Origin of the sequence: Cyclobacterium plantarum (assembly GCF_011290685.1) — a bacterium.
Taxonomy (GTDB): domain Bacteria; phylum Bacteroidota; class Bacteroidia; order Cytophagales; family Cyclobacteriaceae; genus Cyclobacterium; species Cyclobacterium plantarum.
This window is the reverse complement of record NZ_JAANYN010000004.1, coordinates 461,371-519,041: the sequence shown is the minus strand read 5'-3', so window position 1 is coordinate 519,041 and position 57,671 is coordinate 461,371. Positions and strand designations below refer to the sequence as shown.

The window sequence follows — 57,671 nt, the reverse complement described above, 5'->3', positions numbered from 1 at the left end:
GAGCATCGTCCGGGGATTTATGCCGGATGAACATGGCTTTATTGAGCAGCCCCTGGCCAAAGATCTGGAAAAGGATCTTCAGCCGGCTTTGACGGAATACTGGACCATGGCAAAAACAGAGATACCCTATGCTTCATCTAACAGGTATAGCTCAAGCAGGTACTCTCTGGTAAAAGTGTACCCCCATACCGGAAGGATGCACCAGATCAGGAGACATTTTGCCCACATCAGGCATTATGTAATAGGTGATACAACCCATGGGGACAATAAACAAAACAAATTCATCAAGCAGCACTATAAAAGGAGCCAGATGATGCTTCATGCCTGGAAAATGGAATTTGTGCATCCTTCCAACCAAGTGCTGGTAAAGATCGCTGCCAATCCTCCTGAACATTTTATACAAACCGCCAAAGTTTTGGGCCTTAGCTCGGATTCATTTGTTTACTAGTTTCTTTGGAATAAATTTATGTGTGAAATAAAAAATTAATATAAATGAAGAACAGACATTTTCTAATTTACTGTACATTCCTTCTCGGCTTTGTATCCATCCCCTCAAAGGCCCAGAAAGAAGCCATTGACCAAACCATTCAGCAGGCCGAAGCCCTGTCTCATTTTAAGTTTTTGGCCGCTGATGAGTTAATGGGAAGGGATCCCGCCAGGCCTGAAATAGATATTGCAGCGCTTTACATTGCCAATCAATTTGAGAAATACGGTGCCCGGCCCGTAGAGGGCTTAAACCGGTATTACCAGCATGTTCCTTTCATGTACTCCAGCCCTCCGGAAATTGGAGAAATCCATTGGAATCAGGACACATTAAACCATGGAGATGAACTCCTGGTACTGGGAGGCCAGGACATTTCCGGTGAATTTGAACTGGTAGTGGCCGGCTATGGACTGGAAGAGGACTATGAAGGCAAGGACGTGGCCGGTAAATGGGTAGTAGTCCGGGTGGGTGCTCCTGACAGACTATCTCCGGCCGAACTTTTTGCCGCAGGCAGGGAAAAGACAGCACTAGCGCAAGAAAAAGGGGCACTGGGATTGATCGAAATGTACAATGTGCCCACCACTCCCTGGAGTCTTTTGGTAAATTACCTGAATAAACCTCAAATGGGTCTGGACACCAACCCGGATGGGGACAAGGCTTTTCCCTATTTGTGGATGAAGGACCTGAGCAGCGAAATAATCAATGCCATGAATGCAGGTGCCAATACCATGAAAATTCAGGTCAGCGGTAAAATCAACAAAAAGATCACCGGAAAGAATGTGGTGGCCTTTATCCCGGGAACAGATGAAAAACTAAACGAGGAGTATATCATGTTATCTGCTCATTATGACCATTTGGGGATAGGAACAGCCAATGCGGAGGGAGATTCCATTTATAATGGTGCCAGAGACAATGCAGTGGGAACGGCTGCTTTGATACAGGCAGCTGACTATTTTGGCGAGCATCCACCCAAAAGGTCGGTACTTTTGTGTGCCTGGACGGCAGAGGAAAAAGGGTTGCTGGGGTCGGGGTATTTTGCCGATAATCCGCCATTAGACCTGTCAACTATCATTTTTAACCTAAATATTGACAATGCCGGATACAACGATACCAGTCTGGTAACGGTCATTGGTTTGGGAAGAACTTCTGCGGATCATCATATATCGGAAGCTGCAGAAGCATTTGGTCTAAATGCCCTTTCCGATCCGGCACCTGAACAAGGGCTATACGATCGCTCAGACAATGTGAATTTTGCCAAAAAGGGCATCCCCGCTCCTACCTTCAGCCTGGGTTTTACCGCTTTCGATCAGGATGTGGCGGCCCATTACCATCAGGTTACCGATCAGGTCGATAATTTTGACCTGGACTATGCCCTCAAGTATTGGAAATCCTTTATTCTTGCAGCGGAAAAAATTGCCAATGATCCCAATCAGCCGCTTTGGGTAACGGGGGATAAATATGAATCTGTTTCAAAAACTTTATATGGGGATTGAGTAGTGATTTGACAAAAAAAAATGGCGTCCTTCTCCGGTTAATTTCTGATAGGAGATCAGGTGAATTTGTTAAGGGTGTAAAACTTGGACTTCCTGCGGCAAACTACTTTTGCGAAGAGCCAGTGTTCGGGGCAGGCAAGACATGTATAGCCTGCCTCTTGTTTTCTGGGTACGATGGTCCTGGTGTTTGGGATAGATTGTATGAGACACTCCATCATAGCATATTCTGCCGGGGGCATCAGCAGATTATCGCGATGATTTCATGTAATTCTTTATTTCACGGATATATTCGGGGATCGGCATTTTTTCAATTTCAACTTTTGCCATTTTTTCTGCCTTAGATTCGCCATATTTTGGATAGTAACCAGAAAATTTATCTTCAAACAGCAAGGTATTGAAATCAGTAAAATCATACCAAATTTTCAGGGGGCTTCCCACTTTGGTAAGGCCTACCGTCTCAATAAACCAAGCCCACAAGCACTCAACTATTTTTTCAGGTTCGTCGTTATGATTTTTTATATCAAGTCCATTGATGTCTGAAATAGCCTTCATATAATCGTAAGGCTTTGTTTCAAGAATCAGGAACTCTTTTTCTGATAAATCTACACTATAATTTCGAGACCCGTAGTCCAAACCAAGTTCAAAGGGCATATTTAGCCGATAGAATTCTTTCGACTTGCTAGATTGTAATCGGGATAAATCGTGTATACTGTATTTGGACTCCTTTATTAATTCTAATAATTTTTCAAGTCTTGGCTTTCCTGAGTCAGACTTTTCAAGTGTAATTCGTGGATTGAAATTAAAATTGACAACAGTAAAAATAAGTGGCCTAAACAACGGCAAATAATCCTTATCGAAAGGGCAATTTATAAAGATGTTTTTTTCGAAATCCTTTTCCCTCATTTACCGTTTTTATCAATAGGCGAAAAAGGCTCGTTTACATAAGAATTCCGATTTTGTACAGTACCATCTTTCTTATGGATATACAACTCGGTTTTTTCACCACGACTGATGGTTTTTCCATATTTTACCGCTTCTTCTTTGGTATCAAAGCTTCTCAATGCTCTAGCAGCTCCAGATTTTCTAACTGACCAACCATGATCTTTAGATGGAATAACGTGATTTGATTTTCTTGCCATGTTTTTAATTTTCAATCCAATTTAAATATACGAAAAGTTATAATCAGTAGTTCCGTGTTATTGAATATTTTCCAGTAGGACAATTCACCATAATTTTTGTCTCTGTGTCGACTGCGAACCGTTGTTTGTAGGGCTATAGTATGGCATTCCCATTTTACATGGCTTCCATTACAGAAACCCTTTCATAACCTACCGATGACGTATTTGTTAAATACCTGTAAATCAATGTGTTGAAAAACAAACAATATCATCCTGATTTGTGTAATTTCTAAATGTTAAGCCTACCTGTGAAGTAATTGAATCAGTTGCTTTTATAAAGAAGAAACCCTAAAAAATCTGTTAGATAAAGAAGAGATAAATTTTAATAAGAAAAGCGCGCTGGCCCGACAAAAACCGGCCTGTCCTGAATTTTCTCAGGAGGTGCGCAGGAGGCTTGTGGGGAGAAGGATTTTTTTGTTCCCGATGAAAAATCGGGACAAAAAGTACAATAGAAACAAGCTAAAATACCATAAACAGCCTATGACTCACCATTATCCATAAAAAATGAGAATTTTATATTCCCATATAATGCAAAAAACCTATCGTCATCACGATTTCTGCGTTTAAAAAAAGTTAATTCTGGGAATAACAGTTTTATGATTAAATTAAGCCGAATTTACAATAACAATACATGCACCCTATACTAACCCGGTACCCTATGAAAAACCACCTCCATTTTTCAACATACTACCTTATTATCCTTTGTTTCCTGGCTTATTTCGGGACTGCCTGTACGCAAAAAACCAAACCGGAAGGTGCCGGGGCTGACTGGGCAACGTATCTGGGTCACCCCAGCGGCAATCAGTACTCTGCGCTGGATCAAATAAATAGAAGTAATGTGGCACAATTAGAACTGGCATGGACGTATGGTACCGGTGAGGCTGCCAATTATCAGACGAATAACCTTATTGTGGACGGTTGGCTATACACAGCTACGCCACACAGCCGGGTTGTGGCGCTGGATGGGGCAACAGGTAAAGAACACTGGACATTTGATCCTTCGGATATTCACGAATCGCTTGCGGATGGGGATCAACGGGGGCTGATGTATTGGCATGATGGTGAAGTTGGGCGCATACTCACCATGAAAGGAAACCGGCTTTTTGCATTGAATGCCAAATCTGGTGCACTCATTCCTTCTTTTGGCGAAAATGGATCCATACACCTGGGTGAGGGGATGGACGTTTCGGGGAAACCGAATGTAACGCTCAATACCCCTGGGCAGATTTACAAGGACCTATTTATCATTGGAGCCAATGTAGGGGAAGATGTTCCTGGTGCAATACGTGCATTTGACATTCGTACCGGAAAGCGGAAGTGGATTTTTCACAGCTTGCCCCGACCGGGAGAATTTGGATCTGATACCTGGCCGGAAAACTATTTGGAAAGAACAGGAGGGGCATCTGACTGGTCAGGCCTTGCGATCGATATACCACGCGGCATAGTCTATGTATCCACCGAGACGGCCGGTCCTGATTTTTATGGAGGCGGCCGGTATGGAGAAAATTTATTTGCCAACTCACTCATTGCGCTCGATGCGAATACCGGAAAACGACTTTGGCACCAGCAACTCGTGCATCACGATCTTTGGGATATGGACATCCCCCAGGCACCGACCTTACTGACGGTAGAACACGAAGGTAATAAGGTGGATATTGTTGCTGTAGGTACAAAAATGGGGCTTTTGTTTGTGTTCGACAGGCTTACCGGAGAACCGCTTTGGCCGATTGAAGAACGATCACAAGCAGCCACTAAAATCGACGAAATTCAAACCTGGCCAACGCAACCTTTTCCAACAGCGCCGCCGCCATTGATGCGGCAGGAATATACAGCCGAGGACTTTTCGACCATTTCTCCCAGAGCGCAGCAAATGAGCAAAGAGGTATTCAATCAATCTGGAAATTACGGGGCCTACCCTCCCCCGAGTACGGAGCAAACGATCATGTTTCCGGGATACGATGGCGGCATGGAATGGGGTGGCGCTGCAGCAGACCCTGAGGGAATCCTGTATGCGAACGTAAATGAGATTCCCTGGTTTTACCAGTTGGTACCCACGAAAAAGGCAGATGGCAGCGCATTGCCTAACGGCGAAAAGCAATACCTGATCCATTGCGCCTCCTGTCATGGAACGGATCGCAAAGGCAATCCTGCCGGCGGCTTCCCTTCCCTCGAGGATGTGTCCAGCCGATTAGGCAGGGAAACGGTAATGCAGGTAATGAAAAAGGGAGGCGGACGTATGCCCGCTTTTGATCAGGTTTCGCAAGGGCGTCTGGACGCCATCGTATCATTCCTCTTTGATGAAGAACCGGTTGTTAGCTCAGAAATCGACCGGGATAAGCAAGGGCCGCCCTACGTCTTCCGCGGTTTCCAACGCTGGAACGATGAGGAAGGATATCCCGCCATCAAGCCGCCCTGGGGAACACTCAATGCGGTCGACCTGAATACCGGCACAATCAAATGGAAGGTGCCGCTGGGCGAACACGAAGAGCTGACCGAGCGCGGAGTCCCGGTAACCGGGACCGAAAATTACGGGGGCCCGGTCGTAACCGCCGGAGGGCTGCTGTTTATTGCCGCTACTGCTGATGCCAAAATCCGGGCTTTTGACAAAGACAATGGACAAGTACTCTGGGAATATCAGTTGCCTGCTGAAGGACATGCCACGCCCAGTGTATACGCGGTGAACGGCAAGCAGTACCTGGCCATCTCTGTAGGAGGCTCAAAACTAAAACCCCACCCTGAGGGGGCGGTGTTTGTATTTAGCCTTCCGGATTGATGCAGTTTTGATAATATGTCATTCTCTCGGGCGCAAGTTACAATCCGGTGAACCGCGACGTTTCGTTTTAGCGACTAGCCGGGATGAGGGGAAGCCACGATACCTGTTCCATTGGTACTTTGAAAACCTGAACCTGAGCTAATTAGCCCAGGTAAGGCTATTCGATTGTGGCATCGTTTTTATTTTTACCTGGATATTGGATTTATTTTTATTTGCCCACCCACAGATTTTAATACTTTCATTATGGTTTCAAATTGAGGCTTTGCACCACTTGATAATGCTTTGTATAAACTTGGTCTGCTCATTCCTGTTTCTTCCGCTATTTTTGACATGCCAATTGATTTTGCAATGTGGCCTAGTGCTTCAATAACGTCATCACTATCGCCCTCATCTAAAACTGTATTCAGGTACTCGGCAATCATTTCCTTGCTGTCCAGATAATCTGCTATATCGAATTTTGATGTTTCCATTTTTTACTTTTTAATACGTAACCAAATTTCTTTTGCTTTTTCGATGTCCTTTTGTTGAGTTGATTTTTCTCCACCGACAAGAAGGATAATTATTTTCCCATCTTTTTCCTTGAAGTATACTCTGTACCCCTTTGCATAGTTTATCCTCAATTCATTAATTCCGTCTCCTACTGGCTTCCAATCCCCAAAATGTTCATCATTTTCAAGTTTTTGGATTCTAAACAAAATCTTCGCTTTTGCCCTTAAATCCTTTAACTTTCTTAACCACTTGTCAAATTCAATAGTCTTTTCAATAAAATACATCTAATTTTTTGTATTCATTTGGATACAATATTACGTGATTTTTCTAAATTTAAAAAGTTGATTCGTATTTACCTGGACCTCTTAAAATGTGCCAAAACCTTCTCCGGCTTTGCGTTCAGACGGGTATCGAAGCATAAAGTGAATACCTTATTGGTGATCTAATAAGCATCATCTCCACCAACTCCTCCCCTTTTCTTTGAGCCTTCAAATTAACAATTTCGCATATGAGGCAAGCTTCATGATAACATTTATTTTGTAGGGCACCTTTGCCTGAATCACCTAAAAAAAACGTTCCAGAAGGAATAAGATGAGTTTATTGTCAAATATGGATTTGAGCAATTTAAGGATTAATGATATGACCAAGGATCCTGGCATAACCAAGTAGCCTATTAGGAAGATTGGGCTAAAGCCAAGGATGCTTGAATATCCTAATTGCCTACAGCTAAAGCAGTAGGCAATTGATTATAAAATTTCAGGACCCATATGATTGCCCTCAATAGCCCATTCCTTTTGAGGACATCCCAACATTTCGGTTTTAGTCAAAATTACCTAAACAACGGATTAATACTCAATACCTACCAGGTAATTCCTAAAATTTGGCTAAAAGGAATAATACTGAAATAATATAAGCAATCAAGCCTGTTATCAAGTTAGAAATGAAATTATTGAAGGAGCGATGCCTGGAATGCTCAATTTGGCACACTTGACTACCGTAAGGCAAATTTCTTTTCAGTTCCTCATTTACCGTTTCGATTTTAGGTTTATTTCTCTGAGGTTGTTTTGCGACGGATTTGTCAAATTCAATGCAGCATTCGTCAAAAAGATAGAAAATTTCGGTAATTTTATTGGCAGTCAAAGTGATGTGAGTATAGTTAGTTTTTTGATTTTCAAACCTTTTAACAGAAAACCATGGCATTTTCTGTTTTTGCAATGTTTATTTAATAAAAGCCTAAATTAAATATGAAAAAATCCAATCAATATATTCTCTCAACAATTGTACTTATTTTAACCTTTTCTTGTACGTCCAACTCAGGGAGAGTTACTTCTATTGAAGGAATAAAAGTAGCGGGTGAAGAATTGATGCTTTCTGAAATAGCCGTATCTATCGAAGAAATTCCTTTGGAAACGCGTGATGATTTACTGGTCCAATACGTTGGTGCTATTACTAAGTCTGATAGGCATATTTATATTAAGGATAGGGATCGGATTATTAAATTTCGAATGGATGGTACCTATGAAGGTGTAGTGGCAAGGCAAGGCGAGGGTCCAGGGGAATATCTGGGTGCAAGGGGGATCAGTTACGATATTAATGGTGAAAGTTTACTCGTTGCTGCCCATTTTAACCAGGCCATATTAAAGTACGGCGAAGAAGGCGAGCTGCTTGGTTCTAAACATTTTCCTTACCCCTTCTACGTGAATGCGACGGACAATGGTATTTGGGTGCTATCTCATGGAGGATATATACAATCCAAAAATAACGGCAATCTACTAACAATAATGGGTTATCAGCTTGATAAAAATCTGAAAGTGACAGATTCAGTTCTTGTAAAGAAGATTCAACTTCCTGGTAACCATATAATGGGCTCTTATACTTATCAACAATACATAAGTTCGATTGAAGATAGGCTCTTTGTATATTTTGCGCCTATTATGAATGAAGATTTTTACAGAGATACCCTTTACCATCTCAAAAATAATAAACTGGAACCTTACAGAAAATTTGATTTATCCATTTTTGATGAAAAAAAAATAATTAATATTTTGGAAATTACAAGCAATGGTAATTTCTATTTCATTACATATCTTGCTTCAAATAATCAAATATCCATGTTGGTCTATGATATGTCAAAGAATGTAGGGTACGACTTAAAAAACGGCATTACAGCAGAAGATGGAAAATCTTATGTTCTAAATTCTTTTGGAGATGGGGACTATTTTTATATCAAAAGGGAGACGGATGAATCTGGACTTGAATTAAATCCGACAATTGTCCTGATCAAATTGAAAAAATAAAAGGGCTTTCTTTCACCTCAAATCCTTCCCGAATATCCCAATCAGGCAGGCGCAACCCACCATCCAGTGAACTGGGGCGGAGCAGTATGAACCGCAATGTAGGACTAACCCAGCTTGCTCGAATTAATCAGGAAGACCCTTACGTCGAGTGGTGAGAGCACTTCAACTTGAGCAATTTGGCTCATCGGGTGGGCTCGATATACCAGAACTAAGATTGCAAACCTCAGGCCAATCGAAAAATCCTCAATAATTTAACTTATCTAAGATTCTTTGAATTTCTTTATCCGACTTATCCAAACCTGATTTAAGTGAAAGAATTTTAATATTCATTTCCCTGAGTGCCTGAATTTGACTTCCTGGATTTAAAGTGCCAGCATCTAAATACATGTTAACATTTTTTTCTAATTCAATCTTTGAATTTTGGAAATTTATAATCTGATTTATTAAATCTTCCCTAGCATTACTTAAAAATTCACTAGTATCCACTTTCGCTACTTCAGGAATTTCTTTTTGGTTATTATAGGAATCCAATTCTCTTTTTGATTTCCTTAGTTCTGCAACTTCTTTTTCGAGAGATTTAATTTTGCTTGCATTAAAATCAATCGAATCTTTATTTATACTTTGATTAACATTTTTATAATTTCGGGAACATGAATCCAATAAATATTTTATTTTAACATTATTTTGATTAATAATCGAGTCTTTTTGAGCTTGAAGCATGATAATTTCTTGTGTCATCTCCGTAGGTTTCCACCATATTTCTTTATCTAGAAACTTTAATAATGTTGCTGATTGCTCATTAATATTTGAATTCCCGGTAACTCCATGATTAATAGCATTTATTCCGGATGCAGCTACAAATATTAAAAACCCATTAAATATCGTTAGAGTCCCACTAACCACATCAATTTTTTTGATTTTATACGAGCCCAAAAATGCAATGAATATTGAAAGGAAAAGTCCCAACCACTTATAATTATTTACAAGATCCAGTTCAAATACATTGCCAATTACATTGGTGAAGATCCAGACTGCAGTTGCGGCCCCACCTAAACTAAAAAAGGATTTTTGGTCATAGAATTCTCCAGTAATTAGTACATTATTCATTTCAAATACGTTTTGAAGAATGTTGTTTAATAATATATATTCCTTCTAAACCTAGTGATTTCTCTACAATAATTCAAACCTGACAGAAAATAAAACTATTGTAAAAGTAAATAAGGAAAGGAATCGAGATCATCCTATCGATGAGCCGGACATTCGGGGAGATATTGCGTGTCCCGATTCGGGAAGATAAATACGCTTAGTGCACCCGATTATCGAGACAAAACGTAAAAGCGGTTCCACAGGTCTTTTGCCTGCGGCCATCCGCTCGATTGGTCACTAAGGCTGTAAATATAATTTTTGTTTCAACTTGCTGATCAGAAATAAGATAGCAACACTTAAAACGAATAAGGGTAAGGCAATTTCTAATAGTACGATGTTTCTATTTGCTGTTTTTTGTTGGTAGGTGCTGGTTTTTCTTCCTGGTCTTCCGTCTTTTTCAGTTGTTCCTACAAATAGCATTGCCCATGGCAGTCGGACTTGGGTATTTCTCTATTGATACACAGCACTTTTGCAATAAAGTCCTGGTTGATTTTAAAGTCAACCAGGATTCCAACCCTTGTCAGGTGGGGTAGCATTAATGCCGTTACCATCAATATGGAAAACGCTTTTTTCAAACAGGCTTACTTTTCCTGCAAAAGTAATGAATTTTGTCGGTTCTTACAGCCCAATTCTGATTAGGAAGATCGCTTCGTCCCGTCTGAGGAGAAAGGGTTAGGTGTCCATGCTTTGCTACTACCTCAAAACCAGCCAAACCCGTTCATTCAGGCGGGTGCAACCCACAATCCAGTGAATTGGGGCGGAGCGTTAAGAAATGACCCCTTTGGGTCATTTTAGTGACGAGCCGGGATGCAGGGAAGCTTCGGGAAGACCCGTACGCTTGGTGGTGCGAGAGACTCAACCTGAGCCATTTGGCTCAGGTCGGGCTCGATTAGGTGAGGTTTTTCCTTTTTAAAGCTTTAAGGCTCATCATTTTGCTCTCTCCAAATGGAGTTATTTTCCAATAAACTTCAGTGTCATTAATGCTCCTCTTTTTATCACTTTTCTCTATAAGTCCAAGAGCTATCATTTGAACTTTTATTGTTTGAAAATCGGTTCCATTTATTTCAACATTTGCAGGTCTATGGTCTTTTTTATCCTTAATCTGCTCTCGAATTACTTTCACAATTTCATCTCTCAATCTTGGTTCAGATGCTTCATCAACCATCAAAGGTGAAAGTATGCTAAAGATCTCATCCCAAGTGAATTCTATGCTTCCATCGTTTGCCTTAACCATTGACTCCCAAGCCTTTTCCGTATAATGATATTTTAATTCAAATATATCTTCCCCTTGTTCAAGCCCTTCGGAGCCTGGGGGTGCAAAATTCTTTTGCTTATAAAGTCGGTTTTTTAATTCATCTACTTGTTTTCTCAAGTCTAATATTTCTTTACTACTATCTTCGCTAGTTAGATTATTAGCTCTAATCCAACCAATAGCAGGGTGCTTCTTAATCAATTTTATTATACTCCTACTTGCTACTGAACCAAGGTCTTGTGGGTTTTGAAAACTCTTGCACATTTTTTGTTGCACTAAGTCTAAAAATGCAGTCAGCTTCTTTAATTTCTCAGGGTCTTTATCTGTTTTTCCAACAGGAATTTCTTCTGGATTTGCAGGAGTAAAAGATATGACTGGGATTCCTTTACTAACTGCATATTGATACTCCATTTGAGTATAGCTGATTCCGTCACTATTTAAAGAACCGTATCTACCGCCAACAATCAGGAGATAGTAGTCACAAGAATCAATAAGCTCTTTGATAAGTGTCCATTGATCTTCATTAGCAGCAGGAAAGAGTTCCATACCGACAGGTGCAGTCAAGTTCTAGAAGTGCTTGAATTACTTCTTTCCGTTCCTCTACTAAGTCAACATATGTAGAGCTTATAAAAAATTGATATTTCTTTTCCATTTCTTTGTCTAATGTGAGCTAACGGTCAAGTATAGAGCAGTTTCGGATTTCAAGGCGATTACCTGTCAGCGACCACTAAAGGTATTTAAATGCACATACCTTTAACTTACAACCTCACCCGCCATTGCTCTTATACAATGTTACCAACTGCCATTAATTTAAAGTCAGATTTTAAAAACATGATTAAATGCCAATTCGGCTAATTTTTCGGTTCTCTCATTTATCTCGTTTTCATTCCATTCATTGGCATCATTTAAAATATTATCTATATAAATTGAAGCATTTAACAAAATTGGTTTTTTTGCTTCAAAATTCTTGTTTTCCAATCCCCCATTAGTTTTATTGTCGATATATACCAAATTTCCTATCCGGCCTACAAAGGAATCATGATTTGGCGCTTTTGAATTTGGATTTTGGGCAAGAATATGTTCGATAGTCATCAATTCATAGTCAATTGGCACGCCATTACCATTAAAATATTTGTCAATTTGCTTCAAAGTATATTGAATAGTTTTTTTATGTTTTGTAAATTTATTAGTGTACTTTAAATTTTTAAAGTTGGCTAAAAACTCATCGTAAGTAGGAAGCTTTCCCTTCATTTTCAATTGTAACTCCCTAATCACGGCTAATTGGTCTTGGTCAGATTTGCATGCAGTAAGTTTTCGAGCAAATGTAGAGTACATTGAAGCAATCCCTCCTGAAGAACGTTGTGAAGTTATTGCCGTGAAAACGTAATGGAATTTTTCTATCGAATTAAGACCTTCTCTGGTATATTTGTATTTTAAATTTTGAGCATTATAGTCTCTCATTATTGAAAGTACCATTGGAGTTTGTTGTGTTACTCCAAAATTTGAAAGTGCCTCAATAGAATCTCTTAATTCAGCTTCGTTTTTTGACCATTTCCTTAATTCTGAATCAAATATTGAAATATAAGTCTCTGAATCCTTCACCAAACCATTTAGAAATTCTTTTGAATTTTTTGGTTTAATAGTGCCTTTTAATTTTTTAAATAAGGACTTTTTTGTTGTGTAATCATATTTGGACAACCAAACATGTAGCATGAAAGTATCAAGATCAACATCAGCTGAGCTACTGTCGATGTCCCAGCGAATAAATAGTGACAAACCTATCCCTAAGGAAAAGATGAGTAATTACGACTATCATTAAAAGAATAAGAGTAAATATTATCCTCCCTTTTCCATAGCTGATCTTTTCTTGTTTTGAGAAAGGTAAAATTTAGGGCTCGATAAAAATTCGGCAAAGACCAATCCTGAGAAAAATATCAAGACCGTTAAGGCTGTTGGTTCGAATCCATATTTCCAGGTTGCTACGCTCACACCTACTACAAAAAATGACAATGTTATCAACCCATCAGTCTTCTTTATTCGTTCGATTCTATACTTTATGTATTGTGAAAGTTCGTTCATGTTCTGCGTTGACCCCAATGCACCACAACATTCCATAAAGTGCACCCTGCACTTTATTCGCCCAGTAATCCTAAGTCAATTTAACTTTGTTTTTACATTTGGTTAGATTTATTTGCCAAAAAACATACGGATTGAGGACAAATTCCCCCCTGAAAAATCAGGGCAGGCTTTGCCCCCTTTGAGAAAGGGGGATTTCGGTAAAGGTCAATTTCGTTTATAGTCGGATTTCTAGGTACGTTAATCCCGCCAGGATGCCGCAGAAACCTTCAAAATCAGGCAATGATATCCTTTACAACATTTCCCGCCACATCGGTGAGACGGAATCTTCTGCCCAGGTGTTTGTAGATTAATTTTTCATGGTCCAGTCCCAACTGATGCAAAAGGGTGGCCTGAAAGTCATGCACGTGCACCGGATTTTTGGTGATATTGTAGCCAAATTCATCTGTTTCTCCATAGACGATTCCCGGCTTGATACCGCCGCCTGCCATCCAGATGCTAAAGCACCTGGGGTGGTGGTCTCGCCCGTAGTTGTCTTTGGTCAATTCACCCTGGCTGAAGTTGGTTCGCCCAAATTCTCCACCCCATACCACAAGTGTTTCGTCAAGCAAACCCCTTTGTTTGAGATCTGTAACTAAAGCTGCCGAAGCCTGATCTACATCCATGGCCTGACCCGTTATTTCTTTGGGCAAATTGACATGCTGGTCCCAGCCCTGGTGGTACAATTGCACAAACCGAACACCTTCTTCAGAAAGTTTTCTTGCCAGCAGGCAGTTCGCCGCAAAGGTTCCTGGCTTTTTACAATCTTCCCCGTAAAGGTCTATAATACTTTGAGGTTCTTTGGAAATATCCAACACATCAGGCACCGTGGTTTGCATGCGGTAAGCCATTTCATATTGTTGAATTTTGGTATTGATCTCCGGATCATGAATTTCCTCATAAGACCACTGGTTCAATTGGGCCAGCTTATCCAGCATCTGTCGCCTGTCAAACCGGTTTAAACCTTTGGGATCATTGAGGTATAAAACCGGATCTTCTCCACTACTGAACTGAACGCCCTGATGAATGGAATCCAAAAAGCCGTTGGACCAGAGCTTGGAATACACCCCCTGGCTATTGCCTTCCCCCCTGGATATCAGTACAGTAAAGGAAGGAAGGTTTTGATTTTCACTTCCCAGGCCATAGCTCAACCAGGATCCCATGCTGGGTCTGTTGCCTTGTTGGGCTCCGGTTTGAAAGAAAGTTAATGCCGGATCATGGTTGATTGCCTCTGTATGCATGGATTTGATGATGCAGATATCATCGACGATTTTGGCTGTTTTTGGAAAAAGATCACTTACCCAGGCCCTTGATTCGCCATACTGTTTGAAATCCACGAAAGACCCTACCAAAGGTAGGGAAGCCTGATTTGCCGTAAAACCTGTCAGCCTTTGTCCATCTCTGATAGAAGCGGGTAAATCCTGCCCCTGCATTTCCCTAAGCTTGGGCTTGTAGTCAAAAGACTCCAATTGCGAGGGGGCACCGTTTTGGAAAAGATAGATGACGCGCTTTGCTTTAGGTGCGAAATCCGGTAAACCGGGTACACCTGATTCCAGGTCTTCAATTGATCGTGACCGATTAAAAAGATCCGGCATTAGCAGGGAACCTAAAGCCACGCTCCCGATTCCAAGGCTCAATTTGGATAAAAACCTTCTCCTGTTTCTGTTCAATCCGTATTCTAATAGTTCTTTTTCCATAAATCTAAGATCTGGTGATGGCTTCTTCCATGTTATACATGGTGGAGATTACCTGCATTAAGGCTGCTACGGCTACTTTATCCGCATTTTCGTCCACCGGATATTCGCCTATTGAAGCCAATGCTTCTGCGTCCTCCATTGCGATGCTTTCCAGCTTGTCCCTAAGATAGTTTAGCAGCAGTTCTACTTCTTTTGGTTTCGGTTTCCTGCATAGAATCAAGCGAAAAGCCTTGGTAATTTTTTCTGTTTGGGTGGAGTTTTCACTGAGCAAACGGGCTGCCAGTACCCTTGAGGCCTCAAGGACTGTTGGGTCATTGAGCATGACCAAAGCCTGCAAAGGGGTATTTGTAAAGGATCGCTCTGTCTCACACTGGTCCCTGTTGCTGGCGTCAAAGATGAGCATGGAGGGTGGTGGCACTGTCCTTTTCACAAATGTATACAAGCCTCTCCGGTACAGGTTATCTCCATGGTCCTGGGTATATTCAGCCAGGGTGGAGCCCCCTGCTGTCGCGGCCTCCCACAAACCGTCAGGCTGGTAAGGTTTCACACTCCGCCCTCCTATCTCCGGAACCAGAAGTCCGCTACTCGCAAGGACCATGTTACGAATAAATTCTGCCTTCAAATGGTGGCGAGAGGCTCTGGTGTAATACCTGTTTTCAGGATCTTTCTGCCTTTCCTTTTCATCTATCGCCACCGACTGCCTGTAGGTGGCAGACATCACCATTTGTTTGATAAGCCGTTTGATGTCCCATCCATTTTCCATAAAATCAATGGCCAGCCAATCCAACAATTCCGGATGACTGGGCAATTCTCCCTGCATACCAAAATCACTGGTCGTATTGACTATTCCTCTTCCAAAAAATTCCTTCCAGATCTTGTTCACAAAAACCCGCGCAGTCAGTGGGTTGCGCTCATCAAACAACCATTTGGCTAATCCAAGCCTGTTTTTTGGATATTTTGGATCAAAATTTAGAATTGATTCAGGAGTTGCTGGAAATACTTCTCTTCCGTATGCATTAAAAACGCCTCTTTCCAACACGTAATTGTTTCTAAGGGTATCCAGCTCACCCATTACCGAAACAATCAGTTTGCTGGTATCCTGTTTGTTGACAAAAGAAAGAATCCCTTCGGCATCCTCATCGGTAATCTCAATATATGGTTTCTTTGCATAGGACTCCGGAGTGCCTACCAATGGATCTATTGGAGCAGTAGAAGTCCTCAACTCATCGATATTATTAAAAAATGAAAACATCTCATAATAATCCTTTTGGGAGATGGGATCGAACTTGTGGTCGTGACAAGCCGCACATTCAAAGGTAATGCCTATGAGTGCTTTGCCAACGGTATTGGTCCTGTCTGTCACATAGGTGATCCTGTATTCTTCTTCATCTACAGCCCCTTCTTCGGTAATTTTATGGTTCCTATTAAACCCCGTGGCTAAAATCTGCTCTTTGGTGGGGTTCTCCAGAAGATCACCAGCCAGTTGCCAGGTAATAAAATCCTCAAAAGACAAATTTTCATTAAAGGCATGGATTACCCAATCCCGCCAGGGCCACTGGGTTCGGAAGTTATCCAATTGATAGCCATACGAGTCGGCATACCTGGATACATCCATCCAATAAACAGCCATTCGTTCTCCGTAGGAAGGCTGGGACAGCAGGTAATCAACCATCTCTTCATATGCCTCAGGATTATCATTTTCACTAAACCGATCCATCAAATCCAGATTTGGTGGCAATCCGGTCAGGTCAAAACTTAATCTCTTCAGCATATTTTCTTTTGAAGCCGGCTGGTTGGGATGCAATCCGATATCTTCCTGTTGCTTTAATATAAAATGATCTATCTCATTAACAGGCCAATTTTTGTCTTCTACCTCAGGGGCTGCAATGTATTGAGGGGCTTGAAAAGCCCAGTGTTTTTCATATACCGCCCCATCTTTTATCCAGGTTTTGATGAGCTCTATTTCCCTGTTTGTCAATTTGAGGTTGGACTCCGGAGGAGGCATCACCTGACTTTCATCGCTCGAGTTTACACGCAAAAAGACTTCTGATTGATGCGGTTTGCCAGGCACCAGGGCAAAAGCCCCTGGATTTTCTGAAAGGGCTTTGAATGCTTCACTTTCTATGTCTAACCTTAATCCGGCTTCCCTTGCATCGGAATCCGGTCCATGACAGGCAAAACAGTTGTCAGAAAGAATGGGCCTGATATGGAAATTATAGCTGACCTTATCGGGAAACTTTTCTGAAATCCCTATTTCACCTTCATTTGAAGTACAGCCTGCAAAGTACAGGGAGAACATCATGAAGAATACAGTACGAATAGTGCTGAATAATTTAATCATTCTCATTGGTATTACTACTCTTCTCTCTATCATATGGGCATGTAAAATCACGTAATTACAGATTGAGAGCATTATTGTTAATATAATAAGAACAGCAGGCACTTCAAAATTAACTTTTTTTAAAGGTTTATTTGTCAGGCAAGCAGCTTTCAAATTGCCTGCTGTTCCTTATAAATTTTGGGCTTATCCGGTTATTGAATACTACTTATCGGGTATCAATAGCCAGGATTCTGTTCCAAATTCCCAATTCTTATTTCTCTAAGTGGTATAGGAAACAAAAGCCGTTCGGTTGTAACATTATAACTCATTGCAGGTAAATATGATTCTCCGGCATAAAATTCCTTAAGGTATACCCCATTGGCATTCATAACATCAATAGCCCTATCCGTGCGCAACAGATCAAACCATCTTTTATTTTCAAATGCCAGTTCCACTCTGGTTTCACGTTCGATAATTTCCCGGAGCAGCTGCTGGTTGGTTTCGGTAACCGGATCTAAACCTGCTCTTTCTCTTACCTGATTGAGAAAGGGCAATGCATCTGCTGATTTTCCTTGCTCATTGAGTGCCTCGGCCATAGATAACAAAGCCTCTGAAAAGCGGTAAATAGGAAAGTTGTCATCCGTATTCCGTTCCAATGCATGGGGATTCTGGTATTTCTTTATGAATGGATAGGTCCTTTTCCCCGGAGTTGGTACATAGTCTACAGGAGATTTTAACTCATCGATAAACATGTTACCGATCTGACCAGTACCTTCTACAATACCGATGGAAGCAGGCAATCTTTCGTCTCCAGCCTCATAGGCCGCTATCATTTCAAACGTAGGCGTATTCCAGCCCCCTCCCTGAAGGTTTTGAGAGCTGATGCCGGTAATTAGACTTACATCTGCAGAAAGCGGTATAAACGGATAGAGGAAATCACTATTTTGTCCCTGGTTTCCTTGTTGATATTGTATTTCGAAAATGGATTCGATACTGTTTTTGTTGCTTAATTCGAACACTTCCCCATAATTGTCCAGCAAAGAATATCCCATTTGGATCACCTTTGAAAGTTCTGATTCTGCTTTCGGATAGTCTTTAATGGTCAGGTAAACATCTGCAAGCACCATTCTGGCTGCACCTTCATTTGCTCTTCCATTTTGGGGGAAGGAAACCGGATCCAGACGATTAGCAGCATTTTCTAAATCCTGAATTATTGCCTGATAAACTTCGTTTACAGAAGCTCTTGGAAGGTAGGCATCACCTGCGCCTTTTACAGCTGTTAAATACAGTGGCACTCCCCCAAAATACCTCACCAGATCAAAATACAACAAGGCTCTCAAAAAGCTGGCTTCTCCATATATTTGATCGATTTTTTCCTGACTCAAAGGAGCTTCTTCAACCTGATCTAAAATCTCGTTGGTCCGCGCAATTCCAATATAATCGGAATTGTATTTGTTAGCCACCAGACCACTGTTTACATCATCCATGAAAAAATCCGTATATTCTCTTTCTATATAGGCAGGCCCACGGTTGGTAATATTGAATTCCAGGTGGGTGTTATCCGATCTCATTTCTCCCATTGTCCAGGAGGCGATAGAGCCTTTGGCACCCCTCAATGAAGCATAGGCTCCCACCAGGGCCTGATTAAAATGATCTTCTGTTTTATAGAAATTTCCTGAGGTAATAGAACTCTCAGGCACCAGGTTCAGAAAATCTTCTGAACAGGAGCTCATTATCAGTATGGCAAGTATTGTTGCTATCTTTTTCATAATCTCGTTGGGTTTGTTTAAAAGTTCAAATTTACTCCTAAGGCATACGTTCTTGGAATAGGGTAAGGACTAATGTCCACACCTTCCTGAAGCCCATTAAGACCCTGCCAACTTGATTCAGGGTTTGCTCCTTTGTAAGGAGTAATGACAAATGCATTTTGGAGACTTAAGAATATTCTTGCCGAGCTGACACTTTTACTGAACTCGGGGAGGGAGTAGCCAAGGGTAATATTTTTAAAGGTCAAATGGGAAGCATCCAGGGCGAGCCGGTCCTGCACATTACGGGGAAATTCTGTCGTACCTGACAAGGAACGGCCAATGATGCCATCACCAGGCTCTTCCAAAGATCTCCACCGGTCTTTCATGTACCGTTCTACATTAAATATTCCCTCGAGGGTTTCTGACCATTCCGCCAAAGAGTAATACATTTTACCTCCATAAGAACCGGCAATGACCACGTTCATGTCGAAGTTTTTGAAATAAAAGTTGTTATTGAACCCATAAAAGAATTTAGGATTAGGATTGCCAATATAGGTTTTGTCATCCACATCGATTACACCATCTTCATTGATATCCTTGTACCTGATCGTTCCTACTGCGGATGTTACGTGTTTAGGTTGCGAATCAAATTCCTCCTGCGTCATATAGATACCATCAAAGATATAGCCGTAAAACTGACCGATAGGCTTCCCTACTTCTGTTTTCCAAATGGTAGAAGAATAATTACCTAATCCGCCAAGTGGCGTATTATTGGTTCCCAACTGAATCACTTTGTTTCTGTTAAACGAAATGTTAAAATCTGCATTCCACCTGAACTCACTGCTCTCCAGTACTCTGGCATTAACGCCAAACTCGTAACCCCAGAAATGGAATTCACCAATATTATCCTGAATATTTGGGTAACCAGTACCGTAGGGAATATCGACCTGGTAGAGCATATTGGTCGTTCGCTTATCGTAATAATCGAAAACCAAAGAAATTTTATCATCAAAAAGACCTACATCAACCCCTAAGTCAATACCAACTGTAGTCTCCCAGGTAAGAAATGGATTACCTATGGATACCGGACTCCTTCCTTGTGCTAAGGCCCCTCCAAAGACATAATTGGTAGAAGATATATTTCCAAACTGGCTATAGTTACCTATGTTAAAATTACCCGCATGGCCATATTCACCCCTGACTTTCAGGTAACTAATACTTGAAAAGTCAGCCATAAAAGATTCGTCAGAAATAATCCATCCTGCAGAAACGGAAGGGAAGGTTCCCCATCTGTTTTCTGAACCAAATCTGGAGGAACCGTCTCTCCTTACCGACAGGGAAAGCAGGTATTTTCCCATGTAGTTATAATTTAACCTGCTAAACATAGAAAGTAAAGACCACTCAGACATGTTGCTGTTACCATACCTGATCGCAGCAGCATCTATCCAGGGTACTTCATCGTCCGGATAGCTGGTCCCTGTCAATACATTGTTTTCCTGATGATATTTTTGGGCAGAATAACCTACCAGTGCATCAATGAAGTGACTACCTATATTTTTGGTGTAGTTTAGGGTATTTTCTGTTAACCAGGAGCTATAATCATAAGTACTGTATGAGCCAGTGGCGAGTTTCGGTGGAGGAGAGAAAATGCCGCCCGCAGTAGATGGATTAAATACCCTTCTTTTAGCATTTCCCAAATCCACGGAAACAGAACTTTTGAAGAAGAAATCATTGTGAATGTCTGCTTCAAAATAGGCATTGGACAGTAAGCGGTTGGTAGCCGACCGGTCATAGGTTTCCAACATGGTTTTTTTCCAGTTTGGAAAGGTAAACAGGCCGGGCCCGGTAAAGCTTACCCTTTGGTTGCCATTCTCATCTACATCATCTGGTGAAAATATCGGAGGTGTAATGATGGCGGAATAAAGAATGCTGTAAAATCCGTCCGTAGCCTGGTTTCGGCTTAACTGGTGGGTGGGCGCTAAGTTTAGTCCAACTCTAATGTTATCGTTTATTTTGTATTCGTTGTTTGTCCGCAGGGAAAAACGCTGAAATCCGGTATTAAGTACTACACCTTTTTCATCAAAAAAGCCAAGCGTGGTGGCGGAACTGAAATTATCCTTATTGGCCAGAAAAGAAACGTTGTAACTGTTTTGTTTACCGGATTGTAATAACTCATCGTACCAATCTGTATCCGGTCCATCGTAGGCCTCGGGATTTTGGTACAATTCAGGTATTCCACCTGTAAAGCCTTCATAGCGGATTTTATCCTCATAAATGGCTTTCCTGTCTTCCAGAAACTCCCGGGCATTCATTAAATCTGCCCTCCCCCTTTGCGGAACCTGTGTCATTCCCTGGATAACACTTAACTGGACGGATGTCTGGCCGGGCTTTGCTCTTTTTGTAGTAATTAAAACTACACCATTGGCGGCCCTGGAACCATAGAGTGCAGAGGCAGAGGCTCCTTTTAAAACTGAAAAACTTTCTATTTCGTTAGGATTGATAGTATTGATGTCTCCAACAATAGGAAAACCATCGACAACATACAATGGATTATTTCCAGCATTGATTGAGGCTGCTCCCCTTATTCTTACGGCCATGCCCCCTCCCGGCGTTCCAGAGGCCTGACTGATCTGGACACCAGCCATTCTTCCCTGCAACTTTTGCACGAATTGACCTACAGGCTGGTCTTCCAATTGGTCTGCTTCAACACTTGCAATAGATCCTGTAACCTCACGCTCCTTTTGGATGCCATAACCGATAACAACAAACTCTTCTAGTCCTTTGGCATCTTCAGACAGTTCGATATTAATGACACTTCTACCGTTAATCGGTTCTTCCCTGGTTTCATAACCCAGGAAAGAAAAAATCAATGTTCCATTTTCATCGGGCGCCACCAGAGAATAATTTCCGTCTATGTCTGTAATCGTCCCGAGGTTGGTACCCTTAACCAGTATTGTGACCCCCGGTAATCCTTGCTTGTCTGCTAAGGAAGTGATTTTACCGGTTATCTCAATTTGCGCAGGTGACACAGTGGCTTCAATTATTTTTGCCTTTCTGGTGGATTCCTTTACACTGATGTTATTATTGGTTTGCCGGAAAGCCAATCTTGATTGACTGGAAATCTCTCTGAGAATCGTTTCTACACTTTCCTTCTTCGGAGGTTTGCTAAATTTTTCATCCAAAAAATCATCTTTAATGTCAAACGTAAAAACAAAGTCAGTTTTTGACTCAATGTCTTCAAAAACTTCTTTTAAAGTAGCATTTGTGTAGGCTGACTCAATAAATACTTTCTGAATTTTTATTGCCTTTTGGGCATCTGCACCATGAGCAATGGTAAAATTGACCAGCAACAGCTGGAAAATTATTCCAAAAAGGGAGGAGGTTGTAGACTTACTAAAGAAGCCTTTGTATCGTTTTTTCATGTTATTATGGGTTTAGTGAAGAAATTAAATAGTATTTAAGGCTAATCTAAGTTCGGGTTCATTTATCATCATTTTCGTTTTTTATTATTTTCGTTAAACAATTAATCCATCAGAATGCCTAAAATTTTAAAATCAAGTCTTTATTAACCATTTCAAAATCAAGGTTTTTATTAAAACTGATATCTCGCAGGATATTTTTAAGGCTTTCATTGTAATATTTGGCTCTGATATTCCAGTCGGTGGGAGGATCGCCGGTCACCTTCATCGTCACACCAAACCATCTTTCAATAGATCGTTTGAAAGTGACAAAGTCATCCCCATTAAACATTAGAATGCCCTCTTTCCAACCAAAAGAAGCATCAAAATCTATTGTTTGTACATGAAAATCGACCCTGTTTTTTTCCATTAAAATTTCATATCCAGGGTCTAAAATATAACTTTGGTCTTTTTCAAAACCTGATACCCTAACCCTACCCTCCAATAGTGAAACAGCTCGTGTAGATTCATTCGAAAAATTTTTAACATTAAATGCGGTACCCAAAGCTTCCACATGTATACCCTGCACTTCAGCAATAAATGGTTTAATTGGATTGCTGGCTACGTCAAAATATGCCTCCCCGGTAATTTTTACCCTTCTTATGCTATCTGAAAAAACTTCCGGATATTCCAGGCTACTCATCGCATTTAACCAAACTCTTGTACCATCAGGCAGTAAATGGGTAGAACGCTGTCCTGCTGGATTTTCCTTTTTGAGCCAGCTTATAGTTTTTTCCAATGGAGGTTCATCATTTGCCCTATAATAAAAGGCGATGGCAGAAAAAATAAGAAAAAATGTGAGAACAGCTGCCCACAAGACTGATTTTGCAGGGGATCCCTTCCTTTGAAGGGAAGTTTTTTTTCGACTTGCGGCTGCCCATATTTCTTCTCTCCTGGCACTGAGTTTTATGGCATTCGAGGATGTTTCACTCTCCCAGATTTTTTGAATAGATTTAAATATCAATTTATTCTCTTCAGAAGCAGCGATCCAATATTTCAAGGCAGCAATTTGCTCTTGAGTAGCCTCCCCTTTAAGGTACAATAAAATTAAATGGTCAATATCCTGCTGAAAACTCCCCATGAATGCGCTTTATGACTGTATAACCAGGAAGGCAGCTAATACCCGTAAGCACAAAAGAAAAAAAACTCTTATTTCTTTATATTTCTAGTATTAATATTGGTTAAATTAAATTTATAAATGATAGAAATTGGAATTTTAAAAATTTACCCAAACAAAAAATTTTCGTTTGAAAAGTTTAAACTTATTCATTTAGGATTGCAATTCCTTTGTATAGAAAATTCCGAGCCAGGATATTTCGAGTCCGATTAAAATATCACGGTTAATAAAGGGTTACACTGTTTCTTTAGCCAGACCACTAATCCAATGATAATTGGGTACACTTACTGTAGGAAACCAACAAAACCGAAATAAAGAAGTGTCCCTCCCCTATTTGCATCACAGGTTTCCAGTTAATAATAGTTGAATCCGGCAAAATAGGTTAAATGGATCTGATGACAAAGATCCTGGTATCAAAGAATCATTCCTACTCAATTAATAAACATTTCGTCAACCAACAATAATGCGCCACGCCCTTTATTCCGATGCCATGAAGGAATTTCTTTCAGGGTCCTACCGATGACCAGCAGACAATTTACTTTGGTCGGTTTAATTGTTGTAGATATCAATTGAATATATGGTTTTCGCTCTTCCGTTGGTAATTCAGGGGTCATCCTACCCATTAATTTCAAATCATCTTTACTTTTCCCACCCCAAATCTCAATTTGAGAGGGAGGAAAAATAATCGTTTCCGGCTCCACCAGAACATTGAAAGAGACAGAAGCTACTTCAATCTCCTGGTTGTAAGTCAAAAACAATTCCATATCCTCATTGGAGAAACCGGCCCAGTTGTTGGCCCAGGCCGGACTATTGGCATTGAACCCGCCAAAGTCTCCATCAAAAAAGGTAGCGTGGCCATTTGCAGGATGAACCCTGTTTAAGCGGGACAACAAATTGACCGAATCAGGCGGGTATTTATTTTTATAAACGGAAAAGGTAGTGTTGGTACTTCCAAACCAACCTTCTTTAAATGCTTTTGCATTGACCAACGTGGTACGGTCTAACCACACTTTTCCCTCCTCAAAGACGGGTGAAGTAAGGCTATCAGGCTCAGTTCCATCCAATGTATACCTTACAGTGACATCTTCTATTGGATGGTCTATTTCCAAAGCGACAGAATCCCTAAAGATATTGGTTTGATTTTTAAGTATGGGAACATTTAATTTGATCTTTTCCTCCTCAAGCCCTTCCCTACCGGCAACTATTTGAATGTTTTTAAATTCATCTCTAAGAAGTTCCAGATCGTCCACGTCGATTTCTGTATTCCAGACAGATACGGTTTGCAGGCGTTTTAAGCTACTCAGGTAGGGTTTTAAATCATTTAATGCCACTGATGTACCCGAGATGGCCAGGTGCTCAATATTTTTCAAAGAATTCAATGTCTGAAGTCCATTTCCGGTAATATCGGTAAAATTTAAATTTAATCTTTCCAGATTGGTAAATTGATTGACTATGGTCAGGTCCTCATCTTTTACCGGAATTCTGTTAAGACTGAGTGATACAATTTGTTCTTTTATTGGTTCCAGCTCCAATAATGTTTGACTGGTGTAAGATTTTGGATTATAAATGGTTACATCCAAAGCAGGTGATTCTTTACTTAAAGGTCTGATTACCCGGTATTCGTTGTTAAGTGTTTCCAGTGTTTTTTCATCAGGCATATCAAATTCATACGTCTTTCTTTTTCCCGAAGGGTTTAACACATTCGTTGCAACAAGACGAAGAGAATCTCCGGCAGGCAAGGCCAATACCTTCATTTCAAAATCATAATTATTTTTAACCCATAGCTCCAGAAGCAATTTTTCTTCCTGTGAAAGCTGTGGTTTTCCTGTGGGAGGCATGTGTTCCTCATCTTCCATTGGCAGGGAAAGCCTGTGTAGCATTAAACTCTCCTCCAGAGATTCATTATCGAATAGTTTACCTGTTTTTCCTCCTTTTAATAAAGAAACTTTATCTGTCATGATCAATTCACCCTTGGCTTTACTCTGATTATGGCAAGAATTACATTTTTTTTCTAATACAGGCATTACCAGGTGATCAAAAACGATTGCTTCCTCAATAGGAACAACCACTTCCCTCCCTGCAATAAGGGGCATGTAGATAAAGTCTTCCCCATGTGTCAGGGATGCACCGTAGTGGCCTGCCATCAGCGTGATGACAATCAAAGAAGAGGCCGATATTTTAGCTATTTTTTCCTGATACCAGGTCTTATCTCTGGCAAAATATAGAACGCTGGCAAAGAAAACGATCCCAGCACCCAACCACTTATGCCAGGTTAAAACGGCACCATCATATCCTTCTTCCAGTGATAGAAATAAACCCATCACAGCGGCTAAAGCTGCGGTTAACACAGAAAAAAGGAGCAAATACCTGAGGAATTCCTGGTAAAACTTTTCTTTGCTGAATTCCTTTCGGAACCTGAAAAATTCCAACCCCATCGATAAGAGTAACAAGGCAATCGGAAAATGGAGTATCATGGGATGCAATCTTCCCAGAGGTTGTAGCCAATAGGGAATTTCAATAAACTTTTCCAGCAATAAAAAATAAAGCAGCAGGATATTCAAACCCAAAAGAAGCCTTTCTGCAATAGTCCGGTATTTGTTTTTCATATCGTCTGGGAGATTTGCCATTGCCGGTTATACCAATATGTCTTTAACAACTTTCCCAGATACATCAGTAAGCCTAAACCTTCTACCCAAATGCTTGTAAATCAGCTTTTCGTGATCGAGTCCAAGTTGATTGAGTACCGTTGCCTGGAAGTCATGAACATGGACTGGGTTCTTAATGACATTGTACCCCAATTCGTCCGTTTCGCCATAGACTGTTCCAGGCTTGATACCCCCGCCAGCCATCCAAATGCTAAAGCACCTGGGATGGTGATCCCTACCATAGTTGTCTTTGGTCAGTTTTCCCTGACTATAGTTGGTCCTGCCAAATTCTCCACCCCATATGACCAAGGTTTCGTCCAGCAGACCCCGCTGCTTAAGGTCTGTCACCAATGCTGCAGAAGCTTGGTCAACATCCTTGGCCTGGCGGGTAATTTCATAGGGCAGGTTGCCGTGCTGATCCCATCCCTGATGATAAAGTTGTACAAACCTAACCCCACTTTCAGAAAGCTTTCTTGCCAATAGGCAATTGGCAGCATAAGTTCCGGGTACCAGACAATCCGGCCCGTACAGCTTGATTACGCTATCCGGTTCCTTGGAAAGGTCCATAATGTCCGGCACGGTAGTTTGCATCCGGTAGGCCATTTCATATTGCTGGATCTTAGCACTTATTTCCGGGTCTCCAAACTTTTCATAGGACATATGATTTAGCTCAGCCAGATTATCCAATATTTTTCGTCGTTCCACCCTGCTCATTCCTTTTGGGTCACGAAGGTACAATACCGGGTCTTCCCCGCTGCTGAACTGTACGCCCTGATGTACCGAATCCAAAAATCCATTGGTCCACAATTTAGAATAAACACCCTGGCCGTTCCCAATTCCCCGGGAAAGCAAAACGGTAAAAGCGGGAAGGTTTTTGTTTTCGCTGCCCAGTCCGTAACTCAGCCAGGCACCCATACTGGGTCGGTTTCCCTGCTGTGCCCCTGTTTGAAAAAAAGTCAGGGCGGGGTCGTGGTTGATGGCTTCGGTATGCAAGGACCTCACAATACAAATATCATCGACAATTTTTGAGGTATAGGGAAACAAATCACTGATCCATGCTCCGGATTCTCCGTACTGATTAAATCCTGAAAATGACCCTACTAAAGGAAATGAAGACTGGTTGGCAGTCATGCCTGTTAGCCGCTGACCACCCCTTATCGATTCCGGCAAATCCTGACCCACCATTTCTTTTAATTTCGGTTTGTAGTCAAAGGATTCCAATTGAGAGGGAGCCCCATTCTGAAAAAGATAAATTACTCGTTTTGCCTTAGGGGCAAAATCCGGTATGGCTGCAGCAAGTTCTCCTTCCATTTGACCATTTCCTTTAAACAGGTCAGGCATCAATAATGATCCCAAAGCTACACTCCCCAGCCCCAAACTCATTGTAGACAGGAATTTTCTCCGGTTCAAATTCAGGTGGTGCTCAATTATATTTTTATCCATATCAAGTTTTGGAAATGGTCTCTTCTAAATTATAAATGGTGGAAATAACCTGCATTAGCGAGGCCCATTCCACGGGGTCTAAATCCTCTTCAAAGGGATACTCTCCCACATTTAACAAAGCTTTCGCATTTTCATTTAACATGGTGTTCAATTGTCCGCGATGGTATTTTATCAATACCTCCATTTCCCGTTGTTCCGGGAACCTGCAAACAATCATTCGAAAGGCTTTCATAATGTTCTGCTCCGCCGTCGTATTTTCCTTTAGTAATTTCCCGGCCAATACTCTGGATGCCTCCAACATGGTTGGATCATTTAACATTACCAATGCCTGTAACGGAGTATTGGTAATCAACCTCTCCACTTCGCATTGGTCGCGGTTGCTGGCATCAAAAAGCGTCATGGCGGGAGGAGGTACTGTCCGCTTGATAAAATTGTACAGCCCTCTTCGGTAAAGGTCCTTACCATGATCCTGTTTGTACACCGATAAGATACCCCTGCCAGATGTAGCTCCCTCCCACAGCCCGGAAGGCTGATAGGGTTTTACACTTGGTCCTCCCAGGGTAGCATCTAATAGACCACTGCTTGACAAAATCAAATCACGAACAAATTCTGCCTTTAACCTATATCGTGGTGCACGGCTAAGGAAAATATTTTCAGGATCATGTTCCATTTTTTCATCATCAATTACGGCAGATTGTTTATAGGTAGCGGAAGTTACCATCTGCCTAACCAGACGCTTGATGTCCCAACCGTTTTCCATAAAATCCAAGGCCAACCAATCCAATAACTCGGGATGACTGGGAAGTTCCCCCTGCATTCCAAAATCACCTGGGGTGGCCACAATGCCCTTTCCAAAAATTTCCTGCCATATTTGATTGACAAATACCCTGGCCGTTAAGGGGTTTTTTTGATCAAATAACCATTTGGCCAACCCTAATCTGTTTCGTTCAAATTCCGGATTAAAAGCCAATATTGATTCGGGCGTGCCTGGCGTCACTGTTTCCCCATGCGCTTCATAAGACCCTCGCTCCAGCACGTAGGACGTACGGGCAGAATCTAATTCCCCCATGATGGATACGATCAATTGGCTGGTATCCGGTTTGTTTATAAATCCAAGTATAGCATTAACATCTTCATCTGTAATCTCCATAAATGGGCGTTTCGCATATGTCTCAGGTCCTCCCACGACGGACTCAATACCTTTCTCCCTAATATTATTAAAAAATGAATAGAGCTGATAATATTCCTTTTGGGAAACCGGATCATATTTATGATCGTGGCAGCCTGCACATTCCATGGTGATTCCGATCAGTGCTTTCCCGAAGGTATTGGTTCTATCAGTAACGTACATGACCCTATATTCTTCATCCACTATTCCCCCTTCTTCGGTAATTTTATGGTTTCGGTTAAATCCCGTAGCCAATAACTGCTCTTTCGTTGGATCGGGAAGTAAGTCTCCAGCCAGTTGCCAGGTAATGAATTGATCATAAGGCATGTTTTCATTAAAAGCATGAATCACCCAGTCTCTCCATGGCCATTGGCTTCTATAACTGTCATCCTGAAAGCCATGGGAATCCGCAAACCTTGCGATATCCATCCAATAAACCGCCATTTTTTCCCCATAAGCCTGGCTGGAAAGCAATCGGTCTACCCAATTCGAATATGCGTCCTCACTTTGGTCTTCCAAAAAATCATCCATCATTTCCAAAGTTGGAGGCAAACCAGTCAAATCAAAACTCAGTCTTTTTAATAAGCTTTCCTTGTCCGCTTCTTCATTGGGTTTAAAACCTTTTTCCTCCAGCTTTTTAAGGATGAAATAATCGATCTCGTTATTAGCCCAATCATTGTGATTTACCTTAGGGATTTTAACTTTCTCAGGAGGTAAAAAAGACCAATGCGGTTCATATTCCGCTCCCTGGCTGATCCATTTTTTGATCATGCTGATCTCAAAATCTGAAAGCTTTAAATTGGAATCAGGTGGAGGCATTTTTATTGATGGATCATCAGAAACCACTCGATTATATACTTCAGAAGCAAGGGGATTTCCAGGCACAAGGGCATGGGCATCGGGTGTTTTTTCCAGAGACCTAAAGGCTTCTTCTTCGATATCCAGCCTTAAATTAGCTTCCCTCTTATTGGCATCAGGTCCATGACAGGCAAAACAGTTGTCCGATAGTATAGGTCTGACATGAAAGTTATAGCTAACCTCATCCGGCAGTTGGTTAGAGTAATTTCCAATCACGGCGGTCTCTTGTTTATCACATGCCTGAAAGGCCAGGGCTGTGATAATAAAACCAAAACCATAAATTCGTTTAAACATAGCCGTATAATTAATTGCCAATTTCAATTCAAAACAATTAGAAACGAAATCAGCCCGATATAATTGAAAATTATTCCCTTTATCCAATATCAATCTAATTGACCTCCCTTTGAGAATTCAAATGTTGAATCTGAAAAGCCATGAAATTATTCTTTGTATTGATATGACCAATGAAAATGGAAAAACCCGTAATATTTACCAAAATAAAAATAAATTTTTGAAGTGAAGGCAGGAACCGTAATAATAAATCGAAATCACACTAACATAAATAATTTTTTGTTAGAATATAAGGTTTCAAAGTTACAATGAGGAAAATAACCTGGTTCTTTTGAACTTACTGGTTGGTACCAGACTACATGAGGTTAAAAATATTCAGGAATTTTCTACACTAAGATATTTTGGAATGTTTTTTATTCTCCATCTTTCTATCAAGATAAAGACTAATTTTTTCTCTAAAACTCCTGATGGCAAGCTTTAAATGCACTTCCACGGTCCGCTCTGAAATTTCCATAATCTCGCCAACCTGTCGGTAGGTCAACTCATCATCTTTAATCAATTGAAATACCATTTTCCTCTTTCTAGGCAGATTATCTACCAGTGATTGAATTAGATGATTCAATTCCTGTTCTTCCAACAATTGATGGGGGGTAATGGAATAAATAAAATGATTTTTATCCTCATCACCACACTCAATCCTTAATTCCCTTCTGTGTTTATCAATCTTTGTGAGAGATTTATTCTTAACAGCGGTATAAAGATAGGCTTCAAAATTTTTCATCCTGAAAACCCGCTCTTTATCAATTAATAAATTGGTTAATACCTCTGAAACAACATCTTCAGACATGCCTTTATCCTCTAACATAAATTTTGAGAAGTTGACCAGTTTTTTATAATAAAGTTCAAAAAAATCATCAAAGGCTTTTTTATTTCCTTCGGCAATGAGGATGAATAATTCTGAATTATTTTTTGTTTGATTCATTTTTTTCGGAACGAGACACCAATTGCAATTCAACCTCCATTCAATGCTTAACAGAAATTAAATTAGGAGAATAACCTGATTCAAGGTACTATAAAACTATTAATTGAAATAGTAGTTAATTAAGAGTATTTTAAGTTTTTACCATTAAATGTATGGTATTTTATTTGGACGAACAATAATTTAATGAAAAATATTGTTGTTTTTGAATTAAGAAGAAAGTAATTATAAAGATTAAAATATGATTATAATAACTTTAAATTTTCATTATTACTGAGTGGTTTATTTGGTCTTTTATTGGTCAATAAACGGGACCCATCGGTTGATTTTTTCAAAGTCCCTTAGGCAAGAAAAAAATAATTGGCCATTGACGCTCAGAGGTTGCTACCTGATATCGATTTGTACTTGTCGCAAAAGTGCTTAAATTTGACCTAAATTCAATTTATTTAAATTCTATTCAGGAAGATTGAATTAAATTTAGTGGTAAATATTTAAGTAATTGTTTTAAGGTAAACCGACAGTTATTCAAAAAGCGGTTTAAAATAACCTGGTATACAGTAAATAATAGTTTAAATCTGTTTGAAATTTTAAAATCTCAAAACCCCGGCTAAATAGACGTCAGCATACCAGCCATCTCCTCAATGCTGATTTGATTTTCGAAACCTTAGGAAATCCCAACCACAGGCAGGGTTTGTAAGGTGGAAATTTCAAACCGGGAGATTGTCTGGGTGGATCCATTAGCTTGCACTAACTCATAAATAGAACATCTTATATTGAAAAGATTCCCATAACGGATTCACCACTGCTGCTTTCCAATTTTGGGCTTTGGTGGAATGATAAATACTTAAAGAAAACTCCGGGAATACAACCGTACCTGATAGGTGGAATACTCAGCCCCTCGCATTTTTAACGGTATTTGATAATTTTGGAATCTTAATGTTGCCTATTCCACCTTAATCCTGTAATATTGCAGGCAAGAACCAGGTCGTTAGCTCAGTTGGTTCAGAGCGCTGCCTTGACAGGGCAGAGGTCACCAGTTCGAGCCTGGTACGACCTACTTTTTCCCTTATTTATTGGTGCCTGTACAGTTTCCTATTGAGGATAGCCACTTCTTCCTGTAAGTTTTTGATTTTTTCCTGTAAGTGGACAATGGCATGGAGGCCCTCTATATTGATTTCCATTTCATAATGAAGCCGGGATAATCTTTCCAATTCAGCTACCTGATCCGTAAGAATATAGCTTTTCTCTTCCAAAATAACGATTTCACACAAACCATACTCGGAAAGTTGGTGTACGAATGAAATTTCCACCCCACAGTTTTCACAAAATAAGTCAATGGGAATATAGGATTCATCTGGGTTAATCATGGTTTTTTCATTTTAGCCAGTTGGGTAAACAGTCGTTTTTCTTCTTCACTGAGGTTTTTTGGAATATCGATTTGATAAGTTAAAAATAAATCTCCAAAAACCCCCTCATCTTTATATTTCGGAAATCCTTTTCCCTTTAATTTTACCTTGGTACCATTTTGGGTGCCGGGAGGAATTTTCAATTTAACCTTCCCGGTCAACGTTTCAACGATGGTTTCACCGCCCAGGATAGCCGTATACAAATCCAGTTTTTCTGTTTTAAACAGATCCTTGCCTTCTCTTTTATAGATGGGATCCGGCAAAATGTTAAAAGTAATGTAAAGGTCTCCTCTGGGGCCACCATTCACTCCTTCTCCCCCATGGCCTTTTATTTTAATGGTTTGCCCATCCTCTACACCGGCCTGAATGGTTAACCTTATTTTCTTTCCATTGATGTCCAGTGTACGTTTATCTGACTTAAAAACATCCCGGAGAGGTAATTCCAGGCTGGCATGCAAGTCCTGACCTTTAAACCTGACCCGGGAGCCTAACCTGCTACTACCCGCTCCAAACAGTGATTCGAAAAAGTCAGAAAATCCCCCCTGTCCAAATGCCTGTTCAAAATCCTCTGCACTGTATTGTTGCTGTGACCTGCCTCTTCTCTGGCCCTGATGGGCTCCCCCCTGCTGAAAAGCATCCGCATGTTTCCACTCCTTCCCAAATTGGTCGTATTTCTTTCTTTTTTCGGGATCACTCAATACCTCGTTGGCCTCATTGAGGGCTTGAAATTTTTTTTGCGCTTCCTTATCGTCAGGATTAAGATCAGGATGATACTTCCTGGCCAGCTTTCTATACGCTTTTTTTATTTCTTCCTGACTGGCCGTTTTGGGTACTTCCAGTAGGCTGTAATAATCAATAAAATCCATTTTCCATTTGCATTTAATGCTGACTATTGTTTCCTATTAATGCTCTTAAATTTGTTCCAAAAACTGAATTCTCTTTTCTATGGGCGGATGAGTTGCAAACAAGCCGGTAATAGCTGATAAAATACCGGATGATTTATCCGGTCGGTTTTCAATAAACAACTCGGCAACATCATCACTTTTAACCGATTGAACCCGGTAATTCCCGGAGATTTTCTTTAATGCTGCCGCTAGTGCCCAGGGTTTTTTGGTCATCTCTGCAGCACCACTATCGGCCATGTATTCCCTTTTCCTGGAAATCGCAAAGCGAAACAACATGCTTAACAGGAAAGCGATGAAAGCAATCACCATGGCTATTAACATGGCCCGATTATCATTTTTACCCCTTCTGCGGCCTGCACCGTACAACATGCTTCGGAAGAGAATCTGAGCAATAAAAGAAAAGATTCCCACAAAAATGATGGAAATGATCAACAGCCTCACATCCTTATTGCGGATATGCATCAATTCATGAGCAATTACTCCTTCCAATTCTTCGTCGTTGAGCTTGTCAATAATGCCCCTGGTCAAGGTTACGGTATAGGTTTTTTCGTTGATCCCACTTGCAAAGGCATTTAGTGCCTGGTCCTCTATAATATTTACCTTAGGCATACGCATGCCCTTGCTGATGCAAAGGTTTTCTACCAAATTGTACACGCGCATATTTTCCTTCCTCTCCAGGGGTCTGGACCCTGCCGCTCCACTGATCATTTTGGTATGAAAGAAAAAGGCAATCACAAACCAAATGGCCACAGCTATCAATACCCCCGGAATGGTGTCCAGGAAAATCCCATTGATCGACGCACTGGAATTTTCCGGAGGAAGGGTAAAATAAAGAAAGGCATATACAGCGGCTAATATTAACAAGGGAAAACCCAACAAAAGCAGAACAGACCGAAAGTTATTTCTCCTGATTTGGGTTTGAATCCCGATATAAGTTGCCATTCGGTAAACTAAAATTTAATTTCTGGTGCCTGGTCCAATCTTTCCCGTTCGGCATTTCCTACATCAAACATGGTTTCGGTATGAAATCCAAACATGCCGGCAATGACGTTGGATGGAAAACTTTGTACGGCCACATTGTATTCTTTGGTGGCAGAATTAAAATACCTCCTTGCAGCGGCCAGTTTATTTTCTACATCGGATATTTCATTTTGGAGTTGTAAAAAATTGGTGTTTGCCTTCAGATCCGGATAGGCTTCAACCTGAATCTGTAAACCCTGCAGGGCAGCACCTAATTCCTGCTCGGCAGCAATTTTACCATCTATGGTAGAAGCTTTCATTGCCCTGGACCTAGCCTCTGTAACCCTTGTCAGAACACCTGCTTCGTGCTCCATATATCCTTTTACACTGCTTACCAATTGAGGAATCAGGTCATGCCTTTGTTTTAATTGCACATCTATGTCAGCAAAGGCATTTTCCCTGTTATTTTTATAAGCAACCAGCTTATTGTAAAGTGAAACAACGAAAATACCGATTAGGACGGCAACAATAATGATGATTAATGTAGTGCTCATGGTTTGGGGTTTTATCCTTTAAAGTCTGAATATACAAAAATTGAGATTTATTCTTATATTTATAATTCAATTTTAAGTTTATGAAAAAATTTATTGGCCCTGCTATTGTTGTGTTGGTCATTGTCCTTGCCGGTGTTTTTTGGTGGAGGTATTATTTTGTATTTGCTGAAGGCGTAAAGGCCGGCAATCTCAATTATTTTGAGAAGAAGGGATTTATTTTCAAGACCTGGGAGGGCCGTCTGGTTCAGGATGGTTTTCAAAGTCCCAATCCCGGAGCTCTTCAAAGCAATGAATTTCGTTTCAGTGCCGCTGAAGGGGATTCGGTTTCCTTAATTCTGGAAAGATCTGGAGGGAAATTTGTAGAACTCAGGTACAAGGAGTACCTGAACCCTATCCCCTGGAGAGGGGCCAGTGAATATGTGGTCACCGAGGTTTTAGAGGTAAGTGATGCCAGAAATTCGGGTTTACCGATGCGTTAATAAAAAAAAGCGGCGAAAATTAATGTTTTCACCGCTTTTTCATTTGAATTGATTTTAAGCCGGATCAGCCAGTTTCACATTCTTCATTTCCTCCTGTTCCATAAAAGGCTGGTTTCTAACTCTTTTACCAGAGGCCTTGTAAATGGCATTGGCGATTGCCCCTCCTGTAGGAGGTAAAGCCGGTTCTCCCAAACCAGTAGGGTCTATTCCATTATCGATGAAATGGGTTTCTATCTCAGGAATCTCCTTCATTTTGATCAGCCGGTAAGAATCAAAGTTTTTCTGATCTGAAATACCATCTGTGAAGGTCATGTTGGTAAACATGGCATGTCCCATACCATCCACCATTCCTCCTCTTACCTGTTGGTCAGCTCCGGTTGGGTTTACCACGATACCACAATCGGTTACGGCATAGATTTTATCCAAAACAGGTGCTCCGTTGACCATTCTGGCTTCCGCCACCTGACCAACATAAGATCTATGGGAAAAATATACGCTAATACCCTGGGAAACACCTTGTTTTTTGCCCCATCCAGATTTCTCTGCGACTGTTTCCACCACTTTCCTCATCCGGTCTATATCGTAATGTATCTCACCTACAGGATTGGATTTGGCCCTATCCAGTAACTCTAGCCTAAATGCAACAGGATCTTTTCCTGCGGCCTCAGCAACCTCATCCAGAAAGGACTGTTCGGCAAAAGCCAGGAAATTGGTGATGGGTGCTCTCCATGCGTTGGTGGTGATGGGAGACTTGTATTCCAGAGATTCTATCAAAAGGTTATCAACTGAGCCTGAAGGAAAGTTGTTTTCCCGGGTACAATTGCCCGCATTGATACCTACACCTCTCAATTTGTAACCGATCAGCTTATTATCTCTATCCAGGGCTGCTTCAAACCTGTATTTTACTGCAGGCCGGTAGGCTCCTCCCGTAATGTCATCTTCCCTGGACCAGGTCAATTTCACCGGTGCATTGAGCATTTTGGACAATTCCACAGCCTCTTCCACAAAGTCAGCCCGAAGTCTCCTACCAAAACCGCCCCCCAAACGGGTCATCTCCACCGTCACCTTGTCCGGTGAAACACCGCAGATCTCAGCTGCTGCATTTCTTGCCCTGTCTGGTGTCTGTGTAGGACCTACCAATTCTACTCCATCAGCTTTCACATGGGCGAAAAAGTTCATGGGTTCCATCGGACTATGGGATAAGAAAGGACATTGATATTCACTCTTAACCACTTTCGCAGCAGAACTGAAAGCTTTATTCACATCCCCATCCTGACGCTTGATATCTCCTTTTCCGGTATTTAACATTTCATCAAAAACCTGATTGTGAAATGCGGTGGATTCAAGTTTACCGTCAATGGGTTCATATTGCACTTTTAACTGCTTCCTGGCTTTCATCAAAGGCCAGGTGGAATCACCAACAATGGCCACGTTATTTTTAAAGGTAAGTACATCTTTAACACCTTTGACTTTTTTGGCGGCTTCGGCATCTACAGATTTCAGCTTCATGCCAAAAGGAGGACGCTGAATCATGGCATGGACCATCCCCTCCCTGTAAATGTCCAGACCGTACAATGGCTGCCCGGTAAACATGGCCTTGTTGTCTACATTTTTAACCGGCGTCCCGATGATTTTAAAATCATTGGTATTTTTTAGCTTGACATTTTCAGGCACAGGAATAAGCGCAGCCTCATTTGCCAGTTCCCCATAGGTTAATTTTTTCGATCCATGGATTACATGCCCATTTTCGGTCTTCAAATCCGAGACGGAAACCCCCAGTCGTTTGGCGGCGGCCTCCATTAACATTTGTCGGGCAGTTGCTCCTGCAGTTCTCAATCTCTCCCAGGAATGGGGCATGGCACCAGAGCCGCCAGTCACCTGTCTGTCATATTTTTCAGTGTCCAGAAAAGCTTGTTGCACCCTTACCTTAGACCAGTCAACATCCAGTTCTTCCGCTACTATCATGGGAAATGAAGTCTTGATATTTTGTCCCAACTCCGGATTTGGAGAAAAGATTACCACATGGTCTGTGGGGGAAATGGATAAGTAGCTGTTGAAATTTAAGGCACTGTTTAACACTTCCTCATCACTGACCACCTTCATTTTAGGGGAATCACAACCAGTCCAGTTAAAACCGATCAATAGTCCTCCTCCTGCGGTGGCAAAAATCTTTAAGAAATCTCTTCTATTTGTTTTCAATTCTTTTTCCATGGTTATTTGGTTTTAGCTGATGCCAACTTAACTGCTTCCTTGATTCTGTGGTAGGTACCGCACCTGCAAATATTGGCATTCAAACCATCCACAATTTCCTCATCACTGGGTGAAGGATTCTTTTTAAGAAAAGCGGCAGCGGTCATGATCTGCCCGGCCTGGCAGTAGCCACACTGAGCCACATCCACTTCTTCCCAGGCCTTTTGCACAGGGTGGTCCCCGTTTTCGGATAAACCTTCTATCGTAGTCACTTTGTCATTTTTCACGGCAGAAACAGGCAAAACGCATGACCTTACTGCCTCGTCATTGATGTGAACCGTACAGGCACCGCACTGGGCAATACCACAGGAGTATTTTGTTCCGACCAGGCCCAGGTTGTCCCGGAGTACCCACAATAAAGGCGTGTCTTCATCGACATCGACCTCGTAGCTTTTTCCGTTGATTTGAAGTTTGTAGTTAGCCATTTCTTAAATTTCTATTGTTAATTTTTGAATTAAACCTTTTTAACTGTAATTCAATTGATTGCTTTATTGATGGTAATATTTTAGGATTAAGGGCAATACTTTTGGAAATCATTAATTGTTAGACAATTAAATCCTGATACAGTTTTAAATTTAATTGGAAATTAATAAAAATTGGAGAAAATTTAATGGAAAATAATGAAATGATACAAAATGAAGTGAAAAAAACGGTTATCTATAATTGATCTAATTTACTACATTATAGCTCCATCATTACCGCCAAATATCAGCAACCATTTTATTTTTAGAAAAAAGCCAAATTATTTTTTTGAACTTCTGTTTTTAATAATTAAATTTTGAATCCTATTAAACCAACATTATTTTTCTTTTGCCGCATTACTATCAGAATGTTAAATGAAAAGGTTTGCCGGACTTCTTTTGTTGGCTTTGGTAATTTTAACCGTTGCTTTCTTTATTTATAACCCTCAGGTCATAGAAAATATATGGATGTGGCTGGTTGGGTTTATTGGTTACATTATTTATTTCCTGAATAAAGGAGCCGATTCTATTAAAAATCTGTTTAAGAAGTCGCCTTTTTCCGAATCCCCGGATAAGGGAAAGGAAAGTTCCGATAAAGTCCCCCTAACGCAATTGGGGAATAAGGAACCGGATTTGGCCCATCTGGAAAGTTTGTTCAATAAAATTCAGGGGGAAGAAGAAAGTTTATCCCAAACAGACCTTACTGTATTGAGGTACACGGATGACGGGAAAACCACGCTGGGATTGTTGTATGTCGATGGGCGTTTTTTTGCCTATACCTTGGAAGATACCCATAGGGATGAGAAAATTTCCGGCAATACGCGGATTCCTGAAGGCAGGTATCCCTTGTCCTTTAACCCAAACCTGACCGAGCTAACCCAAAGATACAGAAATCGGTTTCCCTGGTTTGAATACCATATAGAAATCCAAAATATCCCCAATTATGACCTGGTATATATTCACATTGGCAATACCCACCAGGATACACGGGGCTGTATTTTATTGGCAGACGGAGTCAACGCAGCTTCGGCGGAAAAAATGGTCACTCATTCGCAAAAGGCTTACGAACGGTTTTATCAATCCATTTATCCAAGAGTAAGCAGCAATACGCCGCTTAGTATCCGGATTTTAAATGAAGATTGGATAAAAAAAGCCTACATTAAATCTACTACATCACAAGCTATTCCTCAAACCTGAGAAACACTTCAACAGACATTGACAGTAATTATGGAAACGGATAAAAAAAATAGCACAAGCCCAGAAGAAAAGAAAAAGGTTTTCTCAGAAAGAAGATATTTGTACATCCATATTGGGTCAATTTTCCTGATCATGCTGGCCGTACTGGTGTTTATCGTTCCTGGCATGGAAACAACCAACCAATTGCTAGCCTCCGGACTGGTAGTTGTGACAGCGCTGATATTTATTTATGGTTTATTGGCCAGGTACTTCGGTCCTAAATCAAAGGACCGAAACCCAAATTACAATCCTTACCATACCTTTTTTTTCAAAGGTACCGTCATCCTATCTACCGTGTTGGTAGTTTTTGGAATCCTTGGTGCCTTTTTTGTCTATGTGGAGTATGACAATCTCTTTCAGGCTGTTGGATTGGCCACTTCTGTGGTATGGATAGCGCTTTTCCTGATATACTTCATGTGGTCTGTTTACCATTACAATATCAATTATGGTCTGACTGATCAGGATTGGCAGCGAATTTACGAGGCCAAAGACCGGTACAGTCAGGGTATGCCGGTAAAAGCTTCCGAAATGTCCATGCCCGAACACAATCCCTACCGCAGCCAAACCTTTGGGCTTCCTCCCGGAACGGTGAGGGGAATGATCGCATTTACTTTGTTGATGGGAGGAATGGCCTTACTGATCGTAAGTTTCGGCACCCAGTATACCGGGGTTGATGCTGCCCTACTCAGCCAGCAATTTGAATTCTTTGAAACGGCATTTTTGATGATGATTGCCTTTTATTTTGGAGATAAATCTCTTAAATATTTACAAAACAGGTGGGTAAGCAGGGCCAGACCTGATGAAAACCAAAGCAGTCAAAATAAATCTGCCGGTACTGCTACCACCGCCTCTAGCGATGTTCCCTCTCATCCTTTGAGCGGTTTGGACATGGACAATAGCCTCTTTGCTATGGAGGATGCTGATTTTGCCAGCAAAGCCCCTGATTCAGAAAGTGAATTAGATGATCAGCGCAGGTCACTTTCAACGGCTTTCGACAATCAGCCTGAAGAAATCCTGCAAAGGGAAGAATATGTGCAAATCAAAGACAATGTTAATAGTAAAATTTTAAGTGATATGGATATCCTGCAGGCCCTGGATGAATTGGAACAGCGGGATAAAATAAAAATCAGTCTGCCGGTAATCAAAGCCATAGTCGCTGTAGAATCGGCAGGAAGGGGTCATTTGAATGACGGAAGGGCCAAAATCCTTTTTGAAGGACATAAATTTTGGTATTGGTTGGAAAAATTTGGAAAGGACCCCAAAGCCCTTAGTGTTGGCAAAGAACACATTATCTATGAAAAGTGGACCAGAAAGCATTACCGGGTGGGTGCAAAAGAATATGAACGTCTTGAAGAGGCCAAAAGCATTGATCCCAAAGCTGCTGTATATGCTACCTCCTGGGGATTGTTTCAGATTCTGGGAGAAAACATGGAACATCATATTAAGGCCAGGAAATACAAAAACGTGGTGGAGTTTGAGGCCCAGCAACATGAATCTGAATATGTTCATTTTTTGGATTTCCTGGAATTTATAAAATCCAAAAAAGTCCGCGGAAAGGCATTGATAGACTATATATCCGAGAAAGAGCAAGACAATTATGATTGGGAGTCTTTTGCATATGGATACAATGGTAGTGGCTATAAAGTCAATCAGTACCATATAAAAATGAAAAACCACTACGAAAAATTCAAAAAAGAGGGGACATGGTTGACATGAAATTGGTTTTCACGCGGATAGTGCTTGTAGGCATGCTAATCATTTCTTTTGTTGCTTGTGAAAAGGATGAAAGGGGCATGGTCATAGGGAAAATTCAACAGGCAAGTGATTTGGTCGTATCCGAATTCGTGGTGGACAAAGTAGTTTTTGGAAAGAAATCTAAAAATATCTTGTTTATCCCCATCAGCGAAGCCTCCTTTCTGGCCTATTCACGTGCAAAAATAAAAACCGGAATCAACCTTGATAAAATCACTGAAGAGGACATCGACATACAGGGAAAGAAAATAACCTTGAAATTACCACCCATTGAAGTACTTAACTTTTCTTACCCACCCGAAGATTTTGTTGAGGATAGCCTGATTTCCAATCCTGAACGATTTCTCAATGAAATCAACCTGGAAGACCAGGAAACCTTCTTTAGGATGGCAGAAATGGACATCAGGGATAACCTGCCCTATATGGGCCTGGTCTCTACCAGTCAGGACCATGCCCGAAAACTCATCCAAATGGTGCTAAAAAGCTTTGACTTTGAAGAAATATACATCCAGTTTGAAAATGATTCGCTTCTAATAAGGCAAGTAAACAGCCCGGAAAACCTGATGAACCCATGATTGGTCAAATTCTCAAGAGCGGCCGGTTTATTTTGGAGCTCCTTTTGGTAGGAGCACTGATTGTGCTTGTTATTTGGTGGAACCCATTGCATATTTTCGGAGGAAGGCCAGAGCTCCAGCCTACGGCAAATATTGTTTCTGATATCCGGGAAATCGGTGAATTGATTACCGCAGAGTATTATGGGGAGGTATTGGCATCCATTGATGAAGCACAAATCAACTTGTTGGAGGAAGAGGACATCCGGAATCAGGGAGAATTTCTTCATCAGGAAATAGAGACAGCAGTCCAAACTCTGCGCAACTTTCACACCCTATCGGTTGAAAATCGCTTATCCATAGGAGATGAGGACAATAGCCTCAGGCGCCGGGAACGAAAAAGGTTGCTGGTAGATCCCGTTAGTGAAAAAAACATCATTGAAAAGCTGTATTTTCTGGAAGAATGGGAAAATACCAGTCAAATGGCATTGTATAATGAGCTGCTCAATTACATGGGCATGCAAGCCGGCACGAGCAGCTCCGGCTCCACGCTCAGCGATAAACAAACCAGGCAAATGCTCATGGATTGGTATGAAAGTCCTGAAAACGATTGGTGGCAAGCTGATAGATTTGTCACTGATTATTTTGCAAACAGACTATCCTCCCTTTCCCGCAGGGAGTCCAGAAAGAAACTGGCCATGATAGGCAGGGGAACCGTAAAGGCAGGTTTTGATTTTACAGGCTTGGACCAAAGCATGTATCATTTCAATGAAGAAGTTGGGGAGTTGCATTTTTTTGGCCTTGCTCCTCAAATCCTCAACTCCGATATCAATCCCTGGTTCATTCCTGAAAAAGGAATTCCCGGTTTTGACATTCTGACATATAATGGTAAGGTGGATTTCAAAGACAGTAGAAAAGTAAAAATATATGCGGTACAAAAACTAAAAACCAATGCCTTCAATGCCGGCATCATCGATCAGGCTGAAAAAAACGGTGGGGCAACACTCAGCCGGCTATTTTCCATGCTGACCGGAAAAGAAGTTAAAAAGGTCATTTTTCACCATGATAAAATCATACAATTAACCAATGAAATTAAAAATGACCGGTACATCAGTTACGAAGAAGCTGAACATTTTGAAAATAACCTGAAATTAGAATTGATCAGCATTGATTCATTGAGGATTGCCACTGATGACCGCTATAACAACAGGAATCTGGCAGAAAATAAATGGAATACCCTTATTCAAATGGTAGGGCAATTGCAACAATTGGAATTTGAAGCCCAGACCTTGCCCTATCATTATTACTCCACCTTCTGGTACAGGATTACCAAAGACTCATTGATCGATCAAGCAGAATGGATGGAAATAAAAACCCAGGCCACCCACCATATGACTGATAAGCGCCCTTTACAAATTTGGGCAAAAAACGACAGCCTTTGGTTTAATTCCCAATTTAGCGAGGGGTTATACCAATTACACCAGGACAATATACCTATTGGTTCCTTTATGGTAGACTCTACCTCGCTGGAGGATTGGAAAAGCAGGATTAAAAACCCAAATCGAATCAAAAATGTTTCTTTTCACCAGGATGGAGTTGTTTTTGAATATTTCCAGCCCAAAACTGACTTACGGGATAGCCTGTATTTCCTGATGAGCCCTGTTAAATATGATCCGGAGAAATTCGAAGAATGGATAACCCAAAAAAGTACCATCGAAAGCGTCGGGCAAACGGATACCATAAAAAGTCTGCCCACCAACCCGAATGGATTTTGGCTGATCGATAACAGGAAAGGTGACGAGCTGCTTAAAATCAACATACCCCTGGATCAAATTACCTACCCGGCTTTCTTTTCCGATAACGCATTAACTGAATGGAATCAAATAGCTATGGACAGCCTGGTTCTTTTTAAATCTTCCGATGATTTTCCTGCTGACCTGAATAATTCCATTTCCTCTTCCAAACTAACCCATGACCAGAACGAAAAGTTGGAACAATTCCTAAACCGTTTGAATTCAAGTCACAGTGCCTATCACAACAGGGATTTTTTAACCAAAACAAAGTCATGGTTTTCAGAAAGATGGGAAAGTAAATCCAGCTTAATAGAGAAATTCCAGTAGGTATTTTTTACTTATCTTATTTCAACCCCAGATAGGTTTCAAAGACATTTCCTGCAAAGAATTTCCCGAAAGTAGCAATGGCGGATAGCCCATCGCTTTTACTTTTGGGATGTATGGCTTTGACTGTTCTCAGTTGTCGCAACAAATCAGCAACCTTTATGACCAGTTTTCCCTTCCCCAGCAATTGGCCTTTGGAATCCTTTCCTTCATAAACTGAAATAAACAGGGTTGTGGTGTCTTTCCAGGCATCCACCACGCTGTCATTATAAATATCTTTATAACCTTCAAAATAATAAGACTTTCCTTCTTTGCTGATCAACTCAGCCGTATAATTCATTTTTTTTCTTGAATCATTGTTTTCATCGGTGATAAATAAATTGAAAACCCCATTGTAAGCACTCAGCGGTTCCTGGGAGATGGCAGGTGCCATCATGGTGCCCAGCATTTTTCCGGGATGGTTTTCACTTTCCACAAATTCCCGGATGTCTTCTGTCTGTATGGTCAGGGTAAATTCAAAGCTGGTATTTTCCTTCTTCCCCTTGATAAATCCCGCTTCATAATCCCCTGTCTCTCCCATACCAATAAACCCTTTCATTGATTCGGTAAACTGTACTCCTGTTTCCAGCGGAGTAGGGCCATCCTGAATATCAGTAGCATTTGAAAATTCGTAATTCAGCTGATAACCCTTTTCATCAGCAATTAGCTTACAACTCCTTTCGGCCAAAGCACTTATGGTGAGTAAAGGGTTGGTACCTACTGGCCTGGGAATTACGGCGCCATCCATGACATATAATCCTTCATGTAGCATGTTTCCCTCTTGCCCTGCAAAAACCTGTCCCTTGTGATCTACTACCCCCAAAGCGGCCTGGTCTGCCATGCCACATCCTCCCAGGGGATGCACCGTCACCAAATCATAGTTCATCATTTTATTCCAGGTGGGATTGGGTATTTTAGTTCCACCAAGAGCCTCAGTAGCACTGTACATTTCTCCATTTACCTTTCTAAAAATATCCTGCTTCCCTACTCCCTGCCAGCTGATGTTCAATTTGTCCGCCTCATCCATTTTAAGTACTCCATTCCCATCGTCATGGGTCATCACCAAATAAACCTGTGTCCTTGCCAGGGCACCATGAAAAGGACCCAAAAACAGGCTCCGAATCTCTCGCCATTTTTCCTTTAGGTAATCCTTGATACCCCGATCGGTATCCCTACCGGCCAGTCTGGCAAAAGCGAAGAGTGCCTTTGGCATGAGCCCACGGATGGGGCCCGGAATGGTTCCTTCCTCCAGGGTCATGCCCGCATCCAGCTCTTCCCTTTCCCTCAAATCTATCACACTTGTAATGCAGGGACCCACATTGGCGATGCTGTCAGTGCCTTTCTTTCCCAAACCAATGCCATTGATGCGGTGTTCATTGTTGTATCCAAACCCTAAAACATCCCCATTCCCGGTAAATCTTTCACCCAGTTTTCTGGAAACCACTAATCCCATTTTTGCTGACCTGAGAAGGATTTCTGTTGAACCCAGAGAACCTGCGCCCAGGATTACATTTTTGGCTTGAACAAACATCAAAGGGGCATCGAAATTGTCCCTTCCAATTCCGATCGGGTGGTAATATACCTGCCAAATATCCTTGTTCCTTTTGATATACCTGACATTGATTTCGGTAAAAATTTCTGCTCCATGGTTAAAGGCATCCGGCAAATAATTCATCGCCGTGGTGTTTTTAGCGCCAATATTGCAACCGGTCACACAATCCCCACAATTGGTACATTTTGCTTGTTTTATTCCGACATGATTGATTTTGTCTTCAAAATTCACATTGATATCCAAAAGCCGGAAAGGGGCAGACATGTGGGCTGCAGATTTCCTCATGGCAGCAGTTTTTTCCAGTTTTGGATATCCGTTTTTATTCTCTGGGTAGGGATTTGGCTTTAACATTTCCCAGGCTTGCTTTATGCCCCATTTAAATGAATCCAGATCTTCCCTCAAGGCCACAGGCCAGGCGGGGTCTTCCATTACTCTGGATTCCGGTTCAATGGACACATTGGCATTTACCAAAGATGTGCCCCCCAGGCCACAGCCTTTGAATACGTTGATACCATTACCCATGGTAAACTCATACAAGCCATTCTTTTCCAGATCGACGGACTTCCCTCCTACGAAATTCATCTCGTTGGAGGCTTGAAATAAGGTTTGAGGAAACTCTCCTGGTAAAAATTCTTTTCCTTTTTCCAAAAGGCAGACAGATTGCCCGCATCGCGACATTCTTGAAGCAGCAATACTGCCGCCATAACCGGAACCTATGACCACATAGTCATAGCTCGGCTTGATCGAAGTCAATGGTTTAGCTAATCTTTTCATTTTTTATAAATATTGGATCCTCAATTAACTCATAATGTATATCCCCTCCTTCAAACCGGGGCTCTTCCTCTGTTCCTACATTTTCCCAGTTCGATGGTACGTTTTTCAAACCTACAGGAAAAATGGTGAGTCCTTCCTGAGAAACTGAAATTCTAAGGAAATTTTTATAACCCTCCCAGCGATAAGATGAAGAAGCTTCAGTAATGTGATTCTTCAATACCACTACACTAAAGGTCAGGTACAGGCCAAATAAAACTGAACTAATAATCCCACCGACAAGCACCATTTCAACAACAAACAGGAATATTTGCTGTGGGTCATTTATTCCTAAACCCAGCTGAAAAAGGTTGATCCTGGAAAATAGCCAAAGAAGAAAATAAAAATTGATCAAGTGTAGCAGTCCATGAACCAGTCCGGCCAGATAATTCCAGTTTTTAGCTCCGGATTTTACATCTGAAAAAAGAACTATCCCAATAAAAAGCAGCAGATTTAGAAACAAGGCACCTGGAAGGTGACTTAATCCCTGGATTATCGCATAGAAGAAATCAACAACCTGACCGCCAAAAACATCCAGTTTACTCAATTTCTCCATCAAAGAGACTCCGGCATCCAGTTTGGTTTGTAGGATCCAGGAGGTAAACACATGGAATAATCCAAAGAAAAAGAGCATGGTAAGACTGAAATAAGGGAATAACAAATTAAGGAAACTCAGACTTACCGAGGCTTCTTTTGACGGAAAAACCTTTTTCAATTCAGCCGTCTCCCCATCTAGTCCTGAGATTTGCTGCTTCAGTGTATGAGTTGGGTGCATAAAAGCACCCCCTCCCCCTGCAGTGATCAATTGGCAGGTTCCGTCCGGGCTTTCCTTGGGTTCATAGCGGGCATAATGGTGCAGATCCCCAGTTAAAATGGCTTTTATCTGTATGGTTTTATTTTTTTCTTCATACCCTTTTTCCCCTTTTCCGAATAATACCCTGTTAATAAAAAACTGTAATCGGTCAAAGGATTCGCTTTTCGAATCAAAAGATTTATAAACCCAGGAAGGTTCGGAGGTACATAAAATGATTTTACTTCTTTCATTAAAATGTTTCTCTGCAATTTCTTTAAAATAGCATATCTGTGGGTAGTCTATATCAGCATTCAGTTGTACATCAATTGCAATGATCCAGTAGTCATGGGGTAATTTTAAAGCGAAGTAAGATCTGCTCTGCCGGGTTTGCCAGTTTCCCAGTGATCTCTTTTGTGAAAATAGCCTTAGGAAATTGGTCAAGCCATCGTACCAGTCGTGATTGCCGGGAATGGCAAATAAATCAGGCCGGTCCATATCTCCCTCCTTCTTGGGAAAAGCGGCCTGAAATGGACCCCGAAGCCTGTTATCATATTCAATTTTTTCTGGAGTAGGATAAACTTCGTCTCCGCCCATTATCAGCACATCCCCTCGCTTAATGGGTTTCCCCCTCAAAGTAAGGACTTCTCGTGATAAAAGCTCCGCCAAAGTATAGGTGGGGTTAAAACCATCTCCGAGATCAGAAATGAAATCTACCCAAAGCTCCTCTTTGTGGGAATAGTCAAAAAATTTGGTTTCCTTATCCAAAGCAGCCTGCAATTCCCTCCTGTCAGCAAAGTTCCCAAAAACTGAGGACAAAACGGTCTTCACCGCGGTAAAAGCCAATTGTTTTGGATCATACCAATTGACCATTGGTTTTTTATCAAACTTCATGCTGTAACATATTTTTTATCAAATTAAATTTAAACCTTATTCCACCCCTCGCCCCATTTTTCTTTTTGGCAAGCGCATTCCAGCCAGCATTCAGCCTAGAGCCTAAGGATTGATATAACCTTCCTTCCATAAGGACTTTTGGATCTGCTTCATGCCTGGGGTATAAAATGATTTCTGCAGTCTTAAAATCCAATCCTGCCAAACAATACCAGGGTCCCTTACAATGAATATTGGCAATCATGGTATATTCCCTACCTTCAATGGTCAGGGTACTTGTGGTCTCAAGGTTAAAAAAGGCTCCCAGAGATTTTACGCTAACCTCATGCTTGCCTCCCAAAAATTCTTTATTGTAATATCCTAAATAGACACTGGAATATACCTCCAATTGCTCCAGGGACTCTAAAACAGAAAAGCGCAGCAGAACATAATATTTAACTTTTTCCAACTTGTCTTTAAATAACAGATTACCTGTATATTGAAGCCGGATAGCCAGGTAATCACCAGCATCTCTGGTTTGGGTAGCCTGCTTGTCCAATTTTTCACCGGTATTCTGGTTTGTCAATAAATATCTTTTGGCATCCTGGTATCCCATATTGATCAAATCCCTGCTGGTTATTTTCCTTAAAAAAAGTTCGGGATCAAGGGGAAGTGGAAAATTGGGTTTGATAATAAAAACCTTAATCTTTTGCTGCTGTCCAAATTCGCTATACCCCTTTTCGATGGCTCTGTTGATCAACTTGATTTGTTCAAATTCTTCCCATAGTGCTCCGTTGGCACTCATTTCAATGGAATGCACGTATTGGTGCAAGGCACCAGAAAAATAACTAGGGTAATTACCTATTCCCCAAATCAACCATATTTCCTCCGCACCCCTTCTGACAGCCTCCATCAAATTGGCATCTTTGACCCAAACAGCATCTATAAACCAGTCCTTTCCCACCTGTAAGGCGGGCATTAAAATGGGCAGGGAAACTCCCGCCAACAAATGTTTTTCTTTGACCTCTCTTGCCGGTATGGCCTGTACCGTTTTGTTGGAAAAATTGCACAAAGAAAAAGAAATGGGTAAATCCAGTTTATTAATGCGATCCACCTCAACCTCAAAATGAGGCAGCACTTTTCTTTGTATATTGTCTGCATCTCCTAAACCCTTTAATTTCCATGGGGTCAGGTAATCACTGAACCTGGCCAGGGAGGCAAAATATTTAATGGGCAAACTTTTCCACTTGTCAATCATTTTGTCCACTGCATGGCCGGATGCCAGCATGGCAGCATTAAATATACCTCCCGATGTTCCATCCACAAGATTAAAGGTAAGTCCATTCTCTTCCATGGCCTTAAGTATTCCTACCTGATAAGCCACCCTTATACCTCCTCCTGCAAGTACCAGGGCTTTTCGGTTTTTATGTTCGGTATCGTTTTTCTCAATCAACATATGAACCGATAATAAAACACCATTGTCTTTAATATACCGGAATCAGGATAATTCTGCCTAATGATTTTATAGCTCAATTTTCCCATGAGTTCAGTACTTTTAAATACATCAAAAATACAACTCCGGAGAATAAATCAAATAAAGCCACGGACATGGCCAGGATGGAAAATAATCCCTGAAACACACCAACGGATACAGCGATGAATGCCCCAAACTTCTGAAAGGCTGTCCAGAGCATCACTTGTTTGTTCGTAACCGCACTATAAACAGCATGCAAAACCATCCCGCCAAACAATGCCATGAACATACCCACAATGGCAAAAAAGTGAGCGGATTCCGCAGTGGGATCGGACCTGCCAATCAGGCCCAATACCGTAGATGGGGAAAGCAGCTGAATTAGCCCTGATATCAGGGTGATAAAAGCTATCAAAACCACCAACAGTTCCACATAGCGTGGAGATATACCGAAAACTTTTTCCTGATTATCCATGGTCTTTAATTCGATAGTTAGGTTTGGCCTTTGCGATAAAAAAGTACATCGTGATACCCCACATGATGGTCAAAATGACCCATCTTATATCGTTGAGCCACATCCACTCCTCCAATAATACCTGAAGTGTAGCTTCATCCTGTAATCCTGCTTTAAATTGGTTGTTGATATCTTCTATGTACCGCTGCTGCACAATCACGGGTATCAGGAGACCGGGAATCCAGGATAAGGGAACCCATCGCAGGCCTGTTTTCCATTCTGTTACCAACATGACTACCAGTGCTGCAGCCATAATGGGTATGGTGATAAAGAAAAAATTGGTAGCCAGGTCGGTCTGGGGGATTATGGCATTGTAGTAATTTTCCAGAGTTAAGGTTTTGGGATAATTTGGAAACCAAAAAAAATGCAGCGACCAGAACATGCCCAAATACATGGAGGCGCAGAAAAATATATAGGCATTGCTGATATCTATAAATGTTTTTTTTACCGAATCCATAGCGTTTTGAAAGGTTTAGGTGTTATATGCGAAATTTCTCGTAATCCGTAAAAGCAGGTGGTGTTAACCATTCCTCTCCATGTCCCAGGGGATAAACGGTTTCCAGGCCTTCTGGCATCGCATCAGGTGGGGCTTCATATGTCATGAACCAGCACTGAAAATGATCATCCAGGATGCCATTGGTTTTTGGCATGTATGTAGTGAAAAACGGATCGGGATTGATTCCCAAATCCCTCAATTTGGCCACATTGGGATGATCACCGATAAAGAGGCTTCCTCTGGCCTTGCCAAATAAATTGATACCGGCTTTGCTTTCAAAATAAATGTAAGAAGCCATGAGCATGTTTCTGAACCTGCAATAGTTGGTTGCGCCAACTTTCAATTTGATGGAAGGGGATTTTGGTTTTTCAATTTCTATTCTAAAGGCAAATTGTCCATCCTTTTCATATTGACTGCTTACCGTATCGGAAGTTTCTATAAAGTCCAGATTGGCCTGATGCTTGGGCATGCCCCAAATCCCTTTTCCTCCTTTAACCGAAATCTCACTGCTCACCGGTAAATCCAGGATATATTGTCCTGTACCATAATGACCCAGCAATAAGGCATTCAAAAATCTGGGAGCTGGCTTTGCACCATGTGTACAGGCAATGGCGATGCTGTATTCAATGTATTTTCCAATACTTGTTTGCAGATAATTGATGACCGTAATCAACAGCGCTGCCCGTCCATTGGGCAATTTCATGGCATGGATTTCATTCCCTGGCAATAAAGCATTGGCTTTTTCCCAATCGCAGGAAAAACCAGCCATCAATGCAGGGGATTCTGAAGAACTAACGGGCATTTGGTACGGAATACCATCTACAAGAGCATATCTACCTTTATATCGCTTGATTCTTTTTGGAGGCATAATCAATTTTTAACCCTGTTCCAATTCACTAATCATTTTAGGGAACACATCTACATGTGCATTTTTACCGAAGAAAACATCCAAATGACTATACCCCTCTAAGAGGTATAATTTATGAAATCCAGGCTTAAATTGTTCCAGATATTGGAAGGTTTTCTCCTGACTTTCAGGCAAAAAACACTTGTTTTTTTTTCCCCCAAACAATACAAACCTGGCCTGTGTCTTTGGTGGACCAGTTACATAATCATTATTTTTATCATTCAATTTTTTCAATGCTCCATATTGAATACATTCTTTTATATGCCTGAAGAAAGAAAGCGGCACGTGGGCAAACTCATACTGTATCCAGGATTTGGTTTTTTCATCTAAATTTTCGAGCTCCCAAAGTGCGGGAAATCCGGAACCATAGGTAAAGCTTACCATCTTACCTACCTTTGTATCATTCTCCCAATGGGTTGCTTTGACCAAATTCAAAATGATTTTTGATTTCAAATCTGGTGGATACAAACCCCATTGTGGGTCCAGGTAATTAAAAAACCGGCTGACCACAGGCATCAAAACATTCAGTTTAAATTTGGAGAAAAATGGTACTACGGGATGAAGGGAAACGGCATTACTTATTATCAGTTTTACCTCAGGAAGAAGGCCCATTACGGCTGAGATCATAAAACTGGTACTTCCCTGGCAATGTATGATCGCTTTAATTTCCCTGGCACCAGTGATCTCGACAATTTTCTTCACCGCAGCCGGATGATCGTTTCGGGCGACCTGGTCTAAATCCCACTCATTGGGTTCCAGGTTGATGCTACCCCTCCAGTTTTCCAGCCAAACATCGTATCCTTCAGCAGCGAGTTGATGGATGATATTGTTTTCTGAAGGTGGATTAAAAATATTACTGCTTACTCCAGCCCCATGAACCAGTAGGACAGGCCCATTGGTGGCCTTATCAGATTTCAGACGCCTTAAATCACATTTAAATCCATCCAAAGCATCAAATTCTATTGTCTCAAAATACCGATTCATCACAATTATTTTTGATTCTGTTAATTTAACAAAATATCATGATTAATAAATACAAAAAAAAGAGTATTTTCAACATTATTCCCGGGAGTTCTTACCAGTTAATTTTCTGTAAACAGTAAAAAACTTACCTTTGCTTTTTAAAAACCTTAGGCATGAAAATTCTATTCCCTATAATCATTGTCATCCTCATTGCATTCATTGGTTTATACCTTTTCTTTACTCCCCAAATTAGCGATGGGAATGTGGAGGAAGATATTGCAGCCATTACCGCAATGAGCAAGGCCCGGGCCGATGCTTTTAATTCGGGAGACGCGGTGACCATAGCCAGTTATTTCACAGAAGGAGCTTTTTTAATGGCGCCTGCCACTGAAACAAAGATTGGACCACAAGCCGTAGAGGCATACTACCAGGAAATATTTGACCGGTACCATACCGAATTGGAAAGCGGGTATGAGCAGGTGAAAGTAGATGGTAACCTGGCTTATGGAAGAGGCTTTGCTAAAGTCACCCTTTACGAAAAATCTACGGGGGATACCCTCCATTCAACTTCCAAATATTTGAATATTCTGGAAAGGCAGGCCGACGGTAGCTGGAAAACGACCCACGATATTTGGAATGGTAACGAGTAATTGACTGCATCCATTTATTCCGGAATTCAATAGGGATCTACATCTACCAAAAAACGGACCATTCGAAACCTTTTATCTGCCTGAAGCTCTGCGATTCTATCCATGAGCTGTTGCTTAAAAAATTGCTGTACCTTTCCAGATCTGTCCAGTTTGATCCATATTTCAAACAGGTAGAGGTTTTTAATTTTACCAATCAGGGATTTTTCAGGGCCCAAAATGATCTTTTTTGCCGCTATATCCATCAATAAATTTTTGAGGAATTTGGCTGCAGTTTCTGCGGTTTTAAAATCCTTATGCTTGGTAATGATTTTAATATTTTTCACAAAAGGAGGATAAAAAAATTGTTTCCTTTCCGCCATTTCCAACCGGTAAAAGTCATTGTAATTTCCAGCAATTATCTGTCTGAATATCAATTGATCAGGCCTTCTTGTTTGAATGATCACATCACCGGTTTTATCTCTTCTACCCGACCTGCCTGCTACCTGGGTAATTTGCTGGAAAGCCCGTTCCCCTGCCCTGAAATCCGGGTAAAAAAGAATCCGGTCCGCATCCACGATTCCCACCAATGAAACCTTGTCAAAGTCAAGTCCTTTGGTAATCATTTGAGTGCCTACGAGTATATCCACATTTCCAGCAGAAAACTCCTCCAAAATTCTCTGATACCCATATTTGCTCCGGGTAGTATCCAGATCCATTCTGGCAATCCTTGCCTCGGGAAATAACAAGCTCAGACTTTCTTCTATCCTTTCGGTGCCAGTTCCCACGGTTGTTATCTTCTGGCTGCCACAGGCATGGCAGGAAATCGGGACTTTTTCCTTGAATCCACAATAATGGCACCTCAACTCATCCTGATATTGGTGATAGGTGAGGCTTACATCACAATGCTCACATTCCGGTATCCATCCACATTCGTCACAGGAAATATAGGGAGCATAACCTCTCCTGTTCTGAAAGATGAGTACCTGCTCCTGCCGGTTCAAAGTGGTCTGAATTTTTTCTCTCAGCAAGCGGGTAAAATCCAGTTTCAGTAAGTTTTTTTTCTTGTCCTGAAGAATATCGGCGAGAAAAAAATGGGGAAGTTCGGCATTGCCATATCGTTTATCTATTTTAACATATCCATATTTACCATTTTGGGCATTATAATAAGATTCAAAGGATGGAGTGGCCGTACCCAAAAGGGTCTTGGCCTGATGCATCCAGGACAACATTATGGCCGCATCCCTGGCCTGAAATCGTGGGGCCGGGTCAAACTGCTTGTATGAACTTTCATGCTCCTCGTCTACAATGACCAGGCCCAGACTGTCAAAGGGAAGGAATAAGGAAGACCTTACACCAATGATAAAATTATATTTTCCCTTAAGTACTCCCTGCCATACTTCAACCCTTTCATTATCAGAATATTTGGAATGAAAGACACCCATCTTATCTCCGAAAATTTTTTGCAAACGGTGTACCAGATGAGTCGTCAGGGCTATTTCCGGTAATAGCAGCAAAACCTGTGAACCGCTTTGAAGCACATCCTGGATCAATTGCGCATAGATTTCCGTTTTACCTGAACCTGTTATTCCTTGTAACAGTATGGTATTTTTTTCCTCAAACTGCGCGTGGATTTGCTGCAGTGCCTCCCCCTGAACAGGAGAAAGCTCAATCCCATGATCCGACACCGATGGGACTTCAAAACGGCTGACCAGCACTTTAAAAGATTCCAGCACTCCCTTTTTAACCAGGGTATCAATGGAACTTGGAGAACACCCGTGATCTGTTAATACCTTTTTTTCCAGGCCTTTGGCATTCGCTTCCGGCTTTTGAAAAACGGAAACCTGCTGCAGGTATTTCAGAAGGACTGCTTCCTGTTTTTCTTTACCCTTAAGGTCTTCAAAAAGGCTTTCCAGTAAGCCCTCCTTCTTTATATACTTTGAAGTAAGCCTTACCCGCTGTTCGGTTTTTGGACTGTACTTTTCCCTTACAGATTCATAGACCAAAATGGCCCCCTTACCCAATAAGCTTTTGATGATTTTATGGCTTGTTTTGCCAGGCAATAACTGGTCAAACTGTTCCACATTCATTTCATCATGCTTGCTCAAGGTTTCTAACAGCAATATTTCCCGGTCATCCATAGGAAAGCCAGGATTATCGAAATCAAAGTCGGGATGCACCTGCACCTTACTCTCAGTAGAAAGTTTCAATCCACTGGGAAGAGCGGCATTCATGACTTCTCCTATATGGCAACAATAATAGGATGACATCCAACTCCAGAATTTAATTTGTAAGGCATTGACCACTGGAAAATCATCCAGTAAATCCAATATGGGTTTGGGCTGATAAACATCAGGTGCTTTTTGATGAACCTTGGCCACAATGCCAGTCAATATCTTTTTCTTGCCAAACTGGACCATAACCCGATAACCAATGCCAATTTGATCCTGTATGTCCAGTCCTACGCTGTAGGTAAACCATTTAGGAATCGGTACAGGTAATATGATATCCGCATAGAGGTTTTTAGAATTGGCAGCAGGATATTGATTGGCGAAAAGATCTTCCAAAGCAAAAAGAGTTTAACGGTCAGCTTAAGTAAGGCAATTGATTCAGGGCATCCGCTACCTCTTCCACGGGCTGTTTGCAGGATTTATTGAAACACACATAAAACAAAGATTTTATCATGGGTTTGTCTTGCAATAAGGGCAATTTTGAATCACCCGAGGATGCTGAAATGACCAAATTAGGCCGGTAGCCAGCCAGGAAGGCCAAAGCTTTTTCCTCTGCTCCGGGGCCTGTCACGGCAATTTCCGCAGTAGGGGTAGTTTTTTCCAGGTAAAAATTGGCCCAATTGGCCAAAAAGGACGGTTCTTTCCGGAGTAAATCCTGGATAAGTTGTATCATTTTTTCAGCCTGGTTGAGGTATTTATCCCTGTAAAAATACAAACCCAATTGATGTAAATTCCGGGCCATCACAGAATTAGAGGCAGGAATGACATTGTCAAAAACCTCTTTTTTGTCCGCTATCAATTGCTCAACTGCAGGGTCATTAAAATAAAACAAGCTGTCTGATTTATCCAGAAACCTTTCCAGCACCCTTTCCAGCAACTGTTCCGCCCTGTATAACCATTTGGGATCAAAGGTGATGGTATATAAAGAAATATAAGCTTTAATGACTGCGGCATAATCTTCCAAAAATGCAGAAGTATACGCTTCTCCACCTTTAAAATTCCTAAACAACTCCCCTCCTTTCACCATCCGCTGCCAAATGAATTCGCCCGCTGAATTGGCTAGATTTTTATAGGTAACGTTTCCCAGTGCAAGGAATGCCTGGCTTAATCCATCAATGACCCAGCCATTCCAGCCGCTAATGATTTTATCATCCAGTCCCGGCCTTTCTCTCTGATTCCTGTATTCAATTAATTTTCTCTTGGTTACCTTCAGTTTTTGTTGGAAATCGGCTTCTGATAATCCCATAGATTCTGCCATTTCGAAATAATTCTTTTGCTGAAAAAGGATATTTTCTCCCGATTCCCAATTTCCATTTTTTTTGATGCCATACAGACTGGCAAACCAATCAAAATCATCCTTTAGCAAGGTTTGAAGTTCTTCAAATGTCCAGGTATAAAACTTCCCCTCTTTGCCTTCACTATCCGCATCCAGGGCAGCATAGAAAGCACCTGCAGAATCCAACATCTCATTTTCGAGCCAATGAATTGTTTCTACTACTTTTTCTTTAAAATACCCATTCTGGCTGTATTGAAAAGCTTTGGCATACAGGCTAAGGAGTTGTCCGTTGTCATAAAGCATTTTTTCAAAGTGAGGTGCAAACCATTCACCATCTACACTATACCTGCAAAATCCACCAGTAAGCTGGTCATAGATCCCTCCCCTTCCGATTTTTTCCAGGGTGAAGCAAACTTTTTTACCCAGTTCTTTATCCTGGTTCAAAATGGCCATGTCCAATAGAAAGCTCCAGATAGCAGGCATGGGGAATTTGGGTACCCGACTCATTCCTCCCCATTGTGGATCAAATCCCTCCATCAATTCCCTGGCAATTGTAATGATTTCATTTGCCAAAAATGGCGAATCATTGGATTGGAGTCCATATTTTTCCGTCAATGACCTGTTAAGGCTATTGCCAAACCCAAGAGCACTTTCATTCAGCGCTTTATATTGCTTGACGAATGCAGTGGATATGCCGGATAACACTTTCATCCATTGGTCTTTTGGGAAATAGGTGCCACCATAAAAAGGTTTTTGATCAGGCATTAAAAATACATTCAAGGGCCAACCGCCCTGTAAACCCATCACCTGTACGGCTTCCATGTAAATGTTATCCAGATCAGGGCGTTCCTCCCTGTCAATTTTAATACAGACGAAATCCTTGTTCATCAAATCAGCCACTTCCTGATTTTCAAAAGATTCCTTTTCCATTACATGGCACCAATGACAAGCAGAATAGCCTATGCTTACCAGCAAGGGTTTTTGCTGCTTTTTGGCTTTTTGCAAGGCCTCATCTCCCCATGGATACCAATCAACAGGATTATGGGCATGTTGTAATAAATACAGACTTTTGCTATTGATTAATTTATTCGCTTTCATTTCCTGAATTAGATTTTTCTGTTTGCCTAAAGTCCTCAATTTGCTTTATTTGTTCCATTATGCCTTTTTTCTCTTCCGAAAAATCCAGACCGGCCGGCATGCGTTCCATCTTTTGCAGCAGGTGCTTTAAAAATTCAAAATGGCTCTCAGATAAGGGTTCAAATGGCCTGTGGTTTAGGTTTTTTTGAACCTGATCCAGGGCATGCAATATATCAATAGTAGGCTGTTCAAAAAATGCATCTTTAAACTTCTCCCAAATATAATTTTCTGCGGTAGCATTGGGATGAATCAGGTCATCTTTATAAAACCTATAATCCCTGAGATCGTCCATTTGAAGTTCATAGGCAGGGAAATAATAGACATCTTCGTAGCGCTTTTCCATCAAGTCGCAAAACACTCTCAGCAG

Annotated in this window: 42 protein-coding genes, 1 tRNA gene and 1 pseudogene (2 of these 44 only partly in view); 11 read left to right on the top strand and 33 right to left on the bottom strand. The window is 41.2% G+C overall.

Annotated elements, in window-relative coordinates; genetic code table 11:
• Together G9Q97_RS12210 and G9Q97_RS12205 are read left to right on the top strand one after the other, a co-directional pair.
• Positions 1–448: the 3' portion of a pseudouridine synthase gene (locus tag G9Q97_RS12210; RefSeq protein WP_166147200.1), read on the top strand. It extends 269 nt beyond the left edge of the window; the window shows 448 of its 717 coding nt (coding positions 270–717); its start codon lies off the left edge, out of view; it ends in the stop codon at positions 446–448.
• A 44-nt stretch (positions 449–492) separates the two neighbouring features.
• Positions 493–1,977: a M28 family peptidase gene (locus G9Q97_RS12205; protein WP_166147199.1), complete on the top strand. Its 1,485-nt coding sequence runs from the start codon at positions 493–495 to the stop codon at positions 1,975–1,977.
• A 246-nt stretch (positions 1,978–2,223) separates the two neighbouring features.
• Here G9Q97_RS12205 and G9Q97_RS12200 read toward each other — a convergent pair whose 3' ends face one another.
• Entirely contained in the window at positions 2,224–2,880 is a 657-nt protein-coding gene (locus G9Q97_RS12200) for a hypothetical protein (protein WP_166147197.1), read from the bottom strand.
• Positions 2,877–3,116, bottom strand: a complete 240-nt coding sequence (locus tag G9Q97_RS12195; protein ID WP_166147195.1) for a DUF2188 domain-containing protein — start codon at positions 3,114–3,116, stop codon at positions 2,877–2,879. The genes G9Q97_RS12200 and G9Q97_RS12195 overlap by 4 nt, the downstream gene beginning before the upstream one ends.
• A 697-nt stretch (positions 3,117–3,813) precedes the next feature.
• On the opposite strand from G9Q97_RS12195, the gene G9Q97_RS12190 reads away from it, so the two are divergent.
• Positions 3,814–5,928, top strand: a complete 2,115-nt coding sequence (locus tag G9Q97_RS12190; protein WP_166147193.1) for an outer membrane protein assembly factor BamB family protein — start codon at positions 3,814–3,816, stop codon at positions 5,926–5,928.
• 185 nt (positions 5,929–6,113) lie between these two features.
• Here G9Q97_RS12190 and G9Q97_RS12185 read toward each other — a convergent pair whose 3' ends face one another.
• The 3 genes from G9Q97_RS12185 to G9Q97_RS24785 form a co-directional block, all read right to left on the bottom strand.
• Positions 6,114–6,398, bottom strand: a complete 285-nt coding sequence (locus tag G9Q97_RS12185; RefSeq protein WP_166147191.1) for an addiction module antidote protein — start codon at positions 6,396–6,398, stop codon at positions 6,114–6,116.
• Positions 6,399–6,401: 3 nt separating this feature from the next.
• Complete coding sequence (locus G9Q97_RS12180; RefSeq protein ID WP_166147189.1) at positions 6,402–6,701, bottom strand: type II toxin-antitoxin system RelE/ParE family toxin; 300 nt, start codon at positions 6,699–6,701, stop codon at positions 6,402–6,404.
• A gap of 589 nt (positions 6,702–7,290) precedes the next feature.
• Complete coding sequence (locus G9Q97_RS24785) at positions 7,291–7,632, bottom strand: hypothetical protein (RefSeq protein ID WP_222851986.1); 342 nt, start codon at positions 7,630–7,632, stop codon at positions 7,291–7,293.
• Positions 7,633–7,661: 29 nt separating this feature from the next.
• Here G9Q97_RS24785 and G9Q97_RS12175 point away from each other — a divergent pair, with 29 nt between their 5' ends.
• Positions 7,662–8,714 carry a 6-bladed beta-propeller gene (locus G9Q97_RS12175; protein ID WP_166147188.1) on the top strand — a complete coding sequence of 351 codons (1,053 nt, stop codon included), beginning with the start codon at positions 7,662–7,664 and terminating at the stop codon, positions 8,712–8,714.
• A gap of 243 nt (positions 8,715–8,957) precedes the next feature.
• On the opposite strand, the gene G9Q97_RS12170 is transcribed toward G9Q97_RS12175, so the two are convergent.
• From G9Q97_RS12170 to G9Q97_RS12115, 12 genes and pseudogenes are all read right to left on the bottom strand, one after another.
• On the bottom strand, positions 8,958–9,821 hold the full coding sequence (locus tag G9Q97_RS12170; RefSeq protein WP_166147186.1) for a hypothetical protein: 864 nt from the start codon (positions 9,819–9,821) through the stop codon (positions 8,958–8,960).
• Positions 9,822–10,749: 928 nt separating this feature from the next.
• Positions 10,750–11,764, bottom strand: a pseudogene (locus tag G9Q97_RS12165) (DUF4062 domain-containing protein).
• Positions 11,765–11,928: 164 nt separating this feature from the next.
• Positions 11,929–12,825, bottom strand: a complete 897-nt coding sequence (locus G9Q97_RS12160; RefSeq protein WP_166147182.1) for an HNH endonuclease family protein — start codon at positions 12,823–12,825, stop codon at positions 11,929–11,931.
• A gap of 638 nt (positions 12,826–13,463) precedes the next feature.
• On the bottom strand, positions 13,464–14,924 hold the full coding sequence (locus G9Q97_RS12155; RefSeq protein WP_166147180.1) for a DUF1501 domain-containing protein: 1,461 nt from the start codon (positions 14,922–14,924) through the stop codon (positions 13,464–13,466).
• 4 nt (positions 14,925–14,928) lie between these two features.
• Positions 14,929–17,265: a PSD1 and planctomycete cytochrome C domain-containing protein gene (locus G9Q97_RS12150; protein WP_166147179.1), complete on the bottom strand. Its 2,337-nt coding sequence runs from the start codon at positions 17,263–17,265 to the stop codon at positions 14,929–14,931.
• Between the two features lie 215 nt (positions 17,266–17,480).
• Positions 17,481–19,013, bottom strand: coding sequence for a RagB/SusD family nutrient uptake outer membrane protein (locus tag G9Q97_RS12145; RefSeq protein WP_166147177.1), 1,533 nt, complete (start codon positions 19,011–19,013; stop codon positions 17,481–17,483).
• A 17-nt stretch (positions 19,014–19,030) separates the two neighbouring features.
• The gene (locus G9Q97_RS12140; protein ID WP_166147175.1) at positions 19,031–22,414 is read right to left on the bottom strand and encodes a SusC/RagA family TonB-linked outer membrane protein; all 3,384 of its coding nucleotides are present in this window, start codon (positions 22,412–22,414) and stop codon (positions 19,031–19,033) included.
• 118 nt (positions 22,415–22,532) lie between these two features.
• Positions 22,533–23,531, bottom strand: a complete 999-nt coding sequence (locus G9Q97_RS12135; RefSeq protein WP_166147174.1) for a FecR family protein — start codon at positions 23,529–23,531, stop codon at positions 22,533–22,535.
• A 467-nt stretch (positions 23,532–23,998) separates the two neighbouring features.
• Entirely contained in the window at positions 23,999–26,173 is a 2,175-nt protein-coding gene (locus G9Q97_RS12130) for a DUF2231 domain-containing protein (RefSeq protein WP_166147172.1), read from the bottom strand.
• 27 nt (positions 26,174–26,200) lie between these two features.
• On the bottom strand, positions 26,201–27,655 hold the full coding sequence (locus G9Q97_RS12125) for a DUF1501 domain-containing protein (RefSeq protein ID WP_166147170.1): 1,455 nt from the start codon (positions 27,653–27,655) through the stop codon (positions 26,201–26,203).
• Position 27,656: 1 nt separating this feature from the next.
• Positions 27,657–29,975, bottom strand: a complete 2,319-nt coding sequence (locus G9Q97_RS12120; RefSeq protein WP_166147168.1) for a PSD1 and planctomycete cytochrome C domain-containing protein — start codon at positions 29,973–29,975, stop codon at positions 27,657–27,659.
• A gap of 388 nt (positions 29,976–30,363) precedes the next feature.
• On the bottom strand, positions 30,364–30,954 hold the full coding sequence (locus tag G9Q97_RS12115) for a sigma-70 family RNA polymerase sigma factor (RefSeq protein ID WP_166147167.1): 591 nt from the start codon (positions 30,952–30,954) through the stop codon (positions 30,364–30,366).
• Between the two features lie 979 nt (positions 30,955–31,933).
• Between G9Q97_RS12115 and G9Q97_RS12110 the strand changes: the two genes are divergently transcribed.
• Positions 31,934–32,008: transfer RNA gene (locus G9Q97_RS12110), tRNA-Val, on the top strand.
• 13 nt (positions 32,009–32,021) lie between these two features.
• Here the strand turns inward: G9Q97_RS12110 and G9Q97_RS12105 are convergent.
• Genes G9Q97_RS12105 through G9Q97_RS12090 form a run of 4 tightly spaced genes read right to left on the bottom strand, consistent with a single transcriptional unit; the run spans position 32,022 to position 34,776 of the window.
• The gene (locus tag G9Q97_RS12105; protein WP_166147165.1) at positions 32,022–32,318 is read right to left on the bottom strand and encodes a chaperone modulator CbpM; all 297 of its coding nucleotides are present in this window, start codon (positions 32,316–32,318) and stop codon (positions 32,022–32,024) included.
• Entirely contained in the window at positions 32,315–33,223 is a 909-nt protein-coding gene (locus G9Q97_RS12100) for a DnaJ C-terminal domain-containing protein (RefSeq protein ID WP_166147163.1), read from the bottom strand. The genes G9Q97_RS12105 and G9Q97_RS12100 overlap by 4 nt, the downstream gene beginning before the upstream one ends.
• 45 nt (positions 33,224–33,268) lie before the next feature.
• A complete protein-coding gene (locus G9Q97_RS12095; protein ID WP_166147162.1) occupies positions 33,269–34,204 on the bottom strand; it encodes a M48 family metallopeptidase in 936 nt (311 codons plus the stop codon).
• An 8-nt stretch (positions 34,205–34,212) separates the two neighbouring features.
• A complete protein-coding gene (locus G9Q97_RS12090; RefSeq protein ID WP_166147160.1) occupies positions 34,213–34,776 on the bottom strand; it encodes a LemA family protein in 564 nt (187 codons plus the stop codon).
• A gap of 80 nt (positions 34,777–34,856) precedes the next feature.
• Between G9Q97_RS12090 and G9Q97_RS12085 the strand changes: the two genes are divergently transcribed.
• Entirely contained in the window at positions 34,857–35,255 is a 399-nt protein-coding gene (locus tag G9Q97_RS12085; RefSeq protein WP_166147158.1) for a hypothetical protein, read from the top strand.
• 54 nt (positions 35,256–35,309) lie between these two features.
• On the opposite strand, the gene G9Q97_RS12080 is transcribed toward G9Q97_RS12085, so the two are convergent.
• Complete coding sequence (locus G9Q97_RS12080; protein ID WP_166147156.1) at positions 35,310–37,466, bottom strand: xanthine dehydrogenase family protein molybdopterin-binding subunit; 2,157 nt, start codon at positions 37,464–37,466, stop codon at positions 35,310–35,312.
• Between the two features lie 2 nt (positions 37,467–37,468).
• Positions 37,469–37,930, bottom strand: a complete 462-nt coding sequence (locus G9Q97_RS12075; protein WP_166147155.1) for a (2Fe-2S)-binding protein — start codon at positions 37,928–37,930, stop codon at positions 37,469–37,471.
• A gap of 411 nt (positions 37,931–38,341) precedes the next feature.
• On the opposite strand from G9Q97_RS12075, the gene G9Q97_RS12070 reads away from it, so the two are divergent.
• Genes G9Q97_RS12070 through G9Q97_RS12055 form a run of 4 tightly spaced genes read left to right on the top strand, consistent with a single transcriptional unit; the run spans position 38,342 to position 43,625 of the window.
• Positions 38,342–39,163, top strand: a complete 822-nt coding sequence (locus G9Q97_RS12070; RefSeq protein ID WP_166147153.1) for a DUF5675 family protein — start codon at positions 38,342–38,344, stop codon at positions 39,161–39,163.
• 30 nt (positions 39,164–39,193) lie between these two features.
• Positions 39,194–40,918, top strand: a complete 1,725-nt coding sequence (locus G9Q97_RS12065; protein WP_166147151.1) for an N-acetylmuramidase domain-containing protein — start codon at positions 39,194–39,196, stop codon at positions 40,916–40,918.
• Positions 40,906–41,529 carry a DUF4230 domain-containing protein gene (locus G9Q97_RS12060; RefSeq protein WP_246255630.1) on the top strand — a complete coding sequence of 208 codons (624 nt, stop codon included), beginning with the start codon at positions 40,906–40,908 and terminating at the stop codon, positions 41,527–41,529. Before G9Q97_RS12065 ends, G9Q97_RS12060 begins: the two co-directional genes overlap by 13 nt.
• Entirely contained in the window at positions 41,526–43,625 is a 2,100-nt protein-coding gene (locus G9Q97_RS12055; protein WP_166147149.1) for a DUF4230 domain-containing protein, read from the top strand. The genes G9Q97_RS12060 and G9Q97_RS12055 overlap by 4 nt, the downstream gene beginning before the upstream one ends.
• A gap of 16 nt (positions 43,626–43,641) precedes the next feature.
• On the opposite strand, the gene G9Q97_RS12050 is transcribed toward G9Q97_RS12055, so the two are convergent.
• The 7 genes from G9Q97_RS12050 to G9Q97_RS12020 form a co-directional block, all read right to left on the bottom strand.
• Positions 43,642–45,987: a GMC family oxidoreductase N-terminal domain-containing protein gene (locus G9Q97_RS12050; RefSeq protein ID WP_166147147.1), complete on the bottom strand. Its 2,346-nt coding sequence runs from the start codon at positions 45,985–45,987 to the stop codon at positions 43,642–43,644.
• Positions 45,971–47,707: a metallophosphoesterase gene (locus G9Q97_RS12045; RefSeq protein WP_166147145.1), complete on the bottom strand. Its 1,737-nt coding sequence runs from the start codon at positions 47,705–47,707 to the stop codon at positions 45,971–45,973. Before G9Q97_RS12045 ends, G9Q97_RS12050 begins: the two co-directional genes overlap by 17 nt.
• The gene (locus tag G9Q97_RS12040) at positions 47,697–49,139 is read right to left on the bottom strand and encodes a patatin-like phospholipase family protein (protein WP_166147144.1); all 1,443 of its coding nucleotides are present in this window, start codon (positions 49,137–49,139) and stop codon (positions 47,697–47,699) included. The genes G9Q97_RS12045 and G9Q97_RS12040 overlap by 11 nt, the downstream gene beginning before the upstream one ends.
• 73 nt (positions 49,140–49,212) lie before the next feature.
• Positions 49,213–49,629, bottom strand: coding sequence for a patatin (locus G9Q97_RS12035; protein ID WP_166147142.1), 417 nt, complete (start codon positions 49,627–49,629; stop codon positions 49,213–49,215).
• Complete coding sequence (locus G9Q97_RS12030; protein ID WP_166147140.1) at positions 49,622–50,125, bottom strand: hypothetical protein; 504 nt, start codon at positions 50,123–50,125, stop codon at positions 49,622–49,624. Before G9Q97_RS12030 ends, G9Q97_RS12035 begins: the two co-directional genes overlap by 8 nt.
• 22 nt (positions 50,126–50,147) lie before the next feature.
• Positions 50,148–51,032, bottom strand: a complete 885-nt coding sequence (locus tag G9Q97_RS12025) for an acetoacetate decarboxylase family protein (RefSeq protein WP_187357722.1) — start codon at positions 51,030–51,032, stop codon at positions 50,148–50,150.
• A 9-nt stretch (positions 51,033–51,041) separates the two neighbouring features.
• The gene (locus tag G9Q97_RS12020) at positions 51,042–52,055 is read right to left on the bottom strand and encodes a lipase family alpha/beta hydrolase (protein WP_166147136.1); all 1,014 of its coding nucleotides are present in this window, start codon (positions 52,053–52,055) and stop codon (positions 51,042–51,044) included.
• A 152-nt stretch (positions 52,056–52,207) separates the two neighbouring features.
• Between G9Q97_RS12020 and G9Q97_RS12015 the strand changes: the two genes are divergently transcribed.
• Positions 52,208–52,684: a YybH family protein gene (locus G9Q97_RS12015; protein WP_166147134.1), complete on the top strand. Its 477-nt coding sequence runs from the start codon at positions 52,208–52,210 to the stop codon at positions 52,682–52,684.
• A gap of 26 nt (positions 52,685–52,710) precedes the next feature.
• Here G9Q97_RS12015 and priA read toward each other — a convergent pair whose 3' ends face one another.
• The 3 genes in view from priA to G9Q97_RS12000 are tightly spaced (at most 19 nt apart) and all read right to left on the bottom strand, a layout consistent with a single transcriptional unit that may run on beyond the window.
• Entirely contained in the window at positions 52,711–55,227 is a 2,517-nt protein-coding gene (gene priA / locus G9Q97_RS12010; protein WP_166147126.1) for a replication restart helicase PriA, read from the bottom strand.
• 19 nt (positions 55,228–55,246) lie between these two features.
• A complete protein-coding gene (locus G9Q97_RS12005) occupies positions 55,247–57,265 on the bottom strand; it encodes a thioredoxin domain-containing protein (protein WP_166147124.1) in 2,019 nt (672 codons plus the stop codon).
• Positions 57,252–57,671: the final stretch of a GSCFA domain-containing protein gene (locus G9Q97_RS12000; RefSeq protein ID WP_166147122.1), read on the bottom strand. 612 nt of this gene lie beyond the right edge of the window; 420 of the gene's 1,032 nt are visible here — the last part of the coding sequence; its start codon lies beyond the right edge, outside the window; its stop codon occupies positions 57,252–57,254. The genes G9Q97_RS12005 and G9Q97_RS12000 overlap by 14 nt, the downstream gene beginning before the upstream one ends.

Excerpts from the sequence above, each read along its gene's own strand:
- G9Q97_RS12060 (WP_246255630.1), top strand. The coding sequence starts at position 40,906 with ATGGTTGACATGAAATTGGTTTTCACGCGGATAGTGCTTGTAGGCATG.
- G9Q97_RS12090 (WP_166147160.1), bottom strand. The coding sequence starts at position 34,776 with ATGAGCACTACATTAATCATCATTATTGTTGCCGTCCTAATCGGTATT.
- G9Q97_RS12055 (WP_166147149.1), top strand. The coding sequence starts at position 41,526 with ATGATTGGTCAAATTCTCAAGAGCGGCCGGTTTATTTTGGAGCTCCTT.
- G9Q97_RS12150 (WP_166147179.1), bottom strand. The coding sequence starts at position 17,265 with ATGATTAAATTATTCAGCACTATTCGTACTGTATTCTTCATGATGTTC.
- G9Q97_RS12045 (WP_166147145.1), bottom strand. The coding sequence starts at position 47,707 with ATGAAGTTTGATAAAAAACCAATGGTCAATTGGTATGATCCAAAACAA.
- G9Q97_RS12030 (WP_166147140.1), bottom strand. The coding sequence starts at position 50,125 with ATGGATTCGGTAAAAAAAACATTTATAGATATCAGCAATGCCTATATA.
- G9Q97_RS12070 (WP_166147153.1), top strand. The coding sequence starts at position 38,342 with ATGAAAAGGTTTGCCGGACTTCTTTTGTTGGCTTTGGTAATTTTAACC.
- G9Q97_RS12035 (WP_166147142.1), bottom strand. The coding sequence starts at position 49,629 with ATGGATAATCAGGAAAAAGTTTTCGGTATATCTCCACGCTATGTGGAA.
- G9Q97_RS12195 (WP_166147195.1), bottom strand. The coding sequence starts at position 3,116 with ATGGCAAGAAAATCAAATCACGTTATTCCATCTAAAGATCATGGTTGG.
- G9Q97_RS12140 (WP_166147175.1), bottom strand. The coding sequence starts at position 22,414 with ATGAAAAAACGATACAAAGGCTTCTTTAGTAAGTCTACAACCTCCTCC.
- G9Q97_RS12040 (WP_166147144.1), bottom strand. The coding sequence starts at position 49,139 with ATGTTGATTGAGAAAAACGATACCGAACATAAAAACCGAAAAGCCCTG.
- G9Q97_RS12105 (WP_166147165.1), bottom strand. The coding sequence starts at position 32,318 with ATGATTAACCCAGATGAATCCTATATTCCCATTGACTTATTTTGTGAA.
- G9Q97_RS12125 (WP_166147170.1), bottom strand. The coding sequence starts at position 27,655 with ATGGATAAAAATATAATTGAGCACCACCTGAATTTGAACCGGAGAAAA.
- G9Q97_RS12160 (WP_166147182.1), bottom strand. The coding sequence starts at position 12,825 with ATGCTACATGTTTGGTTGTCCAAATATGATTACACAACAAAAAAGTCC.
- G9Q97_RS12100 (WP_166147163.1), bottom strand. The coding sequence starts at position 33,223 with ATGGATTTTATTGATTATTACAGCCTACTGGAAGTACCCAAAACGGCC.
- G9Q97_RS12020 (WP_166147136.1), bottom strand. The coding sequence starts at position 52,055 with ATGAATCGGTATTTTGAGACAATAGAATTTGATGCTTTGGATGGATTT.
- G9Q97_RS12005 (WP_166147124.1), bottom strand. The coding sequence starts at position 57,265 with ATGAAAGCGAATAAATTAATCAATAGCAAAAGTCTGTATTTATTACAA.
- G9Q97_RS12080 (WP_166147156.1), bottom strand. The coding sequence starts at position 37,466 with ATGGAAAAAGAATTGAAAACAAATAGAAGAGATTTCTTAAAGATTTTT.
- G9Q97_RS12200 (WP_166147197.1), bottom strand. The coding sequence starts at position 2,880 with ATGAGGGAAAAGGATTTCGAAAAAAACATCTTTATAAATTGCCCTTTC.
- G9Q97_RS12015 (WP_166147134.1), top strand. The coding sequence starts at position 52,208 with ATGAAAATTCTATTCCCTATAATCATTGTCATCCTCATTGCATTCATT.
- G9Q97_RS12190 (WP_166147193.1), top strand. The coding sequence starts at position 3,814 with ATGAAAAACCACCTCCATTTTTCAACATACTACCTTATTATCCTTTGT.
- G9Q97_RS12180 (WP_166147189.1), bottom strand. The coding sequence starts at position 6,701 with ATGTATTTTATTGAAAAGACTATTGAATTTGACAAGTGGTTAAGAAAG.
- G9Q97_RS12065 (WP_166147151.1), top strand. The coding sequence starts at position 39,194 with ATGGAAACGGATAAAAAAAATAGCACAAGCCCAGAAGAAAAGAAAAAG.
- G9Q97_RS12050 (WP_166147147.1), bottom strand. The coding sequence starts at position 45,987 with ATGAAAAGATTAGCTAAACCATTGACTTCGATCAAGCCGAGCTATGAC.
- G9Q97_RS12185 (WP_166147191.1), bottom strand. The coding sequence starts at position 6,398 with ATGGAAACATCAAAATTCGATATAGCAGATTATCTGGACAGCAAGGAA.
- G9Q97_RS12120 (WP_166147168.1), bottom strand. The coding sequence starts at position 29,975 with ATGTTTAAACGAATTTATGGTTTTGGTTTTATTATCACAGCCCTGGCC.
- G9Q97_RS12135 (WP_166147174.1), bottom strand. The coding sequence starts at position 23,531 with ATGGGGAGTTTTCAGCAGGATATTGACCATTTAATTTTATTGTACCTT.
- G9Q97_RS12170 (WP_166147186.1), bottom strand. The coding sequence starts at position 9,821 with ATGAATAATGTACTAATTACTGGAGAATTCTATGACCAAAAATCCTTT.
- G9Q97_RS12205 (WP_166147199.1), top strand. The coding sequence starts at position 493 with ATGAAGAACAGACATTTTCTAATTTACTGTACATTCCTTCTCGGCTTT.
- G9Q97_RS12130 (WP_166147172.1), bottom strand. The coding sequence starts at position 26,173 with ATGAAAAACAAATACCGGACTATTGCAGAAAGGCTTCTTTTGGGTTTG.
- G9Q97_RS12145 (WP_166147177.1), bottom strand. The coding sequence starts at position 19,013 with ATGAAAAAGATAGCAACAATACTTGCCATACTGATAATGAGCTCCTGT.
- G9Q97_RS12175 (WP_166147188.1), top strand. The coding sequence starts at position 7,662 with ATGAAAAAATCCAATCAATATATTCTCTCAACAATTGTACTTATTTTA.
- G9Q97_RS12085 (WP_166147158.1), top strand. The coding sequence starts at position 34,857 with ATGAAAAAATTTATTGGCCCTGCTATTGTTGTGTTGGTCATTGTCCTT.
- G9Q97_RS12115 (WP_166147167.1), bottom strand. The coding sequence starts at position 30,954 with ATGAATCAAACAAAAAATAATTCAGAATTATTCATCCTCATTGCCGAA.
- G9Q97_RS12075 (WP_166147155.1), bottom strand. The coding sequence starts at position 37,930 with ATGGCTAACTACAAACTTCAAATCAACGGAAAAAGCTACGAGGTCGAT.
- G9Q97_RS12025 (WP_187357722.1), bottom strand. The coding sequence starts at position 51,032 with ATGCCTCCAAAAAGAATCAAGCGATATAAAGGTAGATATGCTCTTGTA.
- G9Q97_RS12155 (WP_166147180.1), bottom strand. The coding sequence starts at position 14,924 with ATGGAAAAAGAACTATTAGAATACGGATTGAACAGAAACAGGAGAAGG.
- G9Q97_RS12095 (WP_166147162.1), bottom strand. The coding sequence starts at position 34,204 with ATGGCAACTTATATCGGGATTCAAACCCAAATCAGGAGAAATAACTTT.